This window comes from Microbacterium sp. NPDC056234 (genome assembly GCF_042267585.1).
GTDB lineage: Bacteria > Actinomycetota > Actinomycetes > Actinomycetales > Microbacteriaceae > Microbacterium.
On sequence record NZ_JBHJTE010000006.1, the window covers coordinates 1 to 55,425 of the forward strand.

The 55,425-nt window shown below is 68.6% G+C and carries 57 protein-coding genes, 1 tRNA gene and 1 rRNA gene (1 of these 59 only partly in view); 41 read left to right on the forward strand and 18 right to left on the reverse strand.

From position 1 onward, the window contains the following. Positions 1-90: ribosomal RNA gene (rrf, locus tag ACFCYE_RS15610) — 5S ribosomal RNA — on the forward strand; the annotation flags it as partial. Between the two features lie 205 nt (positions 91-295). Here rrf and ACFCYE_RS15615 read toward each other — a convergent pair. Next, positions 296-1,309 (reverse strand): hypothetical protein, encoded by a 1,014-nt coding sequence (locus tag ACFCYE_RS15615; RefSeq protein WP_376180183.1) that lies wholly within the window; start codon positions 1,307-1,309, stop codon positions 296-298. A gap of 6 nt (positions 1,310-1,315) precedes the next feature. On the opposite strand from ACFCYE_RS15615, the gene ACFCYE_RS15620 reads away from it, so the two are divergent. From ACFCYE_RS15620 to ACFCYE_RS15700, 17 genes are all read left to right on the forward strand, one after another. After that, positions 1,316-2,176 (forward strand): hypothetical protein, encoded by an 861-nt coding sequence (locus ACFCYE_RS15620; RefSeq protein WP_376180185.1) that lies wholly within the window; start codon positions 1,316-1,318, stop codon positions 2,174-2,176. Further along, positions 2,176-3,207, forward strand: a complete 1,032-nt coding sequence (locus ACFCYE_RS15625) for an HAD-IIA family hydrolase (protein ID WP_376180186.1) — start codon at positions 2,176-2,178, stop codon at positions 3,205-3,207. Before ACFCYE_RS15620 ends, ACFCYE_RS15625 begins: the two co-directional genes overlap by 1 nt. Before the next feature lie 9 nt (positions 3,208-3,216). Continuing rightward, complete coding sequence (locus ACFCYE_RS15630) at positions 3,217-3,393, forward strand: hypothetical protein (protein WP_376180188.1); 177 nt, start codon at positions 3,217-3,219, stop codon at positions 3,391-3,393. Then, a complete protein-coding gene (locus tag ACFCYE_RS15635; RefSeq protein ID WP_376180190.1) occupies positions 3,390-4,187 on the forward strand; it encodes a TlyA family RNA methyltransferase in 798 nt (265 codons plus the stop codon). The genes ACFCYE_RS15630 and ACFCYE_RS15635 overlap by 4 nt, the downstream gene beginning before the upstream one ends. Further along, a complete protein-coding gene (locus tag ACFCYE_RS15640) occupies positions 4,184-5,104 on the forward strand; it encodes an NAD kinase (protein WP_376180191.1) in 921 nt (306 codons plus the stop codon). The genes ACFCYE_RS15635 and ACFCYE_RS15640 overlap by 4 nt, the downstream gene beginning before the upstream one ends. Beyond that, entirely contained in the window at positions 5,101-6,795 is a 1,695-nt protein-coding gene (gene recN / locus ACFCYE_RS15645; protein ID WP_376180193.1) for a DNA repair protein RecN, read from the forward strand. The genes ACFCYE_RS15640 and recN overlap by 4 nt, the downstream gene beginning before the upstream one ends. Before the next feature lie 14 nt (positions 6,796-6,809). Beyond that, positions 6,810-8,504 carry a CTP synthase gene (locus ACFCYE_RS15650; protein ID WP_376180195.1) on the forward strand — a complete coding sequence of 565 codons (1,695 nt, stop codon included), beginning with the start codon at positions 6,810-6,812 and terminating at the stop codon, positions 8,502-8,504. Next, on the forward strand, positions 8,497-9,093 hold the full coding sequence (locus ACFCYE_RS15655) for an NUDIX domain-containing protein (protein ID WP_376180197.1): 597 nt from the start codon (positions 8,497-8,499) through the stop codon (positions 9,091-9,093). The genes ACFCYE_RS15650 and ACFCYE_RS15655 overlap by 8 nt, the downstream gene beginning before the upstream one ends. 2 nt (positions 9,094-9,095) lie before the next feature. Beyond that, positions 9,096-9,998, forward strand: coding sequence for a site-specific tyrosine recombinase XerD (gene xerD, locus ACFCYE_RS15660; RefSeq protein ID WP_376180199.1), 903 nt, complete (start codon positions 9,096-9,098; stop codon positions 9,996-9,998). 156 nt (positions 9,999-10,154) lie between these two features. Continuing rightward, entirely contained in the window at positions 10,155-10,988 is an 834-nt protein-coding gene (locus tag ACFCYE_RS15665) for a ParA family protein (RefSeq protein ID WP_376180603.1), read from the forward strand. Next, on the forward strand, positions 10,972-11,787 hold the full coding sequence (locus ACFCYE_RS15670; RefSeq protein ID WP_376180200.1) for a segregation and condensation protein A: 816 nt from the start codon (positions 10,972-10,974) through the stop codon (positions 11,785-11,787). Before ACFCYE_RS15665 ends, ACFCYE_RS15670 begins: the two co-directional genes overlap by 17 nt. Continuing rightward, on the forward strand, positions 11,777-12,373 hold the full coding sequence (gene scpB, locus ACFCYE_RS15675; RefSeq protein ID WP_376180202.1) for an SMC-Scp complex subunit ScpB: 597 nt from the start codon (positions 11,777-11,779) through the stop codon (positions 12,371-12,373). Before ACFCYE_RS15670 ends, scpB begins: the two co-directional genes overlap by 11 nt. Further along, positions 12,370-13,164 carry a pseudouridine synthase gene (locus tag ACFCYE_RS15680; RefSeq protein ID WP_376180203.1) on the forward strand — a complete coding sequence of 265 codons (795 nt, stop codon included), beginning with the start codon at positions 12,370-12,372 and terminating at the stop codon, positions 13,162-13,164. The genes scpB and ACFCYE_RS15680 overlap by 4 nt, the downstream gene beginning before the upstream one ends. Continuing rightward, the gene (locus ACFCYE_RS15685; protein ID WP_376180205.1) at positions 13,161-14,279 is read left to right on the forward strand and encodes a prephenate dehydrogenase; all 1,119 of its coding nucleotides are present in this window, start codon (positions 13,161-13,163) and stop codon (positions 14,277-14,279) included. Before ACFCYE_RS15680 ends, ACFCYE_RS15685 begins: the two co-directional genes overlap by 4 nt. Beyond that, positions 14,272-14,958: a (d)CMP kinase gene (gene cmk, locus ACFCYE_RS15690; RefSeq protein WP_376180207.1), complete on the forward strand. Its 687-nt coding sequence runs from the start codon at positions 14,272-14,274 to the stop codon at positions 14,956-14,958. Before ACFCYE_RS15685 ends, cmk begins: the two co-directional genes overlap by 8 nt. Beyond that, positions 14,948-16,471, forward strand: coding sequence for a ribosome biogenesis GTPase Der (gene der, locus ACFCYE_RS15695; RefSeq protein ID WP_376180209.1), 1,524 nt, complete (start codon positions 14,948-14,950; stop codon positions 16,469-16,471). The genes cmk and der overlap by 11 nt, the downstream gene beginning before the upstream one ends. Before the next feature lie 86 nt (positions 16,472-16,557). After that, the gene (locus tag ACFCYE_RS15700) at positions 16,558-17,634 is read left to right on the forward strand and encodes a Glu/Leu/Phe/Val dehydrogenase dimerization domain-containing protein (RefSeq protein ID WP_376180211.1); all 1,077 of its coding nucleotides are present in this window, start codon (positions 16,558-16,560) and stop codon (positions 17,632-17,634) included. 8 nt (positions 17,635-17,642) lie between these two features. Here the strand turns inward: ACFCYE_RS15700 and ACFCYE_RS15705 are convergent, their stop codons facing one another. Then, positions 17,643-18,200, reverse strand: coding sequence for a nucleoside phosphorylase (locus tag ACFCYE_RS15705; RefSeq protein WP_376180213.1), 558 nt, complete (start codon positions 18,198-18,200; stop codon positions 17,643-17,645). Between the two features lie 77 nt (positions 18,201-18,277). Here ACFCYE_RS15705 and ACFCYE_RS15710 point away from each other — a divergent pair, with 77 nt between their 5' ends. Further along, a complete protein-coding gene (locus ACFCYE_RS15710; RefSeq protein ID WP_376180215.1) occupies positions 18,278-19,177 on the forward strand; it encodes an NUDIX domain-containing protein in 900 nt (299 codons plus the stop codon). Positions 19,178-19,254: 77 nt separating this feature from the next. Here the strand turns inward: ACFCYE_RS15710 and ACFCYE_RS15715 are convergent, their stop codons facing one another. The 3 genes from ACFCYE_RS15715 to ACFCYE_RS15725 are packed head-to-tail and all read right to left on the reverse strand — an operon-like array spanning position 19,255 to position 20,946. Next, entirely contained in the window at positions 19,255-19,641 is a 387-nt protein-coding gene (locus ACFCYE_RS15715; protein WP_376180217.1) for an RNA-binding S4 domain-containing protein, read from the reverse strand. Continuing rightward, a complete protein-coding gene (locus tag ACFCYE_RS15720; protein ID WP_376180219.1) occupies positions 19,638-20,312 on the reverse strand; it encodes a lysoplasmalogenase in 675 nt (224 codons plus the stop codon). The genes ACFCYE_RS15715 and ACFCYE_RS15720 overlap by 4 nt, the downstream gene beginning before the upstream one ends. Positions 20,313-20,367: 55 nt before the next feature. Continuing rightward, on the reverse strand, positions 20,368-20,946 hold the full coding sequence (locus tag ACFCYE_RS15725; protein ID WP_376180221.1) for a GNAT family N-acetyltransferase: 579 nt from the start codon (positions 20,944-20,946) through the stop codon (positions 20,368-20,370). 106 nt (positions 20,947-21,052) lie between these two features. On the opposite strand from ACFCYE_RS15725, the gene ACFCYE_RS15730 reads away from it, so the two are divergent. The 3 genes from ACFCYE_RS15730 to ACFCYE_RS15740 all read left to right on the forward strand — a co-directional run bounded on the left by ACFCYE_RS15730 (position 21,053) and on the right by ACFCYE_RS15740 (position 22,782). Beyond that, positions 21,053-21,126: transfer RNA gene (locus ACFCYE_RS15730), tRNA-Pro, on the forward strand. Between the two features lie 347 nt (positions 21,127-21,473). Continuing rightward, positions 21,474-22,001, forward strand: a complete 528-nt coding sequence (locus ACFCYE_RS15735; protein ID WP_376180223.1) for a hypothetical protein — start codon at positions 21,474-21,476, stop codon at positions 21,999-22,001. A gap of 88 nt (positions 22,002-22,089) precedes the next feature. Next, a complete protein-coding gene (locus tag ACFCYE_RS15740; RefSeq protein ID WP_376180225.1) occupies positions 22,090-22,782 on the forward strand; it encodes an aspartate/glutamate racemase family protein in 693 nt (230 codons plus the stop codon). Between the two features lie 54 nt (positions 22,783-22,836). Here ACFCYE_RS15740 and ACFCYE_RS15745 read toward each other — a convergent pair whose 3' ends face one another. Continuing rightward, a complete protein-coding gene (locus ACFCYE_RS15745) occupies positions 22,837-23,433 on the reverse strand; it encodes a TetR/AcrR family transcriptional regulator (RefSeq protein ID WP_376180227.1) in 597 nt (198 codons plus the stop codon). Between the two features lie 33 nt (positions 23,434-23,466). On the opposite strand from ACFCYE_RS15745, the gene ACFCYE_RS15750 reads away from it, so the two are divergent. Continuing rightward, complete coding sequence (locus ACFCYE_RS15750; protein ID WP_376180229.1) at positions 23,467-24,432, forward strand: DMT family transporter; 966 nt, start codon at positions 23,467-23,469, stop codon at positions 24,430-24,432. A gap of 114 nt (positions 24,433-24,546) precedes the next feature. On the opposite strand, the gene ACFCYE_RS15755 is transcribed toward ACFCYE_RS15750, so the two are convergent. Further along, positions 24,547-25,509 (reverse strand): diacylglycerol/lipid kinase family protein, encoded by a 963-nt coding sequence (locus ACFCYE_RS15755; protein ID WP_376180231.1) that lies wholly within the window; start codon positions 25,507-25,509, stop codon positions 24,547-24,549. Positions 25,510-25,648: 139 nt separating this feature from the next. Between ACFCYE_RS15755 and ACFCYE_RS15760 the strand changes: the two genes are divergently transcribed. Next, positions 25,649-25,963, forward strand: a complete 315-nt coding sequence (locus ACFCYE_RS15760; RefSeq protein ID WP_376180232.1) for a hypothetical protein — start codon at positions 25,649-25,651, stop codon at positions 25,961-25,963. Between the two features lie 20 nt (positions 25,964-25,983). On the opposite strand, the gene ACFCYE_RS15765 is transcribed toward ACFCYE_RS15760, so the two are convergent. Next, positions 25,984-26,145, reverse strand: coding sequence for a hypothetical protein (locus ACFCYE_RS15765; RefSeq protein ID WP_376180234.1), 162 nt, complete (start codon positions 26,143-26,145; stop codon positions 25,984-25,986). A 161-nt stretch (positions 26,146-26,306) separates the two neighbouring features. Between ACFCYE_RS15765 and ACFCYE_RS15770 the strand changes: the two genes are divergently transcribed. Continuing rightward, entirely contained in the window at positions 26,307-26,618 is a 312-nt protein-coding gene (locus tag ACFCYE_RS15770; RefSeq protein ID WP_376180236.1) for a hypothetical protein, read from the forward strand. Between the two features lie 32 nt (positions 26,619-26,650). Here ACFCYE_RS15770 and ACFCYE_RS15775 read toward each other — a convergent pair whose 3' ends face one another. Then, entirely contained in the window at positions 26,651-27,292 is a 642-nt protein-coding gene (locus ACFCYE_RS15775) for a DedA family protein (protein ID WP_376180238.1), read from the reverse strand. Positions 27,293-27,410: 118 nt separating this feature from the next. Here ACFCYE_RS15775 and ACFCYE_RS15780 point away from each other — a divergent pair, with 118 nt between their 5' ends. Together ACFCYE_RS15780 and ACFCYE_RS15785 are read left to right on the forward strand one after the other, a co-directional pair. After that, positions 27,411-28,034 carry an SGNH/GDSL hydrolase family protein gene (locus ACFCYE_RS15780; RefSeq protein ID WP_376180240.1) on the forward strand — a complete coding sequence of 208 codons (624 nt, stop codon included), beginning with the start codon at positions 27,411-27,413 and terminating at the stop codon, positions 28,032-28,034. A 63-nt stretch (positions 28,035-28,097) separates the two neighbouring features. Next, on the forward strand, positions 28,098-28,478 hold the full coding sequence (locus ACFCYE_RS15785; RefSeq protein WP_376180242.1) for a hypothetical protein: 381 nt from the start codon (positions 28,098-28,100) through the stop codon (positions 28,476-28,478). A gap of 17 nt (positions 28,479-28,495) precedes the next feature. On the opposite strand, the gene ACFCYE_RS15790 is transcribed toward ACFCYE_RS15785, so the two are convergent. From ACFCYE_RS15790 to ACFCYE_RS15800, 3 genes are read right to left on the reverse strand one after another with little or no spacing between them, the layout of a single operon-like run. Then, positions 28,496-31,885 carry an error-prone DNA polymerase gene (locus ACFCYE_RS15790; protein WP_376180244.1) on the reverse strand — a complete coding sequence of 1,130 codons (3,390 nt, stop codon included), beginning with the start codon at positions 31,883-31,885 and terminating at the stop codon, positions 28,496-28,498. Continuing rightward, positions 31,885-33,411 (reverse strand): DNA polymerase Y family protein, encoded by a 1,527-nt coding sequence (locus tag ACFCYE_RS15795; RefSeq protein WP_376180245.1) that lies wholly within the window; start codon positions 33,409-33,411, stop codon positions 31,885-31,887. Before ACFCYE_RS15795 ends, ACFCYE_RS15790 begins: the two co-directional genes overlap by 1 nt. Further along, positions 33,408-34,169 carry a hypothetical protein gene (locus ACFCYE_RS15800; RefSeq protein ID WP_376180247.1) on the reverse strand — a complete coding sequence of 254 codons (762 nt, stop codon included), beginning with the start codon at positions 34,167-34,169 and terminating at the stop codon, positions 33,408-33,410. Before ACFCYE_RS15800 ends, ACFCYE_RS15795 begins: the two co-directional genes overlap by 4 nt. A gap of 131 nt (positions 34,170-34,300) precedes the next feature. Between ACFCYE_RS15800 and ACFCYE_RS15805 the strand changes: the two genes are divergently transcribed. The 6 genes from ACFCYE_RS15805 (at position 34,301) to ACFCYE_RS15830 (ending at position 38,695) form a co-directional block, all read left to right on the forward strand. Next, positions 34,301-34,774 carry a prepilin peptidase gene (locus tag ACFCYE_RS15805; RefSeq protein WP_376180249.1) on the forward strand — a complete coding sequence of 158 codons (474 nt, stop codon included), beginning with the start codon at positions 34,301-34,303 and terminating at the stop codon, positions 34,772-34,774. Between the two features lie 19 nt (positions 34,775-34,793). Further along, positions 34,794-35,009 carry a response regulator gene (locus ACFCYE_RS15810; protein ID WP_376180250.1) on the forward strand — a complete coding sequence of 72 codons (216 nt, stop codon included), beginning with the start codon at positions 34,794-34,796 and terminating at the stop codon, positions 35,007-35,009. A gap of 11 nt (positions 35,010-35,020) precedes the next feature. Continuing rightward, entirely contained in the window at positions 35,021-35,653 is a 633-nt protein-coding gene (locus ACFCYE_RS15815) for a CYTH domain-containing protein (RefSeq protein WP_376180251.1), read from the forward strand. Between the two features lie 76 nt (positions 35,654-35,729). Continuing rightward, on the forward strand, positions 35,730-36,887 hold the full coding sequence (locus ACFCYE_RS15820; protein WP_376180253.1) for a type III polyketide synthase: 1,158 nt from the start codon (positions 35,730-35,732) through the stop codon (positions 36,885-36,887). Beyond that, on the forward strand, positions 36,880-37,587 hold the full coding sequence (locus ACFCYE_RS15825; RefSeq protein WP_376180255.1) for a methyltransferase domain-containing protein: 708 nt from the start codon (positions 36,880-36,882) through the stop codon (positions 37,585-37,587). Before ACFCYE_RS15820 ends, ACFCYE_RS15825 begins: the two co-directional genes overlap by 8 nt. Then, positions 37,580-38,695 (forward strand): FAD-dependent oxidoreductase, encoded by a 1,116-nt coding sequence (locus ACFCYE_RS15830; RefSeq protein ID WP_376180257.1) that lies wholly within the window; start codon positions 37,580-37,582, stop codon positions 38,693-38,695. Before ACFCYE_RS15825 ends, ACFCYE_RS15830 begins: the two co-directional genes overlap by 8 nt. A gap of 54 nt (positions 38,696-38,749) precedes the next feature. On the opposite strand, the gene lpdA is transcribed toward ACFCYE_RS15830, so the two are convergent. Continuing rightward, positions 38,750-40,147, reverse strand: a complete 1,398-nt coding sequence (gene lpdA / locus ACFCYE_RS15835) for a dihydrolipoyl dehydrogenase (RefSeq protein WP_376180259.1) — start codon at positions 40,145-40,147, stop codon at positions 38,750-38,752. 9 nt (positions 40,148-40,156) lie between these two features. Then, a complete protein-coding gene (locus ACFCYE_RS15840; RefSeq protein WP_376180260.1) occupies positions 40,157-40,804 on the reverse strand; it encodes a copper resistance protein CopC in 648 nt (215 codons plus the stop codon). A 102-nt stretch (positions 40,805-40,906) separates the two neighbouring features. Between ACFCYE_RS15840 and ACFCYE_RS15845 the strand changes: the two genes are divergently transcribed. From ACFCYE_RS15845 to ACFCYE_RS15855, 3 genes are all read left to right on the forward strand, one after another. Continuing rightward, positions 40,907-41,392, forward strand: a complete 486-nt coding sequence (locus tag ACFCYE_RS15845) for an FHA domain-containing protein (protein WP_376180262.1) — start codon at positions 40,907-40,909, stop codon at positions 41,390-41,392. After that, positions 41,392-42,084: a MerR family transcriptional regulator gene (locus tag ACFCYE_RS15850; protein WP_376180264.1), complete on the forward strand. Its 693-nt coding sequence runs from the start codon at positions 41,392-41,394 to the stop codon at positions 42,082-42,084. The genes ACFCYE_RS15845 and ACFCYE_RS15850 overlap by 1 nt, the downstream gene beginning before the upstream one ends. 100 nt (positions 42,085-42,184) lie before the next feature. Further along, positions 42,185-42,730, forward strand: coding sequence for a MerR family transcriptional regulator (locus ACFCYE_RS15855; RefSeq protein WP_376180266.1), 546 nt, complete (start codon positions 42,185-42,187; stop codon positions 42,728-42,730). An 89-nt stretch (positions 42,731-42,819) separates the two neighbouring features. Here the strand turns inward: ACFCYE_RS15855 and ACFCYE_RS15860 are convergent, their stop codons facing one another. After that, positions 42,820-43,632, reverse strand: coding sequence for a ParA family protein (locus tag ACFCYE_RS15860; RefSeq protein ID WP_376180268.1), 813 nt, complete (start codon positions 43,630-43,632; stop codon positions 42,820-42,822). A gap of 92 nt (positions 43,633-43,724) precedes the next feature. Between ACFCYE_RS15860 and ACFCYE_RS15865 the strand changes: the two genes are divergently transcribed. Genes ACFCYE_RS15865 through ACFCYE_RS15875 form a run of 3 tightly spaced genes read left to right on the forward strand, consistent with a single transcriptional unit; the run spans position 43,725 to position 49,676 of the window. After that, positions 43,725-47,132 (forward strand): pyruvate carboxylase, encoded by a 3,408-nt coding sequence (locus ACFCYE_RS15865; protein ID WP_376180270.1) that lies wholly within the window; start codon positions 43,725-43,727, stop codon positions 47,130-47,132. A gap of 40 nt (positions 47,133-47,172) precedes the next feature. Further along, a complete protein-coding gene (locus ACFCYE_RS15870; protein ID WP_376180272.1) occupies positions 47,173-49,185 on the forward strand; it encodes an AAA family ATPase in 2,013 nt (670 codons plus the stop codon). Beyond that, the gene (locus tag ACFCYE_RS15875; protein ID WP_376180274.1) at positions 49,185-49,676 is read left to right on the forward strand and encodes a peptide deformylase; all 492 of its coding nucleotides are present in this window, start codon (positions 49,185-49,187) and stop codon (positions 49,674-49,676) included. The genes ACFCYE_RS15870 and ACFCYE_RS15875 overlap by 1 nt, the downstream gene beginning before the upstream one ends. A 35-nt stretch (positions 49,677-49,711) precedes the next feature. On the opposite strand, the gene ACFCYE_RS15880 is transcribed toward ACFCYE_RS15875, so the two are convergent. Then, positions 49,712-51,541: an AMP-dependent synthetase/ligase gene (locus ACFCYE_RS15880; RefSeq protein ID WP_376180276.1), complete on the reverse strand. Its 1,830-nt coding sequence runs from the start codon at positions 51,539-51,541 to the stop codon at positions 49,712-49,714. A gap of 118 nt (positions 51,542-51,659) precedes the next feature. On the opposite strand from ACFCYE_RS15880, the gene ACFCYE_RS15885 reads away from it, so the two are divergent. Continuing rightward, a complete protein-coding gene (locus ACFCYE_RS15885; RefSeq protein ID WP_376180278.1) occupies positions 51,660-52,358 on the forward strand; it encodes a lysophospholipid acyltransferase family protein in 699 nt (232 codons plus the stop codon). Positions 52,359-52,397: 39 nt separating this feature from the next. Then, a complete protein-coding gene (locus ACFCYE_RS15890) occupies positions 52,398-53,738 on the forward strand; it encodes a class II 3-deoxy-7-phosphoheptulonate synthase (protein WP_376180280.1) in 1,341 nt (446 codons plus the stop codon). A 24-nt stretch (positions 53,739-53,762) separates the two neighbouring features. Here the strand turns inward: ACFCYE_RS15890 and ACFCYE_RS15895 are convergent, their stop codons facing one another. Next, positions 53,763-54,131, reverse strand: coding sequence for an HNH endonuclease (locus ACFCYE_RS15895; protein WP_376180282.1), 369 nt, complete (start codon positions 54,129-54,131; stop codon positions 53,763-53,765). 35 nt (positions 54,132-54,166) lie between these two features. Continuing rightward, a protein-coding gene (pknB, locus tag ACFCYE_RS15900; RefSeq protein ID WP_376180284.1) for a Stk1 family PASTA domain-containing Ser/Thr kinase crosses the window boundary here: on the reverse strand, positions 54,167-55,425 show its 3' portion. The gene runs 694 nt beyond the window's last position; only the last 1,259 of its 1,953 coding nucleotides appear in the window; the start codon falls outside the window, past its right edge — the gene reads right to left on this strand; its stop codon occupies positions 54,167-54,169.

Genomic DNA, 55,425 nt, shown 5'->3' on the forward strand with positions numbered 1-55,425 from the left:
CCCGGTTACATTCCGAACCCGGAAGCTAAGCCTCACAGCGCCGATGGTACTGCAGGGGGGACCCTGTGGGAGAGTAGGACACCGCCGGACTTCTTCTGTGAAATGGCCACCCAAGGTTGGGTGGCCATTTTGCGTTAACAGGAAGTTGGAGAGAGCAGGGATCATGCCGGATGAGGAAGCGCGTCGACCGCGACGCGACAACGACGACCGTTCCACGAACTCCGGGGACGGACGCAAGGATCGTCCGCGCTCTGATCGCTCCGCTTCGCGGCCGACATATCGTGATGACGGCAGCTCATCCCGTGACCGCGCTCCGCGTCGCGACGGCGGACAGTCGCCTCGGGAGGGCGCGCAGCGTCGCGACGGTGGTTACCAGCGTCGCGACGGCGACCGGCCCACCGGCGGCAGCTATCAGCGTCGTGAAGGTGGCGCACCGCGTCGCGACGGCGACCGCCCCGCCGGCGGTTACCAACGCCGTGACGGTGATCGCCCGGCCGGCGCCCAGAACCGTGACGGTGGCTATCAGCGTCGTGACAGCGCTCCGCGTCGTGATGGCGATCGCCCCGCTGGTGGTTACCAGCGTCGTGACGGTGATCGGCCTACGGGAGGCCAGAACCGTGACGGTGGTTATCAGCGTCGTGACAGCGCTCCGCGTCGTGATGGTGACCGTCCCGCTGGTGGTTACCAGCGTCGTGACGGTGATCGCCCGACAGGGGCCCAGAACCGCGATGGCGGTTACCAGCGTCGCGACAGCGCTCCGCGCCGCGACGGAGACCGCCCCACTGGTGGTTACCAGCGTCGTGACGGTGACCGTCCCACTGGTGGTTACCAGCGTCGTGACGGTGACCGTCCCAGCGGTGGTTACCAGCGTCGTGACGGTGACCGTCCGACAGGGGGCCAGAATCGTGAGGGTGGCTATCAGCGTCGCGACAGCGCTCCGCGCCGTGACGGTGACCGTCCCACTGGTGGTTACCAGCGTCGTGACGGTGACCGTCCGACAGGAGGCCAGAACCGTGACGGTGGCTATCAGCGTCGCGACAGTGCTCCGCGCCGTGACGGCGACCGTCCCACTGGCGGTTACCAGCGTCGCGAAGGCGGCACTGACCGCCGCGACGACCGGGGACGCAGCTCGCACGCGCAGCGCGGTGGTGCTGAGCGTCCGCGGAACGATCGTCCGTACGACGATCGCCCTCGTCCGGAGCGCGGCCCCGACATCCCCGAAGAGATCACTGCCCGCGATCTTCCGGCGTCTGCCCGCAACGAGCTGAAGACGCTCAGCAAGGAGAACGCCGATCAGGTAGCGCGTCATCTCGCGATGGCGTCGCGGACGATCGATGAGGATCCTGCACTGGCACATGAGCATGCTCTTGCGGCATCCCGTCGCGCGGGCCGCATCGCGATCGTCCGTGAGACCCTTGGCATCACGGCTTACGCGACGGGCGACTTCGCTCTGGCGCTGCGCGAGCTGCGCACATATCGCCGGATCTCCGGCAAGGAAGACCAGATCGCGCTGATGGTCGACAGTGAGCGTGGTGTCGGACGTCCCGACCGTGCGCTCGAGACCGGGCGATCCGTCGACCGGTCGGCGCTTCCCATCGATGTGCGCGTCTCTCTGGCGATTGCCATGTCCGGTGCGCGTCTGGACCAGGGCGAGACCGAGCTCGCGCTCGGAGAACTCGAGATTCCCGAACTCGATCCAGACCGCGCCTTCAGCTGGAGCCCGGCGCTCTTCGCCGCGCGCGCAGCCGTGCTCGAGGACCTCGGGCGCAACGAAGAAGCGGAGTTCTGGGCGCAACGCGCAGAGGTGGCCCTTGAAGCGCTCGGCCTCGACGAGGACGGCGATGAGGAGTTGATCGTCGAGGACAGTCTGATCGAAGGCGAATCCATGGAGGAATCGCCCGACGAGGACCTTGCCGACGCAGCCGCGGCTCAGTCCGCGGACGGCGACGACGTCGACGGGCCCTCTGATGCAGACAATCACGATGCCGATGCTGCAGAGGCAGAAGCAGAAGCAGAAGCAGAAGCGCCCGCGCCAGGCGTTTCCGAGCGCGATGAGATCGAGCAGGAGGTCGCCGAGCTGCTCGGCGAAAGCGATGACGACGGCGAAGCCGCGCCGACCGCTGATCTGCCCGGTGAGGGTGAGAAGGCCGCCGGGGACGAGGGGGAAAGGGCCTGATGGGCCTGTTCGCCAAGAAGCGCCCGACACCGCTGGACGGGATCGACGTGGTCCTCGCCGACCTCGATGGCGTCGTCTATGCGGGACCGGGGGCGCTTCCGCATGCGGTCGACAGCCTGAACGACGTGGCCCGTGAACGACGCCTCGGGTACATCACGAACAATGCGTCGCGCACCGACGCATCCGTCGCCGAGCACCTGACCGAGTTGGGACTCACCGTCGCCGCGCACGAGGTCGTCACCAGCCCGCAGGCTGCGATGCGCCTGCTCGCGACCATGGTCCCTGCGCCGGCCACGCTGCTCATCGTCGGCGGCGAGGGCCTGGTCGTCGAGGCGGAGAAGGCCGGCTACACCGTCACCCGAAGCGCTGAGGACGCGCCGGATGCCGTCGTGCAGGGATTCGCGCCCGACGTGGCCTGGACCGACCTCGCCGAAGCGGCCTTCGCACTCAAGCTGCCGGAGGACGAGGGCGGCATCCCCTGGATCGCCACCAACAGCGACTGGACGATCCCGCGCGAGCGCGGCGTCGCGCCGGGCAACGGCACACTGGTGTCCGCGGTGCACACCGCGGTCGGGCGGTTGGCGACAGTCGCCGGTAAACCCGAGGTGCCGATCTTCGAGGAGGCGATCGCGCGCTTCGGCGGGCAGCGGACCCTCTTCATCGGCGACCGGCTCGACACCGACATCCTCGGCGCCAACCGGGCCGGCATCGATTCGGTCCTCGTGCTGACCGGCATCGATCGTCCCAAGCATGTGCTCGCGGCGCCCGAAGGTTCGCGGCCGACGTTCGTGCTGTCGGATCTGCGCGAACTCCACGAGCCATATCCGCAGGCTGTCCGCAAGGATGGTGCGGTGACGGTGGCGGATGCGACGGTTCGCGTGAACGGCGGCGACGTCGAGATCCTCGCCGCCGGCACCGACCAGATCGACCTGCTGCGCGCCGGCGCGTTGGCGATCTGGGAGTCGGGTACGCCCATCTTCGTGCTGCGCGTGCCAGAGCGCCTCTACGAGGATCCGTTCCATCGGCCGTAGGCTGGTGGGGTGAGCGACGACAGCACGAACGGTCCGACTGACGGGCTCTGGAGCCGCCTGCGCCTGATCGAGGGCCAGCCTCTCACGGCGCGAGCCGATGCCTACTCGGGCCTGCACGACGAATTGTCGCGCAGGCTTGAATCCGGCGCCCGCATCGATCAGCGAGAGAAGACGTCAGAGCGGTGACTCGTCTCGACGCAGCCCTCGCGGCACGAGGTCTCGCACGCTCGCGCACGCACGCGGCGACGATGATCGCGGACGGACTCGTCCAGGTCGGCGGACGCACGGTGATCAAGGCATCCGCAGCCGTCGACGACGACACCGAGATCACCGTCGCAGGCGCCGACCACTACGTCAGCCGCGCGGCGCACAAGCTGATCGCAGCACTCGACGGATTCGACGTGCCGGTCGCAGGCCGCGTGGCGCTGGACATGGGCGCCTCGACCGGTGGATTCACCCAGGTACTGCGTGAACGCGGCGCCGAGCGCGTCCTCGCGGTCGACGTCGGTCATGATCAGCTCGCCGCCGCGATCGCGGTTGATCCCGGCGTCGTGGTCGTCGAGGGATACAACGTCCGCCACATGACGGCGGAGAACCTCGCGCAGGCGGCCGGTGAGACCCGCGCTCCTGAGCTCATCGTCGGGGACCTGTCCTTCATCTCGCTCGAGCTCGTGTTCGGTGCGGTCGCGCAGGTCGCGGCATCCGGCGCCGACGTCGTTCTCCTCGTCAAACCGCAGTTCGAAGTTGGACGCACAGCTGTCCGTGGCGGTCTCGTGACCAATCCGGTGATCCGCGCTGATGCCGTGGCCCGCACGCTCTGGAGCGCCTGGGACGCCGGCTTCGGGATGCTCGGCATCCTGCCGTCGCCGATCCTCGGAACACACGGCAACGCCGAGTACCTTGTCCACATGTCGCCCGGCCGGGGGACGTCTCCGGCAGAATGGACGAAGCGGATCGACGAACTGGCAGGAGGACGATGAACGAGCGCCACATCCTGGTCGTCGCCCACGCAGGCCGGGAAGACACTGTCGCAGCCGCTCGCCGAGTCGTCGATTCACTCCGCAGCGCGGGCGCACGCCCGGTCCTGGCACCTGAGGACCGCGCCGAGCTGGCAGCGGTGGACGACGCGTTCGCCGCGGTCGACGCCCTGGGAGACGAGATCCAGGTCGGCGATCTCGAGCTCGCCATCGTCCTCGGCGGTGACGGCACGATCCTGCGCGCCGCCGAACTCGTCCGTGACAGCGGTGCCCCGGTGCTCGGAATCAACATGGGCCATGTCGGCTTCCTCGCCGAGATCGAACGCGACGACATGGATGCCGCCGTCCGCCGCGTCATCGACCGCGACTACGACGTCGAAGAACGCATGGCGCTGTCCGTGCGCGTGAAGGATTCCGAAGGCGACGTCGTCTACGAGACCTGGGCTCTGAACGAGGCGACCGTCGAGAAGGCCAGCCGCGAGCGGATGATCGAAGTCGTCGTCGAGATCGACGGGCGCCCGCTCACCAGCTACGGCTGCGACGGCATGGTCGTGTCGACCCCCACCGGGTCGACCGCCTACAACTTCTCCGCCGGCGGACCCGTGATCTGGCCGGGTGTCGAGGCGATCGCCGTCGTGCCGCTGTCCGCGCACGCCCTGTTCGCCAAACCGCTCGTCGTCAGCCCGCACGCATCCGTCGCCATCGAGATGCTCGAGAGCACGAGCGGAACCGGCATCCTGTGGTGCGATGGGCGGCGCTCGCACGACCTGCCGCCCGGCGCACGCGTCGTCGTGCGCCGATCCTCTCGTCCGGTGCGCCTGGCCCGGCTGCACCCCGCCGCGTTCACCGATCGACTCGTCCGCAAGTTCCGGCTTCCGGTGGCTGGGTGGCGCGGCAACGGGACGGGAGCGCCGGCATGATCGAGGAGATCCGGATGCAGCACCTCGGCGTGATCGCCGACGCCGTTCTCCCACTCGGCAAGGGCTTCACTGCGATCACGGGCGAGACGGGCGCGGGCAAGACCATGGTCGTCACCGGGCTCGGCCTGCTGCTGGGCCAGCGCGCAGACTCCGGCGCCGTGCGCGCCGGAGCGGCGCAGGCGTCGGTCGCCGGGGTCTGGGTCGTTCCGGAGCAGGGTGAGGTCGCCGACATCGTGACGGATGCCGGGGGAGAGCTCGAACCAGCCGGATCGGGTCAGTCCGAGCTCTACGTCTCACGTACGCTCAGCGCCGAAGGCCGCAGTCGAGCCAGCGTCGGAGGTCGAGCCGCACCGGCCGGCGTGCTGTCCGCACTCGCGGAGCAGCTGGTCGTCGTGCACGGGCAGTCCGAGCAGCTGCGGCTGAAGTCCGCCGCAGCCCAGCGAGACGCGCTCGACCGTTTCGGCGGTGAGCCGGTGTCCACCGCGCTGCGCGCCTACGGCAGCGCCTGGGACCACTGGCGGACGCTGGATGCCGAGCTGCGCGAACTCACCGAGAACCGCGACCGCCGTGCCGACGAGGCATCCCGGTTGCGCGAGGCGCTCGCGCTGATCGAAGCCACGGCACCGGAGGCGGGGGAGGACGAGGTCCTCTCCGAGCGGGCCGAACGGCTCGCGAACGCCGAGGAGCTGCGGCAGGCCGCGGCGCTCGCGCACACCGCGCTGTCGAACGAGGACGGCAACCCGGATGCCGCGGTGCTCGTCGCCGATGCGCGGCGCCTGCTGGAGCGGGTGTCCGATCCGGCTCTCGCCGGAATCGCCGAGTCGCTCGCCGATGTCGGTTACCGACTGGCGGATCTCGCCGGTCAGCTGGCCGGGTATCTCGCCGATCTCGACGAAGCGGGGCCGCATGAGCTCGCGGCCGTGGAAGAGCGTCGAGCCGCGTTGAACACGCTGGTGCGCGCGCACGGCTCCCTCGACGAGGCGCTGACGGTCTGGGAGACCGGATCGGCACGTCTTGCCGAATTGGACGACGACAACGACCGCGTCGAACGGCTCGAGGCGGAGCGCTCCGCGGCCAGGGATGCTCTCGATGCGGCCGCCGCTGCGCTGACCGCCGTCCGCATCGAGGCGGCAGCGCGCCTCGGCTCGGCGGTGTCCGAAGAGCTGCACGAACTGGCTATGCCGGACGCGCGCCTCGAAGTCGCCGTCACGGCCGGCTCCGAGAGCGCGCACGGACGCGACGACGTGGCGATCCTGCTCGCCCCGCATCCGGGTGCCGAACCGCGTGCTGTCGCGCGCGGGGCCTCCGGAGGCGAACTCTCGCGCGTGATGCTGGCTATCGAGGTCGTCATCGCCGGCACGGATCCCGTTCCGACGTTCGTCTTCGACGAGGTGGATGCCGGGATCGGGGGAGCGGCCGCCATCGAAGTCGGACGGCGACTCGCCCGACTCGCCGAGCGATCGCAGGTGATCGCGGTCACGCATCTCGCCCAGGTCGCGGCCTTCGCGAGCAACCATCTCTCCGTCGTGAAATCCAACGACGGTGCCGTCACCGCCTCGAGTGTGCGCCGTCTGGACGGGGCAGACCGCGAGGCCGAGATGGCCAGGCTCCTTTCCGGACTCACCGATTCGGATGCCGCGCTCACCCACGCCCGAGAACTTCTCAGTCTCGGCACCGCCGCCGCCTGTTAGGATTGAAGCCCGTGATGAACTCTTCTTCTGCGGGGCCCAAGAACGACACCACCAAGCACATCTTCGTGACCGGCGGTGTCGTTTCGTCTTTGGGCAAGGGGCTCACCGCCGCGAGCCTCGGCAACCTTCTCACCGCCCGCGGACTGCGGGTCGTCATGCAGAAGCTGGATCCCTATCTGAACGTGGATCCCGGCACGATGAACCCGTTCCAGCACGGTGAGGTCTTCGTCACGGACGACGGCGCCGAGACCGACCTCGACATCGGTCACTACGAGCGCTTCCTCGACATCAGCCTGTCCGAGGCGGCCAACGTGACCACGGGTCAGATCTACTCGCAGGTGATCGCGCGCGAGCGCCGCGGCGAGTACCTCGGCGATACCGTGCAGGTCATCCCGCACATCACCGACGAGATCAAGCGCCGTATGCGTCTGCAGGCCGATGAGTCCCCCAAGCCCGACGTGATCATCACCGAGGTCGGCGGCACGGTCGGCGACATCGAGTCTCAGCCGTTCCTGGAGGCCGCCCGCCAGCTGCGCCACGAGCTCGGCCGTGACAGCGTGTTCTTCGTGCACGTCTCGCTGGTGCCGTTCATGGGCGCCTCGGGAGAGCAGAAGACCAAGCCCACGCAGCACTCGGTCGCGGCCCTGCGCCAGGTCGGCATCCAGCCGGATGCCCTCGTGCTGCGCAGCGACCGTCCGGTGAGCGAGTCGAACCGCAACAAGATCGCGCTGATGTGCGACGTCGACGCCGAAGGCGTCATCAACACCGTCGACCTGCCGAGCATCTACGACATCCCGTCGACGCTCAACGAGCAGGGACTCGATTCCTACATCGTTCGCCGTCTCGGCCTGGACCAGAAGGCCGAAGAGGTCGATTGGACCCGCTGGAACAAGGTCCTGCACGCCGTGCACAACCCCAAGCACGAGGTCACGATCGGCCTGGTCGGCAAGTACATCGACCTGCCGGATGCCTACCTGTCCGTGACCGAGGCGCTCAAGGCCGGTGGGTTCGCGCAGGAGACCAAGGTCAACATCCGCTGGATCCCGTCCGATCTGTGCGAGACGCCGGAAGGCGCGAAGGAGCAGCTCGGTGCGCTCGACGGGATCTGCGTTCCCGGCGGCTTCGGCATCCGCGGCATCGAGGGCAAGCTCGGCGCGCTGAAGTTCGCGCGCGAGCAGGGCATCCCGACCCTCGGCCTGTGCCTCGGTCTGCAGTGCATGGTCATCGAGTACTCGCGCAACGTCGCGGGCATCGATGGCGCGTCCTCGAGCGAGTTCGACCCCGAGACGCCGGCGCCGGTCATCGCGACCATGGCCGAGCAGGTCGACATCATCGACCGCGGTGACCTCGGCGGAACCATGCGTCTCGGCCTGTACCCCGCCCGCCTCGCGGAGGGGTCGATCGCCGCAGAGGTGTACGGCTCTACCGAGGTGCAGGAGCGTCACCGTCACCGCTACGAGGTCAACAACGCGTACCGCGACCGCATCGCCGAGGCGGGGATGCTGTTCTCGGGGCTGAACCCTGAGCTCGACCTGGTCGAGTTCGTGGAGCTGCCGCGCGAGGTGCACCCGTATTACATCGCCACGCAGGCGCACCCCGAGCTGCGCTCGCGCCCGACTGCCCCGCACCCGCTGTTCCGCGGTCTCGTCGGGGCCGCGATCGAGCGGCACCGCGCGAGCGAGCTGTTCGACGTCGAAGCCGGTGCCTGACGTGCAGGATGCGTCCGCGCTGCGGGACGAGGCTTTCGAGCCGGAGGTCCTGCAGAGCGATCTCGTCTACAAGGGCTGGGTGTGGGACGTCCGCTCGGACCGCGTCGCGTATGGCGGCGGGGAGATCATCCGTGAGTATGTGGCCCACACCGGAGCGGTTGCCGTCGTCGCGATCGACGACGACGGGCGCGTGCTGCTGATCCAGCAGTACCGGCATCCGATCCGGCATCGCGACTGGGAGCTGCCGGCGGGTCTGCTCGATGTCGACGGTGAAGAGCCTCTCCTCGCCGCGCAGCGCGAGCTCGCGGAGGAGGCGGACCTCGTTGCTGCGAACTGGGAAGAACTGGTCTCGGTCTGGACGACTCCCGGCGGCAACGACGAGATGATCCACGTGTTCCTCGCGACGGGCGTCTCGTCCGCGACGCAGGCGCACGCGCGTGAAGACGAGGAAGCGGACATCCGGGTCGAGTGGGTTGCGCTGTCGCATGCCGTGGACGCGGTGCTGGAGGGGCGCATGCACAACGGCATCCTGTCCATCGGCGTGCTGGCGGCCGAGCGGCGGCTCCGGAGCGCGGACACCGGACGGTAGCCGTGCACGTCGCGCGTGCGGTCGACGCCTACCTCAGGCACGTCACGATCGAGCGCGGTCTGTCGGCGCATACCGTGGCGGCGTACCGACGCGATCTCGCGAACTATGCGCAGTGGCTCGCGGATGCCGGCATCGACGACACGTCGGCGATCAGCGGGTCGATCGTGAGCCGCTTCATCGCTGATCGGTCGGCGATCGTGCCCGCGCCGGCTGCGACGAGCCTCGCTCGGCTGCAGTCGTCGGTGCGAGGTCTGCACCGCTACCTCGTGCGGGAGGGCCTCGAACCGGAGGACCCCACCGGGCGTCTGCGGCCGCCCAAGACCCCGCAACGGCTGCCCAAAGCGCTGACGATCGATCAGGTGGAGAGACTGCTCGCCGCTCCGTCGCCGGAGGACCCGCTCGGCATCCGTGACCGTGCGCTGCTGGAGCTGCTGTACGCCACCGGGGCTCGCGTGTCCGAGGCGGTCGGTCTCGACGTCGACGACCTCGCGCACGGCGAGGTGCTGCGGCTCCGCGGCAAGGGCTCCAAGGAACGGATCGTCCCGGTCGGGTCCTACGCGCGCGATGCGGTCGGCGCGTACCTCACACGGGTGCGCCCCGGACTCGCGGCGAAGGGCCGGGCGACCGCGAAGCTGTTCCTCGGCGCACGGGGAGCGCCGCTGTCGAGGCAGAGCGCCTGGCTGGTCATCCGCTCCGCGGCGGAAGCCGCCCAGATCACCGCCGAGGTGTCGCCGCACACGCTGCGTCATTCGTTCGCGACCCATCTGCTGCAGGGCGGAGCCGATGTCCGTGTCGTGCAGGAGCTGCTGGGGCACGCGTCGGTGGCGACCACGCAGATCTACACGCACGTGTCCGTCGATGCGCTCCGCGACATCTACGCCACCTCGCATCCCCGAGCCCGCTGACCGCCTCGGCGGCCGATTCGGCGGGATCGCCGGGTGCGGGCGGCGTGTCCGCGCGGGTGGCGACTAGAATCGAGCGAGCACAAGGGAGCAGGAGAACCGGTGGCTGATAAAGCGGCGAAGTCCAAGGGAAAGACGTCGAAGGCGGACGAGCCCCTGATGGGACCCACCGGTCGCCCGTATCACGGCTTCGACACGCCCGCTCCGCTCGACTCGCACGGACCTGCGCGCATCATCGCGTTGTGCAACCAGAAGGGCGGCGTCGGCAAGACGACCACCTCGATCAACCTCGCGGCTGCTCTGGCCGAGTACGGTCGGAAGGTCCTCGCGGTCGACTTCGACCCGCAGGGTGCGCTGTCGGCCGGTCTCGGAATCAATACGCACGACATGCTCACGGTCTACGACCTGCTGCTGGACACCAAGCGGGACGCGCACGACGCGATCGTGCCCTCGTCCGTCGAAGGCCTCGACGTCATTCCCGCGAACATCGACCTCTCGGCGGCCGAGGTGCACCTCGTCAACGAGGTGGCACGCGAGACGATCCTGTCGCGCGTCCTGCGCCAGGTCGCCGACGAGTACGACGTCATCCTGATCGACTGCCAGCCCTCGCTCGGTCTGCTGACCGTCAACGCGCTCACCGCCAGCCACGGCGTGCTGATCCCGCTCGAGTGCGAGTTCTTCGCGCTCCGCGGTGTCGCACTGCTCATCGAGACGATCGACAAGGTGCGCGATCGCCTGAATCCGGCCATCGAGCTCGACGGCCTGCTCGCCACCATGTACGACCCCCGGACGCTGCACTCCCGCGAGGTGCTCGAGCGAGTGGTCGAAGCATTCGGCGACGACGTGCTCGAGACGGTGATCGGTCGCACGGTGAAGTTCCCGGATGCCTCGGTCTCGGGCGTTCCCATCACCGAGTTCGCGCCGGAGCACGCCGCCGCACAGGCGTACCTGCGGCTGGCGCGGGAGCTGGTCGCCCGTGGCGCCGTCGCCTGACATCGATTCGACCGAGGACTCCGGCTTCCGGGTCTCGCTGGGCAACTTCGACGGCCCGTTCGATCTGCTGCTCAACCTCATCTCCAAGCACGAGCTCGACATCACCGAAGTCGCCCTGAGCAAGGTCACCGATGAGTTCATCGCCTATCTGAAGGACCTGGGTCCCGAGGAGGAGCTGGATCAGGCATCCGAGTTCCTCGTGGTCGCCGTCACGCTCCTGGACATGAAGGTCGCCGGTCTCCTGCCGCAGGGCGAGCTCGTCGATGCGGAGTCCGTCGCCCTGCTCGAGGCGCGCGATCTGCTGTTCGCACGCCTGCTGCAGTACCGTGCGTTCAAGGAGGTCTCGACCTGGTTCGCGCGGAGCCTGCAGCGTGAGGATCGCCGCCATGTCCGCGCCGTCCGACTCGATGAGAAGCACCGCCGCCAGACTCCCGAGCTCGTCTGGAGTCTGAGCGCCGACGACTTCGCGGCCATCGCCCTGCTCGCATTCGCGCCGAAGGAGATCCCGCACGTCGGGCTCGATCACCTGCACGCTCCGCTGGTCAGCATCCGCGAACAGGCGGCGATCGTGGTCGCACTGCTGCGCAACACCGACTCGCTGAGCTTCCGAGAGCTGGTCTCCGGGGTGAGCGAACCCGGCATCGTCGTGGCGCGATTCATCTCGGTGCTCGAGCTGTACCGGCACGCGGCGCTGTCCTTCGAACAACTGGAACCGCTCGGCGAGCTGACGCTGCGCTGGGCAGCCGACACCTGGTCGGACGAGATGCTGGCGACCCTGGGGGCCGACTATGACCGATGATGTGACCGACGAGAGCACGAGCGTGCCGGACGCGCCGCTGACCGAGAAGCTCGAGGCGATCCTGCTCGTCCTGGAGGAGCCGTTGGGGCTCGTCGCCCTCGCTGCCGCCGTAGGCGCTCCGGTACCGGCCGTCCGCCAGGCGATCGAGACGCTCGTCGATGACTACGACGGTCGCGGCAGCGGTCCGCGGCGCGGATTCGAGCTGCGCGAGGTCGGCGGCGGGTGGCGGCTGTACGTGCGGGACGACCACGACGGCCTCGTCGCCGAGTTCGTCGGAGGACAGGCACCGGCGCGGCTGTCGCAGGCCGCTCTGGAGACCCTCGCCGTCATCGCGTACAAGCAGCCGGTCACGCGCGGTCAGGTCGCATCCATCCGCGCGGTGAACGTCGACTCCGTCGTCCGCACCCTCCTCGCGCGCGGCCTGATCACGGAACTGTTCGCGGACTCCGAGACCGGAGCGATCAACTACGGCACCACCGATGCCCTGCTGCAGAACCTCGGCATCAACTCCCTCGATGAACTCCCGCCGATCTCCCCGCTGCTCGATGACGGGTCGAACGGCTTCGAAGAAAGCAGTATCCGATGACGCCCATCCCAGACCCAGCCGCCGACGGCATCCGACTGCAGAAGGTGCTCGCCAACGCGGGCGTCGCCTCGCGTCGCGTGATCGAGGACTACATCGTCGAGGGGCGCATCCGGGTGAACGGAGAGGTCGTCACCGAGCTCGGCCGCCGGATCCATCCGGACAAGGACCTCGTCGACGTCGACGGCACGGCCGTGCAGCTGGACGTCTCCAAGCGCTACGTCATGCTGAACAAGCCCATCGGCGTCGTCAGCACCATGCGCGACGAGAACGGTCGACCGGACCTGCGCCAGTTCACGAAGGACTACGAGGAGCGCCTCTACAACGTCGGACGCCTGGATGCCGAGACCAGCGGTCTGCTGATCCTCACCAACGACGGGGAGCTGGCACACGTGCTCGCGCACCCCTCCTTCGGTGTGACGAAGGTGTACATCGCCAAGGTCGAGGGGACCGTCACCGCCCAGACCATCGCCACCCTGACCAAGGGCATCGAGCTCGAGGACGGACCGATCGCCGCCGACAAGGCGCGGCTGCTGGACACCTCCCGCGGATCCAGCCTCGTCGAGCTGACGCTGCATTCCGGTCGCAATCGGATCGTGCGACGGATGATGGCCGCGGTCGGCCATCCCGTGACCGAACTGGTCCGCCGCCAGTTCGGTCCGCTGCACCTGGGAACCCTCTCGGCGGGGAAGTCCCGGGAACTGACTAAAATCGAACTCGGTGCGTTGTTGACTCTCGCGCGCCAGGATTCCCCTGCGGATGCGACGCCGGGAGACGTGCAGGAGAAGCAGTGAGCGAACAGGTCCGTGGTGCCGTGGTGCCCCCACGGCTGTCGGGGACCGTTCGCGTCGTCGGCTCCGGTCTGCTCGGCGCCAGCATCGGCCACGCCCTGCGCGCGAAGGGCGTCGACGTCGTGCTGACGGATGCCTCGCCCGCGCAGCTGCGCCTCGCCATCGACTACGGTGCAGGGCGCCCCGAGCGCGAGGACGACCGACCGGTGCTCACCGTCGTGTCCGTCCCGCCGGACGTCACGGCCGATGTCATCCAGTCCGAACTCGACCGGTATCCGGATGCCGTGGTCACCGACGTCGCGAGCGTGAAGCTCGAACCGTTCCGCGTGCTGCAGGAGCGCGGCGTCGACCTGACCCGCTACATCGGTTCGCACCCGCTCGCCGGTCGTGAGCGCGGTGGCGCGATCTCGGCCAGGGCAGACCTGTTCGTCGGCCGTCCGTGGGTGGTGTGCCGCGATGATCAGACGCGTCCAGCCGATCTCGCTCTCGTCGAGGCGCTGGCGCTCGATGTCGGTGCGATGCCGCTGGAGATGACTCCGGAGGAGCACGACCGCTCCGTCGCGTTGACCTCGCATGTCCCGCAGGTCGTGGCGAGCCTGCTCGCCGGGCGGTTCGCCTCGGCCGACGAGGGTGCGCTCCGCCTGGCAGGGCAGGGCGTGCGCGACACGACCCGCATCGCGGCATCCGCACCGGAGCTCTGGGTCCAGATCCTCGGCGCCAACGCGCAGCCGGTGGTCGAGGTTCTCGACGCGCTGGCCGGTGATCTGCGCGAGGTCGCTGACGCGCTGCGCGACCCGGCGGCGCCCGGCGCGCGGCGTGCGGTGGCCGACGCGATCCGACAGGGCAACGAGGGCGTCGAGCGTCTGCCGGGCAAGCACGGTCAGAACCGGCGCTACGAGCAGCTGGTCGTCATGGTCGACGACACCGCCGGCCAGCTCGGACGACTCTTCGGCGAGCTCGGCGAGCTCGGCGTGAACGTGGAGGACCTGCGCCTGGAGCACTCGCCGGGCGCACAGTTCGGACTCGCCGAGATCAGCGTGGCCCCGGCGGCGCTGCGCGGCGCGATCACCGGACTGCAGGAGCGCGGGTGGCGGATTGCAGGGACGACCAATGACTGACGCACACAAGTTCATCGCGATCGACGGTCCGGCCGGCTCCGGCAAGTCCAGCGTCTCCAAGGCCGTCGCGCGCACGCGGGGATACGGATACCTCGACACCGGCGCCGCGTACCGTGCGCTCGCGTGGCACGTGCTCGATCGCGGTGCCGACACGGCGGATGCCGAGGCGGTGCGGGCTGCGGCCTCCGACTTCGACCTGGCACTGGGCCTCGACCCCGATGACCGCTCCGTGCGCGTCGGAGGGGTCGACGTGACCTCCGCGATCCGCGAGTCCCGCGTTTCCGGCGCCGTGAGCGGGGTCGCCCGTGTCGCCGAGGTGCGCGCGCAGGTCAACGAGCTGTTCCGTGCCCTCGTATCGGATGCTGCGTTCGACGCCGTCGTCGTCGAAGGACGCGACATCACCACCGTCGTCGCACCGGATGCTCCGGTGCGCATCCTGCTCACCGCGGCACCGGAGGTGCGCGCAGCGCGCAGGGCCGGCGAGCTCGCGGACGAGAACGCCGCCGCGGTCGCCGAAGCGCTGCACCGCCGTGACGCCGCCGACAGCACGGTCGTGGACTTCCTCAACGCCGCCGACGGCGTCGAGGTCGTCGATTCGACCTCCCTCGATTTCCCCCAGACCATCGACGCCGTGCTCGCGGTGATCGACCGAAAGCAAGGAGCGGAACATGCCCGCTGAAGAAGAGTACGAGGGCGGCCCTGACCGCCTCGAAGAGAAGATGAACGACCTCGACGAGGTGCTCGCGGAACAGCGGGCCGAGGCGCTGCGCGCCGGACTCGCCGAGTACGACCTGGACGACGAGGATGCCGCGCTGCTGGCCGGGCTCTCCGGCCAAGAGGGCGGCGTCGAGTTCCTGCCGGCACTGCCCGTCGTGGCGATCGTCGGCCGACCGAACGTCGGCAAGTCGGCGCTGGTCAACCGCATCCTCGGCCGCCGCGAGGCCGTGGTCGAGGACACCCCTGGTGTCACCCGCGACCGCGTGACCTACAAGGCCGAGTGGCAGGACCGTCGTTTCTCGGTCGTGGACACCGGCGGTTGGGAGCCCGACGCCAAGGGCATCGATCGCTCGGTCGCCGCGCAGGCCGAGGTCGCGATCGACCTGTCCGACGTCGTGCTGTTCGTGGTCGACGCGAAGGTCGGCGCGACATCGACCGACGAGCACGTCGTGAAGCTGCTGCGCAAGAGCGGCAAGCCGGTGTTCCTCGTCGCGAACAAGATCGACGATGCCCGTCAGGAGCCTGAAGCCGCAGTGCTGTGGAACCTGGGCCTCGGCGAGCCGCACCCGGTCTCCGCGATCCATGGTCGCGGTGTCGCCGATCTCCTGGACGCGGTCATGAAGAAGCTGCCGAGCATCTCGGCGGTCGCCAAGGCCGAGATCGGCGGACCGCGTCGCGTGGCCATCCTCGGTCGACCGAACGTCGGCAAGTCGTCGCTGCTGAACAAGGCCGCGGGGGAGGAGCGCGTGGTCGTCAACGACCTCGCCGGCACCACTCGCGACCCGGTGGACGAGGTCGTCGAACTCGGCGGGAAGCTCTGGCGCCTGGTCGACACCGCCGGCATCCGTCGCCGTGTCCACCTCCAGCAGGGTGCGGACTTCTACGCGTCGCTGCGCACGTCGGCCGCGCTCGAGAAGGCCGAGGTCGCCGTCGTCGTGCTCGACGTCTCCGAGACGATCAGCGAGCAGGACATCCGCATCATCGACCTGGTGCTGGAGTCCGGGCGGTCGCTCGTGCTCGCGTTCAACAAGTGGGACCGCCTGAACGACGACGACATGGAGAACCAGGACCGTCGCCGGTACCTGGAGCGTGAAATCGAGAAGGATCTCGCGCACGTGGCGTGGGCGCCTCGGGTGAACATCTCGGCCAAGACGGGGCGTCACCTCGACAAGCTCGTGCCAGCTCTCGAGACGGCGCTGGAGAACTGGGACCGCCGCATTCCGACGGGCAAGTTCAACGCGTTCCTGTCCGAGCTCGTCGCCGAGCACCCGCACCCGCTGCGCGGAGGCAAGCAGCCGCGCATCCTGTTCGGGACGCAGGCGTCGACGCGTCCGCCGACGTTCGTGCTCTTCACGACCGGATTCCTCGACCCCGGCTATCGCCGGTTCATCCAGCGTCGCCTGCGTGAGATCTACGAGTTCGAAGGAACGCCGATCGTCATCAACATGCGAGTCAGGGAGCGCCGCCAGCGCTGACCTGCCGGCGGTACCATGGGAGGTGGATGCCGCAAAGCCGTGGCATCCACCGAGCACGCCCACAAGGCCCGCCGAAAGAGGATGCGATGACGCACACCCTGCCCCTGCCCGATTTCTCCCACGAACGCGTGGAGGTGATCACGGGACGGCGCAGCGGTCTGTTCATCGCCGTCGCGCTGCACTCCTCCGCGCTCGGCTCCGCTCTGGGCGGTGCCCGGTTGTGGACGTACCCGCACTGGAGCGATGCTCTGGGGGACGCGCTGCGCCTGTCGGCCGCGATGACCCTCAAGAACGCCGCGGCCGGCCTCGACGCCGGTGGCGGCAAGTCGGTCATCGGGCTCCCTGAGGGGACGGTGCTGGATTCCGAGCGTCGTCGTGCCGCCTTCCTCGACCTCGGCGACGCGGTGGAGTCGCTCGGCGGTCTCTACCGGACGGCTGAGGACGTCGGGTCGACGACCGAGGACATGCTCACCGTCAGCGAGCGCACGGCGCACGTGGTCGGGCTGCCGGATGCCGTCGGCGGTTCGGGTGAGCCGGCCGGGCCCACGAGCCTCGGCGTGTACGAGTCGCTGCGCACGGTGCTCGAGCGGCTCACCGGTTCGGCCGATGTCGCAGGGCGGCGCATCACGATCTCGGGTCTCGGCCAGGTCGGAGGGCGCCTCGCCGTTCGGCTGTCCGCCGAGGGTGCCGTCCTCACTGCCACGGACGTCAATCCCGCGCGTCGCCAGTTCGCGGCCGACCTCGGCATGAACTGGGTCGAGCCGGGTGCCGAGCACCTCGTCCCGGCGGATGTGTTCGTCCCCGCGGGCATCGGCGGTCTGCTGACGGATGACGTGATCGACGCGCTGGATGTACGAGCGGTGTGCGGTCCGGCGAACAACCCGCTCGCCGCGCACGATGGCGCGCAGCGACTGGCTGACCGCGGCATCCTGTACGCTCCCGACTTCGTCGTCAATGCCGGCGGGGTCATCTACCTCGATCTCGAGGCGAAGCGCGTCGGCACCCGCGCCGAGATCATGGAGCGCGTCTCCGGGATCGGCAGCACGGTGCGGGGCATCCTCGATGACGCGGCAGAGCGCGGGATCACCCCGCTGCAGGCGGCGGAGGAGCTCGCCGAAGCACGACTGCATGCGGCGCGCGCGTCGCAGAGCGTGCTCTCCTAGTCGCCGGTTCAGGCGTCGAGTTCGGCCTGCAGTCGCGCCCAGAGGTCGCGGCTGCAGGCCGCAACGGTCGCCTCCCACGTCTGGTTCGCGCCATCCTGCGCGGTGTCGGACACGGCCTTCCAGATGCGGATCGGGACGCCGAACTGCCGGGCGACCCACGTGTACACGTACGCCTCCATGTCGACCAGGCGTCCGCCGAGAGCACGGATGGCGAGCACCATGTCGGCGTCGTCGACGAAGCTGTCTCCGGTGGCGATGATGACGTCGCCGTCGCCCAGCGTGAGACGCTGCGGCATCGACACGTGGTGACCCGCCACGCCGTTGTCGTCGATCACGTCGTACTGGAAGACCGTGTCGATCACATGGATGCCGGGGGCGATATCGGGGTCGATCGCGCCGGCGGTTCCGACCACGAGCACCTCGTCGTAGTCGCCGTTGTCGAGCGCGCGGGTGAGGGCGTAGGCGGCTTTGATCTTGCCTGGTCCTGTGACGAGCCGCTCATAGCCCGGGACGTGCGTCGGGAAGGCGGTGAGTTCGGATTCGAGGGCGGCGACGAGGAGCTTCACGGATCAATCTTCGCAGAGCCGTTACGCCTCGGGTCGCGCCGAGTGCCGTGCGGCGGATGCTGTGACAGGCTGGAAGGGTGACGATCGTTCCTCCGAGTGCTGGTGAGCCGCGTCGACCCGAGGGTCCGCGTGACCCCGGAGATGCGTGGGTCGTCGCGTCGACGGGGGAGCGCTACTGGGGGCGATTCGGCGCTGCGGGTCTGCTCGCAGTCGACCCCGACCGTGGTGTTCTGCTTCAGCACCGGGTCTCGTGGAGTCATTTCGGCGGGACGTGGGGACTCCCCGGTGGCGCCCTGCACGAGGGGGAATCGGCGATCGCCGGTGCTCAGCGGGAGGCGTCAGAGGAAGCAGGGGTGCCTGAGGGTGCCGTGCGTCCGCGGTTCACGAGTGTGCTGGATCTCGACATCTGGTCGTACACGACGCTCGTCGCCGACGTCGTCGCGCCGTTCGACCCTGTGATCAGCGACCCCGAGAGCGTTGCGCTCGAGTGGGTGGCGTTGGAGGAGGTCGATGGCCGGCCGCTGCATCCCGGATTCGGGGACGCGTGGCCGCGGCTTCGGAGGCTGCTGGAGGTGCGGCCCGCGCTGGTCGTGGATGCCGCGAACGTGGTCGGCAGTGTGCCGGACGGGTGGTGGCGGGACCGTGCCGGTGCCGCCGCGCGGCTGCACGCGTCGCTGGCCGGTCTGGGCGTGCCCGCCACCGATCTGGAGCTGCCGGGGGAGATCTGGTTCCCCGCGGTCAGCTTCGTCGTTGAGGGACAGGCGAAGGCGATCGAGCCGGATGCCGATGATGACGCCGTTCGCATCGTACGGGCGCCGGCGGAGGGCGATGACGCCATCGTGGCCGAGGCGTCGCGCCTGGTCGATGAGGGGCGTGCGGTGACGGTCGTGACGAGCGATCGGGAGCTGCGTGCGCGTGTCGAGGATGCCGGAGCGCGCGTTCAGGGCGCCGGGTGGCTGCGCGGGCTGATCGGCTGACCAGCCGTGCCGGGAAGCGCGACGGCGTCGGCGAGTGCGTGCTCGACACGTTGACGGTGCCGGGTTGCCCGCGGACCTCAGCTGTCGCGGCCGCGCAGCCGGTCGATGTCGCGGCGTTCGCGCTTGGTGGGGCGGCCGGCACCGCGGTCGCGGAGGCCGAGGGCTGCGACCGGCTCGCGCGGCGGTGTCCGGTCCTCGTAGGCGAGCGCCGCGATCGGTGCACCGACGCGCTTGACCAGCGTCTGGCGCACGACGAGGATGCGGTCGAAGCCGCTGATGCGCACGCGGAGCTCATCGCCGGGTTTCACGGTCTGCGCGGCCTTGACCTTGTCACCGTTGACGCGCACATGTCCGGCGCGGCAGGCGGTCGTGGCGGCGGAGCGCGTCTTGTAGACGCGGATCGCCCACAGCCAGCTGTCCACGCGCACCGGTTTCGTGTGCGCGGGGTTCATCGCGTTGGTCATCGCTGGATCTTCCCTTCGCGGAGTGTGGCGAGCGCGCCTGCGACGATCAGCCCCTGACCGAGCGTGTAGGTCGCCATCACTGCGGGGCTGGTCCAGTCCGGCATCGCGTCGGGGACGAACAGGCGGAAGGCGAGGATCGTGTCGCTGACGAGGAAGAAGATGCCGCCGGTCATCACGAGCGGATGACAGCGCGTCGCGAGGGCCGCTGTGGCACCGAGGACCAGGCCGTAGGCGCCGACGGCGATCAGCAAGTCGCCGGTGTGTGGGCCGAGGAGGGCGATCATGGCGATCCACCAGGCGGCGTAGACCAGCGCCCACCACGGGAGTGGCTGCCGGCGCAGCACCCGAAGGAACAGCACGATGTAGGCGATGTGGGCGAGACCGAAGAATCCGAGCATGAGCGGGAGCTCGGGTGCGGCGGGGAAGAAGGCGCCGGCGCCGTCGCCGAGCCAGGAGAACAGCAGTGCCGCGAGGAGGAGGATGACGGCCAGTGTCGGCTTCAGTCTGGCCGAGACCAGGACGGGGATCGCGAGCAGAGGCATGAGCCACAGCTTGGTCGGGGGAGCGAGGTCGTTGCCGACGGCGAGCGCACCGACGTGCAGGACCGACATCAGTGCGTACGGGACGAACGTCCACCAGATGGTGGGACGACCGAAGACGCTTCGTTGCATCCCTCCATCGTATGTTCGCGTCGGCCGTGGCGGTGATCCTGCCTGTGGTCGGTCGTCAGAGTTCAAGGGCCACGAGCGGGCGCCCTGGCTTGGTGACTGCCGTCTCGGTGAAGCCGGCGGCGAGGAAGGTGGACAACGCGCCGTGATACAGATCGTTCGGGCGCACATGGCCGGTCGAGGTGTCCACCGGGTAGGCCTCGATCACGCGCGCTCCGTGTCGTCTGGCGAGCTCGATGGCGGGACGCAGCAATGCGGCGTTGAGGCCGAGCCCGCGGTACTCCTTGCGGACGACGAAGCAGGTGATGGCCCAGACCGAGTCGTCGTCAAGTGGCTCGGGCGTGCTCGTGACAATCGCGCGGGTGCGGGCGATGCGGCGTTGGGCGGTGCGAGGGCTCACGCGGACCCAGCCGGCGGCGTCTCCGTCGACATACGCGATGAGTCCCGGTGGGGGTGCTGTTTCCACTTCGCCGCGCAGCAGGTCGCGCCGCTCATCCGCGCTGATCCGGTCGAACTCGGCGTTGGTGAGCGTGAACCAGGCGCACTGGCAACTGCGTCCATCGCCTCCTCCGGACAGGGCATGCTGCACGTCGTCCCAGCGCTCGGCCGTGGCGGGTTGGGTGGTGATTGCCGGCATGACGGCACCGTACGCCACACGTCCGACACGGGCAAGGGATGCCGGTTCGCGAACCCGCGATCGTGCGGCTAAGATAGTGGAGTTGCCTGCGCGTGAGCGAAGGTGACGGGCTGTGGCGCAGCTTGGTAGCGCACTTGACTGGGGGTCAAGGGGTCGCAGGTTCAAATCCTGTCAGCCCGACAGTACGACGAAAGGGACCGGCCGAAGGCTGGTCCCTTTCGTCGTACCCGAAGTCTTTCAGCGGGGCCACGCGGCGCCGAGGGCTCCGCGCGCCGCTGTTGCTGGAACGCGAATTTGGCTGTGTGCTCGGAGGCGCGTGGAGGCCGTCGTGGGGACGCAGCCCCACCAGACAGAACCACAAAAGGGAACTGCCGAGTCCCGACGTCTTCGGTGGGGCCTCACGGCGCAGAGAGCTCCGACGCGCCGCCGTCGAGGATGGTAGGCGGTCACCCGAAATCAGTGTGACCGGGCGCAATGTCGGAAGCCTCGGAAATACTGCAGATCCAGGACCGATGTGAGGAGGCGCTGTGGAATGGCTGGCGACGCTTGGAGCGGCCGGAATCACGGGCTCGTTCGCGCTCGCGGGGACCGTGCTGCAGCGCACGGCACCAAGGGAGCTTCGGCGAGCTCGGCAGCTCTCAGCTGAGCTCGAGACGATGGAAGCGGGTTCGCCGTCGGCGCGCCTGGTAGCGGCCGCGCGTGACGACCTCGTGGCTGCTGCGGTGATCAGGACGATCGTCACCCCGTGGTCTATCACTCGGGGTATTACGTTTGCACTGATCGGTGCGGCGCTGACACTTGCCGTCGTCGCGTTCGTGCCGATGGTCCACGGCATCCTAGCCACGGTGAGCGGGGCCCCGGACGACACAGCGACGTTGATGACGCTGATGCTCGCAGGCAGTTCGATAATGCTCCTCCTGCTCGCGCTGATCCCCGCCGTGTACTCGGATAAGCAACTCAAGGAGTTCAGGACGCGCTTCCGTGCAGACTGGGGGCTCCCGGATGAACTGCAGTTGAGGCGATTCTCTGACGAAGTGCCAGCTCCGCGCGAATGACCGGAGTCCACGACGCCCACCCAGACTGTTTCAAAGTGATCACTGCGTGCCCGCCCTCGAGGGAACAACTGAGAATAGGGTCGAACCCATGAAGACGATCGGTGTGCTCGGCGGGATGAGCTGGGAGTCGTCGCTGGCATGGTATCGCTTGGCGAACGAACGGGTCCGCGAACAGTCGGGTGGTCATCATTCCGCCCGTATCCTCCTCGATTCGCTCGACTTCGCCGAGATCGAACAGCTTCAGGCGAGCGGCGATTGGAAGGCCGCGGGCGACATCCTCGCGGAGCATGCTCGCGCACTGGAACATGCCGGCGCTGAGCTGATCGTGCTGTGCACCAACACGATGCACATCGTGGCCGATCGCATCGAAGCCGCCATCGGCATCCCCTTCCTCCATATCGCCGACGTGGCCGCCGAGGCTGTGCAGGCCGCCGGGATCACGAGGGTCGGGTTGCTGGGGACGGCGTTCACCATGGAGCAGGCGTTCTACCGGGAACGCCTCGAACGGCACGGACTCGACGTGGTCGTGCCGGAGGCGGAGGACCGGGCCATCGTCCACGCGGTGATCTACGACGAGCTGGTGCATGGCATCGTCAGTCCTGAATCGCGTGCGCTGTATCGCGCGGTGATGGAGCGCCTCATCGCACGGGGTGCGGAAGGCATCATCCTCGGTTGCACCGAGATCGAGCTGCTCGTCTCATCGCAGGACTCGCCCGTCCCTGTCTTCCCCACAACAGCTCTGCACGTGGATGCCGCCATCGCAGCCGCCTCGGAGCGCTGACGGTTTCACGCGCTGTCCCGAGAAAGACCCTGGCCCGGCCGAGCGCTTCTTCGCTCAGACCAGCTCCCGCTCGAGCATCTCGCCGGCCAGACGCCGCGCCACCTCGAACGGACGCGCGAAGGTCTCCATGCCGACGGTGACGATCGCTCCTTCGTAGAGCAGCATCATCGCCTGCGCCATCGACTCGGCATCCGCCACGCCCGCCGCCGTGCACAGTTCGACGAACAGCTCGAACAGCCATGACTTCTGCCGGGCGACCTCAGGGAAGATCGGGTGCCCGTCGTGGCCGTCGCCGATCTCGGCGCGCGCGTTGATCGCACTGCAGCCCTTCGGGCTGTTCTCATCAGACCAGCTGATCGCGGCGTCGAACACAGCGAGGACGCGGGTCGTCCCCGGCGCGGATGCCGCGGCAAGGTGCTCGGCGACATGCGCGCGCCAGCGAGCATCCCGATGCTGCAGATACGAGACGACCAGCGCCTCTTTCGAGCCGAACCTGTCGTAGAGCGTCTTCTTCGTGACTCCCGCGGCTTCAGCGATGGTGTCGACGCCGACCGCGTGGATGCCGCGCTCGTAGAAGAGCCGGGAAGCGGCCTCGAGCACGCGCGTTGCGCCCGGAGTGAGCGGGGCGAGTTCAGGAACAGGAACGACCATGCAGCAACTATACCAATCTGTATAGTGGAGGCCATGAGTAAACAGATCGGTATACTGCAGATCATCGTGACGGCCGCGGCTGCCGCTGCTTTCGTCATGAGCTGGAGTTCCGGATTCCTCGTCGCCGCGATCGCCACGGACGATGTCTCGCCGTTGACGCTGCTCGTCTGGCGGTTCGTGCCGCTCGCGCTGGTCCTGCTCGTGGTGGTGGTCTCGACGGGCGCGACTCGCGGCGTCACCCTCGCCGACGTGCGGCGTCAATCGCTCATCGGGCTCTTCGCACAGTTCGGCTACTGCGCAGCGGTGTACGCGGCGATCGCCGAGGGAGTCGCCACCGGCACCACCGCACTGATCGATGCCGTCCAGCCCCTCGTGGTCGCGATGCTGGTCGGCCCGCTGCTGGGGCTGCGAGTCCGCGGGGCGCAGTGGATCGGACTGATCGTCGGAGCGCTGGGTGTCTTGCTCGTCGTGCGTTCGCAGCTCGACGACTCCACCGCGCATCCGGCCGCCTACCTGTGGCCGGCCCTCGCGATGGCATGCCTGATCATCGGCACCTTCCTTCAGCGCCGCTCGGCATCTCACACGGGGACCCTCGTCACCCTGACCATCCACGTGACTCTGACGGCCGCGGCGCTCGTCGCGGTCGCGGCGATGTTCGGCGCACTCGTCCCTCCGGCATCCGCCTCGTTCTGGTTCGCAGTCGTCTTCGCCGCCGCTTCACCGACGCTCGCGGCATACGGCCTGTACTGGTGGCTCCTGCGTCGGGTGGGCATCACCGCGCTGAACGCGCTCCTGTTCCTCGTCGCCCCGACGACCGCAGCGGCGGGTGCGCTCCTGCTCGGCGAACCGCTCACGGTCGTCACGCTCTTCGGATTCGTCCTCTGCGGCGTCGGGGTCGCGGTAGTGCTCGTGAGCGAAGCTCGAAAGGCGAGCACCCCCGGTCGCGGTGGTCGAGCCGGCTCCGTAGAACCGGTCGATCAGACCAGCGCCGCTTCGTAAGCGAGGGTCACCGCCTGGAATCGGTCACCGAGCCAGCTTCATCAGCACGCGACCGACGTGGGGCCTCACCGTCGACTCGCGCACGAACAGGCGCGCATCGATCCGAGTATGACGTCACGCCGCGTCGACGCAGAGCAGCAGCGCCCCCGGCCGGACGGTGATCCTGGCGCGTGTGACGAGACCGAAGCCGTCACCGTCGAGCTCGATGGTGTGCGGCGTCTCGAAGCGCGCATCGAACCGACGGCCCTGAGCATAGCCGAGCGCTTGCAGATCGGGAGCGAGACGAAGCATCTTCCGGCTGAACCGGGATCGACGCGCCATGCCCTGGAGGGTGAGCCTGGTGCCGATGCGCGCCCACCCGAACCGACCTTTCGGGCGCAGCATGACGACATCCAGAAGACCGTCGTCGACCTTGGCGGCCGGGATCAGCAGCATGTTGCCCGTCAGCGTGCCGCAGTTGCCGACGATGACGGTGTGGGCTCGGGCCGAGCGGGTGTGGCCGCCGTCCACACGGTAGTCCAGGTGGAACAGGCGGTTGGCGATCACGGAGCGAGCGATCGGCGTGACGTAGGCGAGCCAGCCGAGGTGCTTCTTGGCGACGCTGCTCGTGTTCTCCGCCATCTCGGCATCCAGGCCGATTCCGGCCATCACGACGAAGACGTGCGAGCGCCTGCGCTTCTCATCGTCCTCGAGTTCGGCGACAGCCACGTCGATGGCACGTGTCGTGCCCGTGAACGCGGCGGCGACGGCCCGATCGATGTCGTTCAGCGGCATCTCGAGATTGCGGGCCAGCAGATTGCCGGTGCCCGCAGGCAGCAAGGCCAGGGGAGTGCCGCGCCCGGACACGGCTTCGGCGACTGCCCGAACGGTCCCGTCCCCGCCGGAGACGATGACCACCGCCGGTCCGTCGGCGAGAGCCTGCTCCGCGGCATCCGCGCCGAAATCTTCGGACCCTGTCTCGTACCAGCGCGACGGGGCCCACCCGTGTGCACGTTCCTGTGCTTCGACGGCACGCCGCACTCGGTCGAGTGGCGTCTTGAGCGGGTTGTAGACCACCGCCGCGTGCTTCGTTTGCATCCTGTTGAGCCTAGGCGTCCCACACCCTCAGCGGAGACGACCGCCTCAGGTGATCGATCGATGGCGACCCGTGTCTTTTCCCGAGTGTCCGCCGCCCCCGCTCACGGGCGTGAGCGCGGAAATACGGTACCGTCACCCTATGGGCACACTTCACTATGGCGCGTCGAATGACGCCATCCACATTGACGACCGCGCCCTCGCGCACCTCAAGATCGTCATCGCGACGAAACTGCGCAGGCAGGAGTCCTTCACACTCTCGTGGCGTCACCCGGACGGCGACCCCGTCGGCCGCTCCACGATCTGGATCCACCCGTCGATTCCGCTGCGGTTCACCTTCGAGGAGCCCGAGGCTTCTGAGCTGAATTCGAAGTGGATCGAAGCGCTGATGCACTCGGCGAACTCGACGGGCGGAATCGCGCTGATCGACGAGGTTCTCGACACGCCAGACGTCTGAACGGACCCGGCCGGGTCGGCCTACGGCAGGTCCTCGACGTCGATCGTGTCCTCGTCGGCATCCTCTTCCGCCGGTGAGGTGTCGTCCGGCGCAGGGCGGCTGTCCGTCGTAGGAAAATCGGGGTCCGTGCCGTCGGCATTCACACGGCGCTCATCGTCCGGCAGTGCTTGAGGGTCCGACATCGTCTTCTCCAATCGTCGATGCGTTCAGTGTGCGCCGCATGACGAACGCCGCCGTGGCCGTTGACAGCGGGGCGCCGCGGCAGGAGAATCCGTGCACCGAATGTCGTGGCGCCCCGCAAGGGGTCTGGCGAACCGCGCGCGTCGAGGCGTAGCGTTCCGGCATGGGCCAACTCATCTACGACAGTGAGGACCGCCCGATCGTCCTGGACGACCGGACCCTCGCGCATCTGAAGGTCGTCTTGACGACGAAGCTCCGCAGGCAGGAGGGCTTCACCCTGTCCTGGCGGCACCCGGCGACACAGCCGCGGGGCCGGTCGACGATCTGGTTGCATCCATCGATCCCGTTGCAGTTCGTCTTCGACGAACCAGAGCCGCCGGAACTGAACCAGCAGTGGATCCAGTCCCTGATGGAATCGGCGAACTCGACGGGCGGCATCGCGCTCGTCGACGAAGTCATCGAGGGGCCTGCGTAGACCGCTCCGTCTCGAAAGGTCGCGACGCCGGTTCAGACGGCGGCGCGGTCGCGACGGATCTGCCGCACGCGCACGACGACCCACACGACGACCGCGATCACAACGGCGCCGATGACCAGCTTCTGGAAGACGCCCGCATAGTCCTCGACGATGTGCCAGTTCGCGCCGAGCAGATAGCCGGCCATCACGAAGATCGTGTTCCAGATCGCGCTGCCCGCGGCGGTCAGCAGGGTGAAGCGGATCAGCGGCATCCGTTCGACACCCGCGGGGATGGAGATCAGACTGCGGAAGATGGGGATCATCCGGCCGAAAAACACGGCCTTGGAACCGTGTCGGAGGAACCAGGCTTCCGCGCGCTCGACGTCCTCGATCTTGATCAGCGGCATCCGGTCCGCGATCGCGAACAGGCGTCGCCGACCCAGCCATGCGCCGAGGCCGTACAGTGCCAGGGCGCCGACGATCGATCCGATCGTCGTCCAGATCAGCACGGCGGCCAGAGTCAGAGAGCCCTGGTGCGCGGTGAACCCGGCCAACGGCAGGATGATCTCGCTCGGCAGAGGCGGGAACAGATTCTCCAGGGCGATCGCAAGACCGGCTCCCGGTCCACCCAGCGTCTCCATCAAGGAGACAGCCCAGGCGGCGATGGCGTTGAGATTCTCGGCGCTCGACGTCATGCCACCCACGCTAGGGGAGCGAACCTGGACGATCGCGCAGAGAGCGGGGGCCGATCGATAGGATGGCCGCGGCTCGATCGAGCCGCCTCACGGCCCCGACAGATCGGATACTTCTCGAATGAGCAGCGACGCTCGCGAACGCACCATCCTCTTCTTCGGCGACAGCATCACGGATGCCGGACGCCGAGACGATCCCGAGGAGCTCGGCGACGGGTTCGTCCGCGTGATCGCGGACCGTCTCGGAGGAACCCGGCCGGACCTGCGCGTCGTCAATCGAGGGATCGGCGGCAACCGCACGGGCGATCTGATCGCGCGGCTCGAGGAGGACTGCATCGACGAGCGCCCGGATGTGGTCAGCATCCTGATCGGCATCAACGATGTCTGGCGTCGGTACGACGATGACGATGCCACCGGCGTCGAGCAGTTCGAAGCCAACCTGCGCACCATCCTCACGGCGATCCGCGAACGCACGGACGCCGCCATCGTGATCCTCGAACCCTTCCTGCTGCCCGTGACGGACAAGCTGCGCTTCCGCGAGGACCTCGACCCGAAGATCGAGATCGAACGTCGACTGGCGGACGAGTTCGGGGCTGTCTTCGTGCCCCTGGATGCCATGCTCGCCGAGAGGTCGCAGCAGAGCAGCCCCGAGGCGATCGCCGGAGACGGCATCCATCCGACCCCGGAAGGACACCTCATCGTCGCGGAGACGTGGTTGACGGCGACGGCCGATCTGCTCGGCTGACGGGGACACGGAATGAGGTGCATTCCGAGTGCGCTCCACCGGGGAAGTTCCTAGAGTGGTCTCATGGACAGAACCCTCGTGCTGGCGGCCTCTGCGCCCATCCCGGTCGGTCACCGCGTCGAGGTCGCCGAACAGCTGGACCTCGTCGGCGGGACGAGCATGGTCGTCGCGATCACGGATCTCGAGACGGGGGTGCGCTATCAGCGCGCCGAAGAGCCGTCCGGAGAGCTGTCGGTCTGGCAGGGCAGGGTGCGCACCACGACCGTGACATCCACGGCAGACGGCCCTCGGACGGCCGTGAAAGTCGACGCGGTCCGCTCGGCGGCCTCTGCTGCGGATCTCGCGCTGCGTGGCGCGGATGCCGCGGCCGAGGCGGCGAAGGACGAATCCGATCGCTGGGGATCGGACCCGCTGCCCGAGAGGGAGCCCGACCGCTTCTGGTGACCTCCCGCGGAGCGTCGTCAGCGGAAGTCCCGCGAGCGGTGCTGGATGCCGGTGCGCAGGTCTTCGAACGCATCGGCGAGCACGTTGACCACGCCCTCGGTCGATCGTTCCAGGATGCCGCGGACGATGAGCGCGGGAGAATCCCTGGCGACGCGCTGATACCTCTTCCACACTCCGGGTGAGCACACCACGTTGACCAGGCCGTGCTCGTCCTCGAGGTTGAGGAACGTGATGCCCGATGCCGTCGCCGGCCGCTGCCGGTGCGTCACGAGGCCCGCTACCTCGATGCGCCGGCCGACCTCGGATTCGGCCAGTCGTGCGGAGGCGAGCACTCCTCGTTCATCCAGCTGCGCGCGGAAATGCGCCAGCGGATGGTCGTCGGTCGCAATCCCCGTCGCCCAGAGATCAGCGGACAGCTGCTCGTATCCGGTCTGGTCGGGGAACAGCGGCGGCTGCACGGCCACGACGGTGCCCGGCAGGTAACGGGCGCGGTCCTCGGCCGCGGCCCCGGCGAGCCAGGCCGCCTCGCGGCGCTTCATCCCCATGCTCTCGAACGCGCCGGCCGTCGCCAGCGCCTCGACCTGCGCAGCGGTGGCATCCGTGCGCCGCACGAGGTCGTTCAGATCGGCGAACGGCCCGTTCTCCTCCCGCTCGGCGGCGATCCGCTTCGCGAACGGCAGCCCGATGCCGCGGACATCCGAGAGGCCGAGGCGGACGGCGTAGGCGCCGTCGCGTCGATGCGCTGCCGACTCGTCCGCTGCGGACCGGTCGAAGCGAACCGCGGCATCCGGATTCCCGTCGACGAGGCAGGAGTCGCGTCCGGTGGCGGCGCGTCCCTCGCCGGTCGGCTCGAGCGTCGCCTGTGCGGCCGAGGCATGCAGGTCGGGCCGCAGCACGCGGACACCGTGCCGACGCGCATCCGCGGTGAGGGTGGCGCCCGAGTAGAAGCCCATCGGCTGAGAACGCAGGAGGCCGGCGAGGAAAGCGGCCGGATAGTGCAGCTTCACCCAGGAACTGGCGTAGACCAGCAGCCCGAACGACAGGGAATGGGATTCGGCGAAGCCGAAGTTCGAGAACGCCTGGATCTGGGCATAGATCCGATCGGACGTGGCCTCATCGAGCCCGTGCCGCGCCATGCCGCTGTACAGCTTCTCGCGGATGCGCTCGATCTTCTCCAGCCCCCGCTTGGACCCCATCGCCCTGCGCAGCAGATCGGCCTCGTCGGCGCTGCAGTCGCCCAGTGTCGTCGCCATCTGGATGAGCTGCTCCTGGAACACGGGGATGCCCAGGGTGCGTTTCAGGATCGGCTCCAGCGCCGGGTGCGCATAGGTGACCTTCTCCTGTCCGAGTTTTCGGCGCACGAAGGGGTGCACCGCTCCGCCCTGGATGGGGCCGGGGCGGATGAGGGCGATCTGGATGACGAGGTCGTAGAACTCTCGGGGCTGGAGTCGGGGGAGCAGACCCATCTGCGCGCGGGATTCGACCTGGAACACGCCGATCGAATCAGCGCGGCACAGCATGTCGTACACCGCGGGTTCCTCCTTCGGGAGGGACTGCAGCGTCCAGCGCTCTCCGGTGGCCTCCGCGATGAGGTCGAAGCAGTGCTGAAGAGCGGCCAGCATCCCCAGGCCCAGCAGGTCGAACTTCACCAGCCCCATCCAGGCCGCGTCGTCCTTGTCCCATTGGATGACCGTGCGGTTCTCCATCCTGGCGTGCTCGACGGGAACCACTTCGCCGACCGGCCTCGCGGTCAGCACCATGCCGCCGGAGTGGATGCCGAGATGCCGCGGCGCCTTCAGCAGATCCCCGGCGTACGCCAGGACCTGTGCGGGGATGTCGTGGCCTTCGGCCGGTTGCAGGTCGGCGCCCCAGCCCTCCACCTGCTTGGACCAGGCATCCTGCTGCCCGGGGGAATGACCGAGCGCCCTCGCCATGTCGCGCACGGCGTTCTTCGGACGGTACTGGATGACATTCGCCACCTGGGCGGCGCGCTCGCGGCCGTACTCGCCGTAGACCCACTGGATGATCTCCTCGCGGCGATCGGAATCGAAGTCGACGTCGATGTCGGGCTCCTCTTCGCGGGTGGTGGCGAGGAAGCGTTCGAAGGGCAGGCGGTACAGGATCGGGTCGACGGCGGTGATCCCGAGCAGATAGCAGACCGCGCTCGCCGCAGCCGATCCTCGACCCTGGCAGAGGATGCCGCGGCGCCGCGCTTCGGCCACGATGCCGTGCACGATGAGGAAGTAGCCGGGGAAGTCCTTCTCCTCGATGACGTTCAGCTCCCGCTCGATGCGGCTTCGCCCGTCGGCATCCAGGCCGGGATAGATGCGGGGGACCGCCTCCCAGACCAGGGCGCGCAGGTGACTCATCGGGGTCTGCCCGTCGGGGACCTTCATGCGCGGAAGCGCAGGGCGTGCCCTGCGCAGCTCGAAGGCGCTGTCGCGGGCGATGGCGAGTCCGTGGCTGATCGCGCCGGGGAAGCGACGGAACCGCTCGGTCATCTCCGCACCGCTGCGCAGATGCGCTCCGCCGTGCACGGGGAGCCAGCCGTCCAACTCGTCCATGCCGCGGGTGGCGCGCACCGCGGCGACCGCCTCGGCCATGCCGACGCGCTCCGGAGCCGCGTAGTGCACATTGTTCGTCGCCACCACGGGCAGCCGCTCGGAGCGGGCGAGGTCGGCCAGAGCGTCGTTGCGACGGGAGTCCAGGGGGTCGCCGTGGTCGATGAGCTCGACGGCCACACGATCCCGCCCGAACAGATCGACGAGGCGGCGCAGAGGCGTCGCGGCATCACCCGCTGCGAGCCCCCGTCGCACGGCGCCCTTGCGGCACCCGGTGAGGATCGTCCAGTGACCATCAGCGCTCGCCGCGAGCTCATCGATGTCGTACCGGGGGCGGCCCTTCTCGCCGCCGCGCAGCTGTGCGCGGGTGATCGCGCCGGAGAGCCGGTGGTAGCCCTCGATTCCGTTCGCGAGGACCAGCAGATGCTCGCCCGGCGGGTCGGGAGACCCCTTCCGCGGGGCGGTGAGATTCAGTGACAGCTCGGCGCCGAATACGGTCCGCACGTCGAAACCGCCGACGTCCGCTGCTTCGGCGAAACGTGCGGCCCCGTAGAAGCCGTCGTGATCGGTGATCGCCAGAGCGGTGAGTCCGAGACGTTCTGCCTCGGTGAGCAGATCCTCGGGAGAGGAAGCACCGTCAAGGAACGAGAAGGTGGAGTGGGCGTGCAGTTCGGCGTAGGGGACGGCATCCGGTGGGCGGATGATCGGTGCCGGCGGCTCGGCGCGTCGCTTCCTGCTGATCGGGCCAGGGTCGGGGCGGACGGGGACGCCCTCTGGAGGCTCGCGGGCGCTCAGCGTCTCCTCGAGCTCGCGCCAGCTCATGCCCGGATGGTTCTGCCAGCCCATCAGACGTACCTCCCTTCAGCCCACCAGCTCTCGTGCTCCCACAGCACGAGCCAGGCGCGCTGGGCGGCGTCGACGATCTGGAACCGATGGGCGCTCTGCGCGGCATCCGGATCCCACCCGTGCTCGCGCAGCGGCCACGGGCCTGCCCAGGAGAGCACCGCGGCATCCGCGATGAACGCGGGCGCGGCCGAGAGCACGCCCCTCGCATCGACGGCGGGGGTGGATCGGTCCACCGCAGTGACCGTGATCGGCCGCGGAGGAGTGAAGACCTCGGCGGGGTGCGGCGCAGGCAGACTCCCCGGCCACGGCAGGGTCGGGTCGCGCTCGATCGGGGCGCGATCGCCCCAGGGCTGCAGCTGCTGACGATCGGCCATGCGCCGCCCGCCGACGATCACCGGAGTGACGACACCCTGATGACCGAGCAGCGCCTGCACACGGGAGACGGCATGATGCAGACGCTCCTCCGGACCTTGGCCGAACAGCCCGGGCTGGTGGTGCCGGCTGTCGTCCGTGCGGGTCGGGATGATCCGCACGGTCACGATGCCGGCGGGAACGCGATCCGAGACATCCGATGCCGCAGGGCGCAGCGTCTCGAGCTGCCAGCGGACCCGGTCGACGAGGTCGGCGGCTTCGAAGGACGTCGGATGCATCCACACCCGAGAGGAGACGGCTCCGTCGTCGTCGGTGAACTCGATGCGGACCTCTGTGCAGACCAGCGAGGCCTCGGCCAGTCCGGCGAACACGGCGTCAGCGGTCTGCCGGACGGCGAAGGCCACCTGATCGGCCTGGCTGAGAGGCGACTCGAACGACACCTCTCGGGAGAGTTCGGGGGGAGGGGATCCGGTCGGCAGCGGGCGGGAGTCGGCCCCCGCGGCCAGGGCGTGCAGGCGGGCGCCGCGCTCGCCGAAGCGGTCTCGGATCATGTTCTCGCCGAGGCGGGCGAAGTCGGCGAGGCGCCTGACTCCCAGCCGATCGAGCAGCGCGGTGATCTCCTCGTCGCCGAGGACCTGGATGGGCAGTGGGGCGAGGAAAGCGCCGGCGCCTCCCGCCGGAACGACCAGTGCCGGATCGCCCAGTCGCGCCGCCTGCTCGGCGGTGAACAGCCCGTCGGCGACCCCGGCCCTGGTTCCCGGGTAACCGTGCTCGGCGAGCACCTCGATCAGCATGCGTGCCGCCTCGGCCTCGCCGCCGTAGTAGCGGGAGGGCCCGCGCGCGCGAAGGGCGGCGAGGCCGGGGCGCAGCGGCTGGACGCCAGGCACCTGTTCTTCGAGCAGTCGCAGGACGGGCAGGAATGCGCTCTCGTCTCTGAGCTGGTCGGCGTTCAGCAGCTGCAGCGAGGGGGAGCGGGATTGCGCCAGCCGTCGTCGCTGCCCGCGGCGCACCCCCTGCGCGCGGGCCTCGGCGGAGCAGGCGATGATCGTGTTCGCCTGCACGACGGCCACCGGACCGTACGGCGGCGGGGCGCCGACGGCTGCGCGCACCGGCCAATCCGGCAGCCACAGCACGAGATGACGGGGTGGCATCATCCCGCCACCGCCCAGCGATCGGGCACGCGGGGGCGCTCGTCCGCCGTTCGGCGCAGCGGCGCGACGGGACGCAGCGGGGTCGGCGCGGCATCCACGCGTCCCAGGGAACCGGGCAGCCGCACCTGGATGCGACGCTGCGTCTCCAGCCGGCGGGACGAGCAGCTGAGCGTGACCGTGCGATCGGCGAGCAGCCCCCACCCCTCGCCGAGTCCGTGCCATTCGGTCTCTTCCACCCGCAGCGTGGCCTCGCTCTGCGGCCAGCGGGCCGTGACCAGGAGCGTGCAGGCGCGATCGCGCAGCCGCGCGTTCATGCGCTGGATATCGGGATCCGACACCCGACTCCGCGGATGCACGGCGATGAGCGGCACGACCTCTGACAGGGCGGAGGCCACGGTGAGCCAGCGCGGGCCTGGGTCGGGAACGAGGATGAGACGCGACAGCTCGACGCCGAATCCGGCCATCGCCTCGATGCCGAGGGTCGGCATTCCGACGACGGCGCACCACGAGCCCTTCTGCGATGGGGCGGCCAGCAGAGCGCCGAGCAGACTCGGCGAGGGCATGAGGGAGTATGCGGCGCCGGTGCGCAGTCCGTCATCGGGAAGCAGCCCTTCCAATGCCGGGTCGATCGGGAGCAGAGGGACATCGCTGCGTCGACGCTGCATGCGCGAGATCTCGCTGCGCAGCCGATGCAGTTCCTGCGCGCGGGAGGCGGTGCTCTCGCGGGGGAGAGCGGTCGGGGCGGAGAGTGCGGTGCCCATGGATCCATCCTCGAAGATATCTACGAATAAATCAAGTGATCCTTCGAGACTAATTCGGACATCGGACATCGGCGCAAGGGGTTATCCACAGCCCTGCCCCGTGTCGATCACCGATCGCCTAGCCTTCGGGGATGCCCGAACTCCTGCACGTCGCGATCATCATCGCCGTGCACGCCGCGCTCGTCGGCATCGGGGCCTGGCTCATCGTCATCGACGCGCGAACGCACCGGCTGCCGAACCGGATCGTCCTGCCCATGGGTGCCTCGCTCCTCGTACTGGTCGGCATCGAGGCGCTCGCCGCAGGCGATGCATCCGCCCTCATCCGGGGACTGGCCGGGCTGGTGATCCTCGGCGGCTTCTACGCCGTGCTGCACATCGCCGGGGGCGGAGTCGGCGGCGGCGATGTGAAGCTGGCAGCCGTGATCGGGATCATCCTGGGGTGGCATGGCTGGCAGCCGCTGATCATCGGCGCCGCAGCCGCCTTCGTCCTCGGAGCCGTCTATGCACTAGGGCTGATGGCTCTGCGTCGGGCGCAACGCAGTACGCGCATCGCCTTCGGGCCGTGGATGATCGTCGGAGCGGTCGTGGGCATCGCCATGGGGTGACGAGGGCTATGGTGTGTTCATGGCACTCGCACGACTTCACGGTGGCCCGCTGGACGGGCAGCTCCTTCCGCTCGACGCGGACGCCGATGACAAGCTGATCGTTCCCTACGCCGAGACCCAGGTGGTCTACCACCGCCGCGGCGAGCCGCAGAACACCGGCGACAGCGACGGACCGACCGAGGTCGACTACTGGTTCGAGGAGTCGCTCGAGGACCTCACCCCATCGGATGACTGAGGCCCGGTCGGATGACTGAGGCCACGAACGGCTCGGAGCCGTCGCGCACGGTCGAGGTCGAGCGCAAGTACGACGTCGACGACGGTACGCCTCTGCCGCAGTGGGATCGCATCCCCGGCGTCGACACGGTCACGACGGGGGAGCTGCGCGCTCTCGACGCCGGCTACCTCGACACAGCGGACGCTGCGCTCTCCCGGTCGGGGGTCGCTGTGCGCCGCCGCACCGGAGGACCGGATGCCGGCTGGCATATCAAGGGACCGCGCGAAGGCGACGGACGTCTGGAGATCGGCTGGCCGCTCGGCGAGGACGATCGCGTTCCGGATGCCGTGGCCGACACGCTCGCCCGCTGGACGACCGAACCGCTGACGCCGCTCGCCAGGATCGAGAACGACCGGACCGCCTATCTGCTGACCGGACCCGACGGCGTCGTCGCCGAGTTCGTCGACGACCGCGTCCGCGCGACGGATCTCCGTCAGGGCGCGCAGCGTGCATGGCGGGAGTGGGAGTTCGAACTCGGGCCGGCCGCGCCGTCGGATCCAGAGGGACGCGAGCGGCTGTTCGCGGCGGCTGAGCGGGCGATCTTCGCCGCGGGTGGTCGGCACGCGGCATCCGGATCGAAGCTCGCGCGCGCACTCGGATTCTGATCCGCGTGCGATAGTCGCAGCGGCGAATGCTGACAAGCCCCTGGCATTCCACGGGTCGACATGTCAGCGTGTGCTCATGAGCGCCTACCTCCGAGTGCCGCAGACCGTTCTCCCATCGACTCCGCTGCATCAGGACGAGGTGCGGGAGGTCTTCGCCTCGCAGCCGGACATCGACCGCAGAGCCTCGCGCATCGTGAACGCCTCCTTCGGTGGTTCGGGGATCGAGACCCGTTACACGGCGATCACCGAACTCGGCCCCCAGCACACCGGCGAGGCGACGTTCTACGACCGCTCGTCGAACCGGCTGCTCGCCCCGGGGACATCGGCGCGCAACGAACTGTACGTCCGCGCGGCGACACCGATGTTCGTGGAGGCCGCCAGGAAGGCGCTCGAGGCATCCGAGGACATCGCCCCCGAGGACGTCACGCACGTCATCACGGTCTCCTGCACCGGTTTCCACGCCCCGGGCCCCGACTTCGCGATCGTCACCGAACTGGGCCTGCGCCCCGGCGTCGAGCGCTATCACTTCGGTTTCATGGGCTGCTACGCGGCGATCCCGGCGCTGCGGGCAGCAGCCCAGTTCTGCCGCGCGGATGCCGAGGCGGTCGTCCTCGTGGTCAGCGCCGAGCTGTGCACGCTGCACCTGCGCTCCTCAAGCGATCCGGACACGATCATCGCCTCCTCGCTCTTCGCGGACGGCGCCGCCGGGGCGCTCGTCACCGGGCGACCGCCGGCCCCCGGCATCCCGGGTGCGGAGTTGGACTCGTTCGCCACGGCGATCGCACCGGACTCCGTCGAACACATGGCCTGGACGATCGGCGATCACGGCTTCGAGATGATCCTGTCCACGGCTGTGCCCAAGGTGATCGAGGCGAACATCGACGACGCGCTCGGAGCCCTCTGCGCGGCAGACGAGGAACTGACCTACGCGCGCGACTGCGATGATCTGGCCGATACGGTCACGCACTGGGCCGTGCACCCCGGAGGTCGTGACATCCTCGACCGCGTGCAGCACAAGGTGGGGCTCACGGGCGCACAACTGGATGCCGCTCGCGAGGTGCTGCGCACCTGCGGCAACATGTCCAGCGCGACCGTGCTGTTCGTGATCCGCCGCATTCTGCTCGATGACGCATCGCGAACGGGGCAGCGTCTCATCGCGATGGCCTTCGGCCCGGGTCTCACTATGGAGGGCGGGGTCATGACCGTGCTCGGCGGGACGGGGGACGGTGCCTGACCTGAGCAGGCGCGACACGGCGGCGCGCGAGCTCATGGACGCCCCGGACGCCGATCGGGCGGCCCTGGAGCGCACGTACGATCGATTCCGGCTCATCAATCCCGTGGTCGGCGGCTGGCGACGAATCTATCGGCGGCGGATCCGGCCCAGGGTGCTGGCCGGCGACGTGCGGATCCTGGACATCGGCTCCGGTGGTGGTGATGTCACTCGCAGGCTCGCACGATGGGCGCGACGGGATGCGTCGAGGGCCGTCGTCACTGCGCTCGACGCGGATCCCCGCGCGACCGCCTGGGCTGAGCGGCAGGGCGGGCCGTCGAACGTCCGATACCGCACCGGTACGACTGCCGAACTCGTGGCCGCCGGTGAGCGCTTCGACGTCGTGGTGTCGAATCACCTGCTGCATCATCTGGACAGCGTGCCCGATCTGCTGCGCGAGTCCGAGGAGCTGCTGGATCCCGCCGGCATCGCCGTGCATGTCGACATCGCCCGCAGCCCGCGCGCCTATGCGCTGTTCGACGCGCTGACTCGCCCCCTCCAGCCCACCCTGCTCGCCGGCTCCTTCATCCGTGCGGACGGGCTGACCAGCATCCGTCGCTCGTACACCGTGGACGAACTCGCCGAGCTCGCACCACTGGGGTGGTCGGCGAAGCCGGCGACCCCCTGCCGTGCGCTGCTGATCCGAGAGGGTGAGCGTGGCTGACTGCGATGTCGCGATCGTCGGGGCCGGACCGGCCGGACTCCTGCTGGCGTGCGTGCTGGCGCAGCACGGCACGAGCGTGAGGGTGCTCGAGAGGGGGCAGGGACGCGACGATCGATCACGAGCGATCGGGATCCATCCGCCCGGACTCGCCGCGTTGCGGGCCGCGGGGATCGAGGATGCGTTCCGCGCCGAAGCGCTGACGCTCTCCGGCGGAACGGTGACCTCCCGTGGCCTCGTGCTCGCGGAACTCGATTTCGCGGCCGGATCCGAGGTCCTCACGCTTCCGCAGGCGCGTACGCACGCTCTGCTGCAGGGCCGACTGGCCGAGCTGGCTCCGGATGCCGTGCGCACCGGTGTCACGGTGCACGAGGTGATCCCGGAGGGCGGTGCCGCGAGGGCGCTCGTCGCCCGAGACGATCGCGAGGGCGAGATCTGCGCGCGGGTGGTGGTCGTCGCGGACGGTGTGCACAGCGGCATCCGAGACCGGCTGCGAGTGCCGTGGCACCGGAAACCGGGCCGGGCGGACTACACGATGCTGGACGTCGTCGACGCGCCGCCCGACGACAGGGCTCGGCTGCACCTCGAACCCGATGGCGTGGTCGAATCCTTCCCGCTCCCAGGACGAGGGCGGCGCTGGGTGATCCGTGAGCGTGCGCCTGCGCAGCGCACCGCGGCATCCTTCGCCCGCACGGTGCTGGCGCGCACCGGCTTCGACATCGGCGACACCGGTGATGCCGAGCCGCAGTTGTTCCGCGCCGGGCAGCACAGTGCCGGCCGGCTCGTGCACGGGGCGGTCGTTCTGCTCGGCGATGCCGCGCACGAGATCAGCCCGATCGGGGGACAGGGCATGAATCTCGCCTGGATCGCCGCCTGCCGGCTCGCGGTCGCGCTGACGGAGCGATCCGATCGGGATGCCGCCCTCAGCGCGTACGAGCGGGTGTCGCTGCGGGCAGCCGCCGTCGCGCAGAGGCGCGCTCGATTCAACATGGCGATGGGGGCGCCGATGGCGCGTGTGCCCCGATCCTCGCGCGATGCGGCCATACGTCTGCTCGCCAGGGGTGCCAGCGGACGCCGCATGCTCGGGGCGATGACCATGAGCGGTCTGTGAACGACGGACGGCCCGGCCGCCGGAAGGCGGGCCGGGCCGTCGGGCTCGAGGCGATCAGAGGTTGATCATGTGCCCCGAGAGACCGTGGAAGGCCTCCTGGAGCGCCTCGGACAGCGTGGGGTGCGTGTGCACGTTGCGGGCGGCCTCGAGTGCGGTGAGGTCCCACTTCTGTGCGAGCGTCAGCTCGGGGAGCAGTTCGGACACATCGGGACCGATCAGGTGGCCGCCGATGAGCTCGAGGTGCTCGGCATCCGCGATCAGCTTGACGAAGCCGATCGGCTCGCCGAGGCCGTTCGCCTTGCCGTTCGCGCTGAACGGGAACTTCGCCACCTTGATCTCGCGACCCTCGGCTCGTGCCTGCTCCTCGGTGAGTCCGAAGCTGGCGACCTGCGGCTGGCAGAACGTCGCGCGCGGCATCATCCGGTAGTCGCCCAGTGTCTGGGTCTCGGCGCCGGCGATGGTCTCGGCGACGACGACGGCCTGCGCCTCGGCGACGTGTGCGAGCTGAAGCTTCGCTGTGACGTCACCGATCGCGTAGATGCCCTCGACGTTGGTGCGCATGTGGTCATCGATGTCGATCGCTCCGCGCTCGGTCAGTGCGACACCCGTGTTCTCCAGGCCGTAGCCCTTCACGTTCGCGGCGAAGCCGACCGACATCAGCACCTTGCCGGTTTCGATCGAGGTCTGCTGGCCGTCCTGGCCCGTGTAGGTCACCGTGACCGAGGAGCCGTTGTCGACGATCGTCTCGACCTTGGTGGAGGTGAGGATGTCGATGCCGTACTTCTTGTACTGCTTGGTGATCTCCTTGGAGACCTCCACGTCTTCGTTCGGCAGTGCGCGGTCGAGGAACTCGACGATGGTCACCTTGACGCCGTAGTTCGACAGCACGTAGGCGAACTCCATGCCGATGGCTCCGGCGCCGACGATCACGATCGACTCGGGCAGCTCGCGGGAGAGGATCTGCTCCTCGTAGGTGACGACGTTCTCGCTGAGCTGCACACCGGGCAGCAGACGCACGGTCGAGCCGGTGGCGATGATGGCGTTGTCGAACGTGACCTCTTCGGTCGTGCCGTCGGACTTCGCGACCGAGATCGCCTTCGGCCCGGTGAAGGTGCCTCGGCCGTCGTACTCGGTGACCTTGTTCTTCTTCATCAGGTAGTGGATGCCCTTGACATGGGTCTCCGCCACCTTGCGGCTGCGATCGAAGGCCGCGCCGAAGTCGAAGTGCACATCACCCGAGATGCCGAAGAACTCGGCTTTGTGGGTGAACGTGTGGGCGATCTCCGCGTTCTTCAGGAGGGACTTGGAGGGGATGCAGCCCACGTTCAGGCACACACCGCCCCAGTACTTCTCCTCGATGATCGCGGTGGACAGCCCGAGTTGAGCGCTGCGGACGGCGGCGACGTATCCGCCAGGGCCCGCGCCGAGGATGACGACATCGTAATGTGGCATGGTTCCAGCCTAGCCCTCTGCAGACACGTCGGAATCGGAGTCCGCGCCACCGCGTCGACTGCGGATGATCAGCCAGGTGAGGACACCGGCGACCACCAGGATGCCGAGGATCGCGACCGGCCAGATCCACGCGGCTGCGGGAGCATCGGTGTCCCGCGTCTCCGGCGCCGCGGCGTCCGGTGTCGCTGAGGACGTCTCGGCCGGAGTCGCCGTCTCGGTGGCGTGAGGGCTGGTCGTCTCGGCCGGAGCCTGCGCCGCTTCGGTCGCAGTGAAGGTGAACTCCCCGTCGGTGGGGTGTCCGTCGCTCGAGACCACCTGCCAGACCACCGTGTACTCACCGGCCGTCCCGGCACCCGCGTCCAGGGGCTGGATGAGCACCGCGCCGTCGATCTCGGGCGCTCCGGCCGTGACGTCATTGCCCGCCGCATCCATCACGACGACCGCCGTTCCACCGTCGGAGTCGATCAGGGCGGCGCTGAACGTCATCGTCAGCTCATCGGGGAGCGTCTGCACGGACGAGCCGGCCGCCGGATCCGACGACACCAGCTCATCGTGCGCTGACGCGGGATTCGTCGGGATCAGCATGAGCAGCGCTGCGAGCGACGTCGTGGCTATCGCAATGGGCAGGAACCGGAGTTTGAGAGCTTGGGCGCGCACCGCTCCAGCCTAGGAGGGACACCTAGGCGTCACCCGAGAGCGGATTCGCCCTCCCGCCGCGGCCACTCGATCAGTTAGGCTGGGACGTCTAGGGAGGGCACCGTGACAGACAGCGAGAGCCGACACATCGGAAATGCCGCGATCCATCGCGATGGGGAGCACAAGCACGATGTGACGCAGACATTCGGACACGACTCCGACCTGTCCTTCGTGCCATTCGGTGTGGAGCTGAGCGAGGCGGAGCAGACGGCGATCGCGGCGCTGCCATCCGGATCGGCGCTGCTGCTGGTGCGCTCTGGCGCGCTTGCCGGCGCGCGCTACCTGCTCGACACCGATGTGACGACGGTCGGTCGTCACCCGGAGGCCGACATCTTCTTCGACGACGTCACGGTCTCTCGTCGGCACGCCGAGGTCACCCGCACCGGAACGACGTTCGAGATCATCGATCAGCGTTCTCTCAACGGCACCTACGTGAACGGCGAACGCGCGGATCGTGCTGTCCTCGCCAACGGTTACGAGGTGCGCGTCGGCAAGTTCCGGTTGAACTTCTTCGCCTCTCCGGTCGACCTCGCGGCGGCGAACGGCTGATGCCCTCGGCCAGCCCCACCCGGGAACGCACTGCGTCCCCGGGTCTTCTGAGCATCGGTCAGGTGCTGGCGAGACTCACCCCGGAGTTCCCCGATGTGTCGGCCAGCAAGCTGCGCTTCCTCGAGGTGCGCGGCATCGTGACACCTGCGCGCACGGACTCCGGCTACCGCAAGTTCTCCACGAGCGACGTCGAACGGCTCCGTCTCGCGCTGACGCTTCAGCGCGACCACTACCTGCCGCTCAACGTGATCCGCGAGCAGCTCGACGAGGCAGAAGCCAATGGAAACCTGTCCGGCGCGCTGACGCCCCCACCGTCGATCGCTCCCGTCGCTCGGCGTTACCGGCGTGGTGAGCTGCTGTCCGCGGCCGGCGCCGCCCCGCAGCTGCTCAACGACGCGATCAGTACCGGCATCATCGCTGCCGGCGAGTCGTACTCGGAGCACGTCGTCACGTTGCTCCGCGGTCTGGTCGCCCTGGATCGCCACGGCATCGAGCCCCGACACCTGCGTTCCGTGCGGCAGAGCGCGGAACGCGACGTCGCGCTGATCGAGTCCGCGATGTCGGCGCTGCTGCGTCGGACGGATGCGGCGTCGCGCGGCAAGGCGAACGAATTGGCGCCGGAACTGGCCTCGCAGATCGACGAAGTGCGAGCACTTTTCATGAAGGATGCGCTCAGCCGCGTCCTTTCGTAACGAACTGGTTGCGACACACCTTCGGCTCAGCCGGGATGTCATTGCCGGGCACGGGGCACTGCTCTAGCGTGGAGGGTAAGCGCTGCAGGGAGGAATTCAAATGAATGCGGATGAGCTGACAGGCGACCCGCGGTTCGTGACCGAACTCCTCTTCACGGACGGTCTGCCGGCGATGGACGACGAGGTGGGGTATCGCGGCGCGGTCGCCGCTCGCGCCGCCGGGATCACATACCGCCAGCTGGACTACTGGGCTCGTACCGAGCTCGTCGTACCGACGGTGCGCGGCGCCAGCGGCTCCGGTTCGCAGCGTCTCTACGGCTTCCGCGACATTCTCGTGCTCAAGCTCGTCAAGCGGCTTCTGGACACCGGCATCTCGCTGCAGCAGATCCGCACCGCCGTCGATCAGCTGCGCGCTGCGGGCATCCGCGATCTGGCGGGCACGACCCTGATGAGCGATGGCGCATCCGTCTACCTGTGCACGTCGAACGACGAGGTCATCGACCTGGTCAGCCGCGGGCAGGGAGTCTTCGGCATCGCTGTCGGCAAGGTTCTGCGTGAGGTCGAGTCCACGCTGGTCGAGTTCGACCCGACTGCACCGGACCCCGTCGACGAACTGGCGACGCGTCGAGCCAAGCGATCGGCCTGACTCGCCCTCGAGACCTCTCGTTCACTGCGAAACCCCGTCGAATCTGCGTTGATACGACGGGGTTTCGCAATTGCCGGGAGGTCTCGGTGTCAGGCCTTCGGGCCGGTCTCGGAGAGGGGGATGCGACCGGTGCGGATGATCCGGTCCAGCAGCAGATCGAAGTCGGCGGCGAGTTCCTGAGCGGAGTCTCCGGGCCAGATGTGCAACGGCTTGGCGGCGCCCTGGGCCTGCTGGAGCGACGTCCGCTCCGGAAGCTGAGGTGAAAGGACGAGCGGACCGAACATGTCGCGCAGCTCCTTGATGCGGAACTGGTGCTCGATCGACTGCGGGCGCACGCGGTTCACGACGATGCCGAGCGGCTGCAGGCGAGGGGAGAGACCGCGCCGGATCTCCTCGATCGCGCGGAGCGCGCGGTCGGCGGCGGCGACGGAGAAGAGTCCCGGTTCGGTGACGACCATCACGCGGTCGCTCGCAGCCCAGGCGGTGCGGGTGAGGGCGTTCAGCGACGGCGCGCAGTCGATCAGGACGAGGTCGTAGTCCGACTCGACCGAGGCGAGAGCCTCTTCCATCTTCCATACGTCTCGGACGCTGGGGTGCGGGCCGTCGAAGTTGATGGCCGACGGGCTTCCGATGAGCACATCGATCGTGCCGGGGTGCACCTTCGCCCACCCGCTGGAGGTGATCGCCTGACGCACGATCTTCTCCTTCGGGTTCGCCAGGACGTCAGCGACGTTGAGCCGCCCGGCGACCTGGATGTCCATCCCCGTGGAGACATCGGACTGCGGGTCGAGGTCGACGACGAGGGTCCGGACGCCACGGGCGAAGGCCGCTGAGGCCAAGCCGAGGGTCACGGTCGTCTTGCCGACGCCTCCCTTGAGAGAGCTGACGCTGAGTACGTGCACGGACTCCACGTTACCTTGCCCTAGTCTGGGGAGACACTCAGCCCCGCCCTTGCATGCGGATCCACGCGTGCATCGAGCAACCAGAGGTGTGCATGTTCCAGAAGATCCTTGTGGCCAATCGCGGCGAGATCGCGATCCGCGCCTTCCGTGCGGCGTTCGAAGTCGGGGCGAGGACGGTCGCCGTCTTCCCGCACGAAGACCGCGGATCCGTTCATCGGCTGAAGGCCGATGAAGCGTACGTGATCGGTGAACGAGGGCATCCCGTTCGCGCCTATCTCGACGTGGACGAGATCATCCGCGTCGCGCTCGAGTCCGGCGCCGACGCGATCTATCCCGGCTACGGCTTCCTCTCGGAGAACCCGGAGCTGGCGGAGAAGGCGGCCGCGAACGGCATCGTCTTCATCGGGCCGCCTGCCGCCGTCCTCGAGATGGCGGGCAACAAGGTGGAGGCGAAGCGGCACGCCGTCGAGGCCGGTGTGCCGGTGCTGCGTTCCACCGAGGCATCCGACGACGTCGACGCGCTCCTCGCCCAGGCCGACGACATCGGCTTCCCGCTCTTCGCCAAGGCGGTCGCCGGCGGCGGCGGACGCGGCATGCGCCGCGTCGAGGGCAGGGCCGAGCTGGCTCCGGCCCTTGCCGAGGCCATGCGCGAGGCCGCGAGCGCCTTCGGCGACCCCCGGATGTTCCTGGAGCAGGCAGTCGTCCGCCCCCGGCACATCGAGGTGCAGATCGTCGCCGACAAGAGCGGCGAGACCGTTCACCTCTTCGAACGCGACTGCTCGGTGCAGCGTCGGCACCAGAAGGTCGTGGAGATCGCGCCGGCACCGAACCTGGACGATGACATCCGACGGGCGCTGCACGGCTATGCCATCGCCTTCGCCCGGTCGATCGGTTACGAGAACGCGGGCACGGTGGAGTTCCTTCTGGAGACCGCGGGGGAGCGCACCGGCGAGGTCGTCTTCATCGAGATGAACCCTCGCATCCAGGTCGAGCACACCGTGACCGAGGAGGTGACCGACGTCGATCTCGTCCAGACGCAGATGCGGATCGCGGCCGGTCAGACCCTCGCCGAGCTCGGTCTGGTCCAGGACCGCATCCAGCTGCGTGGCGCCGCTCTGCAGTGCCGCATCACCACCGAGGATCCGACACAGGGATTCCGGCCGGACACCGGCAAGATCACCACGTATCGCTCGCCGGGCGGCGCGGGCATCCGCCTGGACGGCGGCACGGTGCACCAGGGCGCCCAGATCAGCCCGCACTTCGACTCCATGCTGTCGAAGCTGACCTGCCGCGGACGCGACTTCCCGGCGGCCGTGGCTCGCGCGCGACGCGCGCTCGCGGAGTTCCGCATCCGCGGGGTCTCGACGAACATCCCGTTCCTGCAGGCACTGCTCGAGGACGAGGCGTTCATCGCAGGCGACGTGAGCACGTCCTTCATCGATGAGCGCCCGGAACTGCTCAAGGGCCGGGTCTCGAAGGACCGCGGCACCAAGATCCTCAACTGGCTCGTGGATGTCACCGTCAACAAGCCCAACGGTGCGCACCCTGGCACCGCTGACCCGCGCACGAAGCTGCCTGCGCTCGATCTGTCCACGACACCCGTTCCCGGATCCCGCCAGCGTCTGCAGGAGCTCGGGCCGGATGCCTTCGCCGCCGCGCTGCGTCAGCAGAAGGCACTGGCGATCACGGACACCACGTTCCGGGACGCGCACCAGTCGCTGCTCGCGACGCGCGTGCGCACTCGCGACCTCGTCGCGGCGGCGCCGTACCTCGCCCGCCTCACTCCCGATCTGCTGTCCGTCGAGGCGTGGGGCGGTGCGACCTACGACGTCGCGCTGCGCTTCCTCGGAGAGGACCCATGGGAACGTCTGGACAAGCTGCGCACCGCGCTGCCGAGCATCGCGATCCAGATGCTGCTCCGCGGACGCAACACGGTCGGCTACACCCCGTACCCGACCGCCGTGACGGATGCCTTCGTGCACGAGGCGGCGACCAGCGGCGTCGACATCTTCCGCATCTTCGACGCGCTCAACGACGTCTCCCAGATGCGCCCGGCGATCGACGCGGTGCGTGCGACCGGCACGGCTGTCGCGGAGGTCGCCCTCTGTTACACCGGTGACCTGCTGAACCCCGCGGAAGACCTGTACACGCTGGACTATTACCTGCGGCTGGCCGAGCAGATCGTCGATTCCGGCGCGCACATCCTCGCCATCAAGGACATGGCAGGGCTCCTGCGTCCTGCTGCGGCGGCGAAGCTCGTGTCGGCGCTGCGCGAGCGGTTCGACCTCCCCGTGCACCTGCACACGCACGACACCCCTGGTGGACAGCTCGCGACGCTCCTCGCCGCGAGTGCCGCGGGTGTCGACGCGGTGGATGCCGCATCCGCTCCGCTGTCGGGAACGACGAGTCAGCCCTCGCTCTCCTCACTCGTCGCGTCGCTTGCGCACACCGAGCGCGACAGCGGCATCGACCTCGGCGGCGTCAGCGACCTCGAGCCCTACTGGGAGGCCGTCCGCAAGACGTATGCGCCGTTCGAGTCCGGTCTTCCGGGGCCCACGGGGCGCGTGTATCACCACGAGATCCCCGGCGGTCAGCTCTCGAACCTGCGGCAGCAGGCGAAGGCACTCGGCCTCGCCGACGACTTCGAGCTCATCGAGGACATGTACGCAGCCGCGGACCGGATCCTCGGTCGCGTCCCGAAGGTCACGCCGTCGTCCAAGGTGGTCGGCGATCTGGCTCTGCACCTGGCTGCCGTCAAGGCGGACCCTGCGGACTTCGAAGCCAACCCCGAGAAGTACGACGTGCCGGACTCGGTCGTCGGCTTCATGGCCGGCGAGCTCGGAGACCTCCCGGGCGGCTGGCCGGAGCCGTTCCGCACGAAGGTCCTCGCGGGGCGAACGGTGCGCCCCGGCCTCGCCGAGATCACCGGCGAGGACGAGCAGGAGCTCGCAGGCTCCAGCACTCAGCGGCGTGCGCGTCTGAACCAGCTGCTGTTCCCCGCGCCGACGCGGGAGTTCGCTCAGCGTCGAGACCTGTTCGGCGATCTCTCCGTGCTCGACACCAGCGACTATCTGTTCGGTCTCGTGCAGGGTCAGGAGCATCTGGTCGAGATCGATCGCGGCGTGCAGCTGTATGTCGGACTCGAAGCGATCGGCGACGCCGACGAGCGCGGCATGCGGACGGTGATGACCACGCTGAACGGTCAGTTGCGCCCGGTCTTCGTGCGCGATCGCGCAGTCACGGTCGAGGTGCACGAGGCCGAGAAGGCGGATACCTCCAAGCCCGGTCAGGTGGCCGCACCGTTCTCGGGTGTCGTCACCCTGAAGACCGAGGTCGGTGCGTCGGTCAGAGCCGGTGAACCCGTCGCATCCATCGAGGCGATGAAGATGGAAGCGGCGATCACCGCACCCGTCGACGGCGTGGTCGATCGACTCGCGATCGCCGAGACGGCGCAGGTGGACGCTGGTGACCTTTTGGTCGTCATCCGCCCTGGCCAGTAACCTTGACCGGGCGTGCATGCTGCACGACTGGGAGTGAGACATGACCGCGAAGAACACCGATCTACCCGACGACGATGATTCGCTCGGGGTGCTGGATGACGCCGCATCTCTGGACACGGCTGGCATCGGCATCCTTCCAGGCACCGCTCAGGTGAACCTGACGATCCCGATGGGCGACGACGACGACTTCCTCGACGACCATGCCGTCGTCGATGGCGAGGTCGCCGCCGAGCTGATTCTCGACCCCGCTCCCGAGCTGGAGCCCGCGTCGGCGGCCGACGTCATCGGTCGCATCAAGGACGGCGGCATCGACATCGTGATCGAAGTCCCCGCGGAGGAGTTGCCGTCGGTGACCGTCGACGACGCCGAAGACGCTGTGACGGCAGAAGTCGTGCTCGATCAGGATGAGCTCGCCGATCGAATCGCCGCGAACGATGCCGATTCCGCCACGGCTTCCGTCGATCTCGTCATCGAACAGGATGCCGAGGCGCAGACCGAGTCGGATCCTGATGCAGAACCGGAGCTCGTCGCGCAGTCGAGCGGTGACGCGTCAGCGCCGGTCGACCGTCCGGAGACCGAGGATGCGGCGCCGGCCCCTGAGGCGGTCGCAGCGAGCGCACCCGTGCTCTCCGCGGCTCGGCCTGCGAAGCAGCCCAAGCCGACCAAGACAAAGGCGAAGTCGAAGCCGGTATCCGGGCAGACCGCTGCGGGCGCTGGGGCGGCCGCGCCGCCGAAGTCGACGCCGTCGGCGTCTTCCGCCACCGAGAGCGCACGGGTGGAGCCTGCGGTCTCGGGCGAGATCACCGCCGAGCGCACGGAGCCGGTGCGCCCCGCAGCGACGTCCGACCCCGCGCCCGAGCGCGTCGCACCTGCAGAACCGGCGGCGGCGACCGCCGTCCGTCCGAGCTCCGCATGGGTGGCGACGGTCGAACGGGCTGCGGCAGGCGAAGCATCCGATCCCGCTGAGGAACAGGACGAGACAGTGAGCACTGATAAGGATCCCCGAGCGGCGTCCTCCGAGACCTCGCTCGCGCCCCGCACGACGACACCGGTCAGGGCCGACGTCGAACTGACGTCGAAGCGGCTGGGCGACCAGCTCGGACAGTCGACGCGCGAGTCGGCCGACCTGCTGACCGCCGATCGGCTGCTCGATCCGCACCAGGTCACCAAGCCGGAGCCCGAGGGAGCATGGAGTCACTTCCTGTACACCGTGTCCGGGCGCCGCATCAACATCGGCGATGGCAAGAAGGCCAAGGCACGTAAGGCGCTGTCGACCAAGATCGCGGCTCCGTTGACGGGTGGTGCGCGCTTCGTGCCGGTCCTCTCGCGCAAGGGCGGTGTCGGCAAGACGACGATCACCGCGCTTCTGGGAATGGCACTTGCCGATGCCAGAGACGACCGCGTGATCGCGGTGGACGCCAATCCGGATCGTGGAACGCTCGCAGAGCGCATCGTCGGTTCGCACAGCAAGTCCGTGCGCGACCTCGTTCGCATCCACGACGACGTGCGCGGCTACCACGACATCTCGGCGATCGTCGCGCGTGACACCACACGGCTCGACGTCCTCGCGTCGGATACCGACCCGCGCATCGCGGATGCCTTCGGGGATGCCGACTACCGCGACGTCGCCGATGTCGCGGCGCACTACTACTCGCTGGTGCTCACCGACACCGGAACCGGCATCGTGCATTCCGTCATGGGGGCGACGCTCGAGCTCGCCGACCAGCTGGTGATCGTGTCCGGTCTGAGCGTCGACGAAGCTCGCCTCGCGTCCGAGACGCTGACCTGGCTCGAGACGAACGGGTACTCGGCCCAGGCTCGCGACGCGATCATCGTGCTCAACCAGTCCACCCCTGGCAGCCCGCTGGTCCGGTTGAACGAGTTGGAAACGCACTTCGCCACGCGTGCCCGTCACGTCGTACGGATGCCGTACGACCCGCAGATCGCCGGCGGGGGGCCGATCGTGTTCACGTCGTTGCTGCCGGAGACGCGACAGGCCGCCAGGGAGCTGGCCGCCCTGCTCGTCGAGGGCCTGCGGGCGAGCGCCGCCTGATGTCCGTGCGGGAGATCCGTCTGTTCGGCGACCCCGTGCTGCGCACGGTGTGCGCACCGATCGATGACATCGATGACGGCATCCGGTCGCTGGTGGCCGACCTCGTCGACACCGTCGAACTGCCGGGTCGCGCGGGCGTCGCCGCGAATCAGATCGGCGTGGCGTTGCGCGCGTTCAGCTACAACATCGATGGCGACATCGGTTACGTGCTCAACCCCGTGCTCGTCGAGGTGCGAGGCGAGCCCGTTCCGACCGGCGAGGGATGCCTGTCGGTGCCCGGACTCTGGCACGACGCGATGCGGCACCCGTGGGCGCGCGTGGAGGGCATCGATCTCGATGGGAACGCGGTCGTCCTGGAAGGCGAAGGGCTGCTCGCCCAGGCGCTGCAGCACGAGACGGACCACCTGGACGGCACGGTGTACCTGTCACGCCTCGCCCCGGAGACGCGCAAGATCGCGATGCGCGAGGTCCGCGAGAGCAGCTGGTTCTGACACCGCGCTGCCCTCGCTGAACTCGGGCGGGAGCGTCAGCCGCCGAGGGCGACGTTCGTGGTCTGCACCGGCTCGTCGTAGATCGCGGCGATCTCGTCGGCGAAGTCCGTCATGATGACGTTGCGCTTGATCGACATCTTCGGCGTCAAATGGCCGGATGCCTCGGTCCACTCGGATTCGAGGATCGTGAACTTGCGAATCGACTCGGCGCGGGACACGGCAGCGTTGGCGACGTCGACCGCGCGCTGCACCTCGGCGCGAACCGCCGCGTTGCGGGATGCTTCGGCGAGCGACATCGAGCCGTCGAGGCCGTTGTTCGCGAGCCACGTCGGCAGCATCTCGGGGTCGAGCGTGATCAGCGCCGAGATGAACGGCTTCTGGTCGCCAACGACGACCACCTGGCCGACGACGGGATTCGCGCGGATGGGGTCCTCGAGCGCTGCGGGTGCGACGTTCTTGCCGCCTGCCGTGACGATGATCTCCTTCTTGCGCCCGGTGATCGTGAGGAATCCTTCGCTGTCGAAGGAGCCGATGTCGCCGGTGCGGAACCATCCGTCGTCGAAGGCCGTAGCCGTGGCCTCCGGGTTGTTCCAGTACTCCTTGAAGACGTTGACGCCCTTGACCTCGATCTCGCCGTCCTCTGCGAGGCGGACGCTGACACCGGGCAGGGCAGGACCGACAGTGCCGATCTTGGACTTGTCGCCCTGATTGACGGTGGCCGGCGCCGTGGTCTCGGTCAGGCCGTAGCCCTCCAGGATCACCACGCCGAGGCTGTGGAAGAAATGCCCGAGGCGCGGGCCGAGGGGAGCGGAGCCCGAGATCGCGTAGGCGATGTTGCCGCCCATCGCGGCGCGGAGCTTCGAGTAGACCAGCTTGTCGAACAGCGCGAACTTGATCTTCAACCCGAAGGGGATCTTTCGCCCTTCTTCGAGGAGCCGGGAGTGCTCGATGGCTGCGGCTGCGGCGGCGTGGAAGATCTTGCCCTTGCCGCCGGCCTCGGCCTTCTGCTCGGCGGAGTTGTAGACCTTCTCGAACACTCGCGGCACCGCCAGCAGGAACGTCGGCTTGAACGATCCGAGCGCGGGCAGCAACTGCTTGGTGTCGGGCTGGTGCCCGGTGCGCACGCCCGCGTGGATGTTGAGGATCGAGATGAAGCGGGCGAACACGTGCGCCGTGGTGATGAACAGCACGGTGGACGCGCCGGGCATCGAGAGAACGGAATCCAGCGACTTGGAGGAGTTGCGTGTCAACTCGACGAAGTTGCTGTGCGTCAGCACGCACCCCTTCGGCCGACCTGTCGAGCCGGAGGTGTAGATCAGAGTGGCGATGTCGCTGCCGACCGCGATCAGACGGCGGCGTTCGATCTCGGCATCCTCGATCGATGCTCCCTGAGCGGTGAGTGTGTCGACGGCGCCCAGGTGCATCTGCCACACCTCGCGCACCAGCGGCAGGTCGCCGCGGACCTCATCGAATCGCTGGAAGTGATCGGAAGACTCCACGATGAGGGCGATCGCGCCGGAGTCCTCCATGATCCACTGGATCTGCGCGGGGGAGCTGGTCTCGTACACCGGCACCATGACGGCTCCGGCGTAGAACAGCGCGAAGTCGATGAGCGTCCACTGGTATGTGGTGCGCGCGATGAAGCCGATCTTGTCGCCGGGTTGGATGCCGGCGGCGACGAAACCCTTGGCCAGCGCGACCACGGCCGTCTGGAAGTCGGCGGCCGTGATGTCGCGCCATCCGTCTCCCTGCGGGACCGAGAACAGGGCGCGATTCGGAGTCGCCTTGACCCTCTCGACGAGCAGGTCTGTGATGTTGGCATCGGGGTCGGCTGGGACGATTGCGGGAACATCGAACTGGACCATGGCAGCTCCTTCGGTACCGGTCGGGCACGTGGTTTTCTCGAGTCTAAGGCATGGCATTCAGTCGCACGGGATATGGGACTGCGTCGCAGGTATCGACTGGGCGCTAGACTGCACATCGATGTTCTACTGGCTGATGAAGTATGTCGCGATCGGCCCCATCGTCAAGGCGATCTTCCGCCCCTGGATCGTGGGTCGGCGCAACGTGCCGACGACGGGTGCGGCGATCCTCGCCAGCAACCATCTGTCATTCGCGGACTCGATCTTCCTGCCGCTGGTGATCGACCGGCCGATGTCGTTCCTCGCCAAGAGCGACTACTTCACGGGCCGCGGGATCAAGGGCTGGGCCACGCGCTTCTTCATGAAGGCGACCGGTCAGATCCCGATCGACCGCTCGGGCGGCAAGGCGTCGGAAGCTTCTCTCAACACCGGGTTGCAGGTGCTCGGACGCGGCGACCTGCTCGGCATCTATCCCGAAGGCACACGAAGCCCCGACGGCAGGCTCTACCGGGGGCGCACGGGGATCGCGCGCATGGCGCTCGAGGCGAAGGTCCCGGTGATCCCGGTGGTGATGGTCGACACCGACACGGCGATGCCGATCGGTCAGCGCCTGCCGAACATCGTGCGCGTGGGAATCGTCATCGGTGAGCCGCTGGACTTCTCCCGGTACGAGGGCATGGAGAACGATCGATACATCCTCCGTTCCGTCACGGACGAGATCATGATCGCGCTGCAGCGCCTCGGCGAGCAGGAGTACGACGACGTCTACGCGTCCACGGTGAAGGACCGCCTCCCCGCCGGCGTCACACGGCGCTCCTGACGCGTCGGAGGGGCATCGCGCCCCAGTAAGCTGGGGAACATGCCGAACCCGCATGACGCAGCACTCGACGCCTGGCGCGCACTTCCGATCAAGCAGCAGCCGCAGTGGCCCGATGCGGATCGCGTCGCCGAGGTCTCCGGTCAGATCGCGGCGCTGCCTCCGCTGGTCTTCGCGGGCGAGGTGGACAACCTCCGCGATCGGCTGGCGCGGGCTGCATCAGGGCAGGCCTTCCTCCTGCAGGGAGGCGACTGCGCCGAGACGTTCGCCGGTGCGACGGCCGAGCAGATCCGCAACCGGATCAAGACGGTCCTGCAGATGGCGGTCGTGCTCACCTACGGCGCCTCCATGCCCATCGTGAAGATGGGCCGGATGGCAGGTCAGTTCGCGAAGCCCCGCTCCAGCGACTCTGAGACCCGTGGCGACATCACCCTGCCCGCCTACCGCGGCGACATCGTCAACGGCTACGACTTCACCGAGACCTCCCGCACCGCCGACCCCGGTCGGCTGCTGCAGGGATATCACACGGCGGCATCCACACTGAACCTCATCCGTGCGTTCACGCAGGGCGGCTTCGCCGACCTCCGCGAGGTCCACTCGTGGAACAAGGGCTTCGCGCAGAACCCCGCGAACCAGCGCTACGAGCGGATGGCGAGCGAAATCGATCGCGCCATCAAATTCATGGAGGCCGCAGGGGCCGACTTCGACGAGCTCAAGCGCGTCGAGTTCTTCACGGGTCACGAGGGCCTGCTGATGGACTACGAGCGCCCGATGACCCGCATCGACTCCCGCACGGACACGCCCTACAACACGTCGGCGCACTTCCTGTGGATCGGGGAGCGCACGCGTGAGCTCGACGGCGCGCACGTCGACTACTTCTCCAAGATCCGCAATCCCATCGGCGTCAAGCTCGGCCCGACGACCTCGCCCGAGACGGCGCTGGCGCTCATCGACAAGCTCGACCCCGAGCGCGAGCCCGGTCGGCTCACGTTCATCACGCGCATGGGCGCTGGCAAGATCCGCGATGCGCTTCCGCCGCTGCTGGAGGCCGTGAAGGATGCCGGCGCGACCCCGCTCTGGGTCACCGACCCCATGCACGGTAACGGCATCACCACGCCGACCGGATACAAGACCCGTCGCTTCGACGATGTCGTCGACGAGGTGCGCGGCTTCTTCGAGGCGCACCGCGCCGTCGGCACGTTCCCCGGCGGCATCCATGTCGAGCTCACCGGTGACGATGTCACCGAGTGCCTCGGCGGGTCTGAGCACATCGACGAGGCGGACCTCGCGACGCGCTACGAGTCGCTGTGCGATCCCCGCCTCAACCACATGCAGAGCCTGGAGCTGGCATTCCTCGTGGCAGAGGAGCTCGAGAAGCGCTGACCCTGGTAACGCAGTTCCGTTCGGTCAATCGACCGAACGGAACGCCGACAGGATGGTCGCGTGCCGGAGCAGGAACGCGCGTTCGTCGAGCTTCTTGCGCCGCAGCCAGGCGGTGACCTCGTTGTTGTGCTTGCTGGCATTGCATGACGCGCAGGCGGGCACGACGTTCTCGAGTGTGTATCGGCCGCCGCGGGAAATCGGCTGGACGCAGTCGCGCTGAAGCGGGAGACCAGTCACGCGGCAGTAGGCGCATCCGCCCCAGGCTGCGAGAATGTCGGCCCATTGCGCTGTGGTGAGATCGTTGTCCACGCGGTCGAGACGCCGCTGCCGTCGCTTCGCATAGCGCGCCCGTGACGCGTTCGAAGCGGTGGGGAACCTGCGGCGGGGCTGCACGGATCAACCGTACTGCGCGGCCGGCCCATCGGCGCTCAGCCGCTGAGCTGGATGGTGAGCTCGACGTTCGATCCCGCGCGAAGTGACGCGTCGGAACCGGGGGTCTGGCCGGTCACGATCGCCATATCGGCGAAACCGGGGAGATCGCCCCAGGCGGCATAGCTCGCGGTGAACCCGCCTGAGGCCTCGGCAAGCGCCTGCTTCGCCTCTGTCAGCGTCATCCCGCCGACGTCCGGAACCTCGAACAGCTGCGGTCCCTTCGAGACCACGAGCGACGTGGAATCGCCGGGGCGCCAGTTGCCGCTCGGGTCGCGCTCTGCCATGGACATCACGATGCCGGCCTCGACATCGTCGCTGTACTCCTCGGACTGCTCGGTGACCGAGATGCCCTTCTCGTCAAGGGCTGCCACGGCATCCTCTGCCGACATTCCGACGACGTCGGGCAGCGGGCCCAGCGAAACGTAGAGCTCGACGGTGTCGTCCTCAAGGATGTCGCAGCCTTCGCCGCATTCGTAGCTGTCGCCACCTGCCCGCGGCGTGACGTACGCGTTGATGACGACGTCCGCGTCGGCAGAGGAGTACAGCTCGAGTGTCTCGTCCTGGACGTTCACGTTCACGGAGCCCAGGTAATCCCTGGCATCCTGCTCCGTCCGGCCGTTCAGTGCCTCCAGGGTGTGCGAGGCAGGGCCGTCGGAGATGTAGACCGTCACCTCCGCGCCCTTGTCGAGCCGCTCGCCGGGTTCGGGGTCGCTGCGGATGGCCAGTCCGGCGTCGACGTCGACCGCGTTCGCATGCGCCTCGACGGCGACGAGATCGTGTTCTGCGAGTTCGGACTGCGCGGCCTCGAAGCTCACTCCCGCGACGTCGGGAACCGCGACCAGGGATCCGGGACCCGAGCCGAACCACCAGCCGATGCCGCCGGCGAGCGTCGCGAGCAGCAGCACGAGCGCGAGCAGGAAGGCGCCGCGCGCGCGTCGACGCGACGTGCGTCGGCGCAGCAGCGTCGCGTTGTCCACCTGCTCGTTCACCGGGCCGGTCGGATCCGCGATGACGGCAGTGCCGGGCAGCACCTTGGTGACGTCTCCGGAGTCGAGCTGCGAACGGGCCGGGGGAGAGGTCGCCGCGGCGACCTGAGGAGCGATGCCGAGCTCCTTCTCGATCTCGCGGAGTCGGTTCAACATCGCCTGGGCGTCGTCAGGTCGCTCCTGCGGGCTGCGTTCGGTCGCCCACAGCACAAGCTCGTCCAGCGGCTCCGGCACGGATGGATTGCGTGCGCTCGGGCGCGGCACCGACT

Excerpts from the sequence above, each read along its gene's own strand:
- ACFCYE_RS15615 (WP_376180183.1), bottom strand. The coding sequence starts at position 1,309 with ATGACGCGCTACCTGATCGGCGTTCTCCTTGCTGAGCGTCTTCAGCTC.
- ACFCYE_RS15620 (WP_376180185.1), top strand. The coding sequence starts at position 1,316 with ATGGCGTCGCGGACGATCGATGAGGATCCTGCACTGGCACATGAGCAT.
- ACFCYE_RS15625 (WP_376180186.1), top strand. The coding sequence starts at position 2,176 with ATGGGCCTGTTCGCCAAGAAGCGCCCGACACCGCTGGACGGGATCGAC.
- ACFCYE_RS15640 (WP_376180191.1), top strand. The coding sequence starts at position 4,184 with ATGAACGAGCGCCACATCCTGGTCGTCGCCCACGCAGGCCGGGAAGAC.
- recN (WP_376180193.1), top strand. The coding sequence starts at position 5,101 with ATGATCGAGGAGATCCGGATGCAGCACCTCGGCGTGATCGCCGACGCC.
- ACFCYE_RS15650 (WP_376180195.1), top strand. The coding sequence starts at position 6,810 with ATGAACTCTTCTTCTGCGGGGCCCAAGAACGACACCACCAAGCACATC.
- ACFCYE_RS15665 (WP_376180603.1), top strand. The coding sequence starts at position 10,155 with ATGGGACCCACCGGTCGCCCGTATCACGGCTTCGACACGCCCGCTCCG.
- scpB (WP_376180202.1), top strand. The coding sequence starts at position 11,777 with ATGACCGATGATGTGACCGACGAGAGCACGAGCGTGCCGGACGCGCCG.
- ACFCYE_RS15680 (WP_376180203.1), top strand. The coding sequence starts at position 12,370 with ATGACGCCCATCCCAGACCCAGCCGCCGACGGCATCCGACTGCAGAAG.
- cmk (WP_376180207.1), top strand. The coding sequence starts at position 14,272 with ATGACTGACGCACACAAGTTCATCGCGATCGACGGTCCGGCCGGCTCC.
- der (WP_376180209.1), top strand. The coding sequence starts at position 14,948 with ATGCCCGCTGAAGAAGAGTACGAGGGCGGCCCTGACCGCCTCGAAGAG.
- ACFCYE_RS15700 (WP_376180211.1), top strand. The coding sequence starts at position 16,558 with ATGACGCACACCCTGCCCCTGCCCGATTTCTCCCACGAACGCGTGGAG.
- ACFCYE_RS15715 (WP_376180217.1), bottom strand. The coding sequence starts at position 19,641 with ATGACCAACGCGATGAACCCCGCGCACACGAAACCGGTGCGCGTGGAC.
- ACFCYE_RS15720 (WP_376180219.1), bottom strand. The coding sequence starts at position 20,312 with ATGCAACGAAGCGTCTTCGGTCGTCCCACCATCTGGTGGACGTTCGTC.
- ACFCYE_RS15725 (WP_376180221.1), bottom strand. The coding sequence starts at position 20,946 with ATGCCGGCAATCACCACCCAACCCGCCACGGCCGAGCGCTGGGACGAC.
- ACFCYE_RS15740 (WP_376180225.1), top strand. The coding sequence starts at position 22,090 with ATGAAGACGATCGGTGTGCTCGGCGGGATGAGCTGGGAGTCGTCGCTG.
- ACFCYE_RS15745 (WP_376180227.1), bottom strand. The coding sequence starts at position 23,433 with ATGGTCGTTCCTGTTCCTGAACTCGCCCCGCTCACTCCGGGCGCAACG.
- ACFCYE_RS15750 (WP_376180229.1), top strand. The coding sequence starts at position 23,467 with ATGAGTAAACAGATCGGTATACTGCAGATCATCGTGACGGCCGCGGCT.
- ACFCYE_RS15755 (WP_376180231.1), bottom strand. The coding sequence starts at position 25,509 with ATGCAAACGAAGCACGCGGCGGTGGTCTACAACCCGCTCAAGACGCCA.
- ACFCYE_RS15760 (WP_376180232.1), top strand. The coding sequence starts at position 25,649 with ATGGGCACACTTCACTATGGCGCGTCGAATGACGCCATCCACATTGAC.
- ACFCYE_RS15765 (WP_376180234.1), bottom strand. The coding sequence starts at position 26,145 with ATGTCGGACCCTCAAGCACTGCCGGACGATGAGCGCCGTGTGAATGCC.
- ACFCYE_RS15770 (WP_376180236.1), top strand. The coding sequence starts at position 26,307 with ATGGGCCAACTCATCTACGACAGTGAGGACCGCCCGATCGTCCTGGAC.
- ACFCYE_RS15775 (WP_376180238.1), bottom strand. The coding sequence starts at position 27,292 with ATGACGTCGAGCGCCGAGAATCTCAACGCCATCGCCGCCTGGGCTGTC.
- ACFCYE_RS15780 (WP_376180240.1), top strand. The coding sequence starts at position 27,411 with ATGAGCAGCGACGCTCGCGAACGCACCATCCTCTTCTTCGGCGACAGC.
- ACFCYE_RS15785 (WP_376180242.1), top strand. The coding sequence starts at position 28,098 with ATGGACAGAACCCTCGTGCTGGCGGCCTCTGCGCCCATCCCGGTCGGT.
- ACFCYE_RS15790 (WP_376180244.1), bottom strand. The coding sequence starts at position 31,885 with ATGGGCTGGCAGAACCATCCGGGCATGAGCTGGCGCGAGCTCGAGGAG.
- ACFCYE_RS15795 (WP_376180245.1), bottom strand. The coding sequence starts at position 33,411 with ATGATGCCACCCCGTCATCTCGTGCTGTGGCTGCCGGATTGGCCGGTG.
- ACFCYE_RS15800 (WP_376180247.1), bottom strand. The coding sequence starts at position 34,169 with ATGGGCACCGCACTCTCCGCCCCGACCGCTCTCCCCCGCGAGAGCACC.
- ACFCYE_RS15805 (WP_376180249.1), top strand. The coding sequence starts at position 34,301 with ATGCCCGAACTCCTGCACGTCGCGATCATCATCGCCGTGCACGCCGCG.
- ACFCYE_RS15810 (WP_376180250.1), top strand. The coding sequence starts at position 34,794 with ATGGCACTCGCACGACTTCACGGTGGCCCGCTGGACGGGCAGCTCCTT.
- ACFCYE_RS15815 (WP_376180251.1), top strand. The coding sequence starts at position 35,021 with ATGACTGAGGCCACGAACGGCTCGGAGCCGTCGCGCACGGTCGAGGTC.
- ACFCYE_RS15820 (WP_376180253.1), top strand. The coding sequence starts at position 35,730 with ATGAGCGCCTACCTCCGAGTGCCGCAGACCGTTCTCCCATCGACTCCG.
- lpdA (WP_376180259.1), bottom strand. The coding sequence starts at position 40,147 with ATGCCACATTACGATGTCGTCATCCTCGGCGCGGGCCCTGGCGGATAC.
- ACFCYE_RS15850 (WP_376180264.1), top strand. The coding sequence starts at position 41,392 with ATGCCCTCGGCCAGCCCCACCCGGGAACGCACTGCGTCCCCGGGTCTT.
- ACFCYE_RS15855 (WP_376180266.1), top strand. The coding sequence starts at position 42,185 with ATGAATGCGGATGAGCTGACAGGCGACCCGCGGTTCGTGACCGAACTC.
- ACFCYE_RS15865 (WP_376180270.1), top strand. The coding sequence starts at position 43,725 with ATGTTCCAGAAGATCCTTGTGGCCAATCGCGGCGAGATCGCGATCCGC.
- ACFCYE_RS15870 (WP_376180272.1), top strand. The coding sequence starts at position 47,173 with ATGACCGCGAAGAACACCGATCTACCCGACGACGATGATTCGCTCGGG.
- ACFCYE_RS15875 (WP_376180274.1), top strand. The coding sequence starts at position 49,185 with ATGTCCGTGCGGGAGATCCGTCTGTTCGGCGACCCCGTGCTGCGCACG.
- ACFCYE_RS15880 (WP_376180276.1), bottom strand. The coding sequence starts at position 51,541 with ATGGTCCAGTTCGATGTTCCCGCAATCGTCCCAGCCGACCCCGATGCC.
- ACFCYE_RS15885 (WP_376180278.1), top strand. The coding sequence starts at position 51,660 with ATGTTCTACTGGCTGATGAAGTATGTCGCGATCGGCCCCATCGTCAAG.
- ACFCYE_RS15890 (WP_376180280.1), top strand. The coding sequence starts at position 52,398 with ATGCCGAACCCGCATGACGCAGCACTCGACGCCTGGCGCGCACTTCCG.